The following is a 57,671-nucleotide window of genomic DNA, read 5'->3' on the forward strand; positions in this document are numbered from 1 at the left end:
ACTGGATCAACGCGGGCCAGCAACCCGTGATCCGGCTGGAAATCATCTTCGATGCCGGAGCCTGGTATGAACCGCTCACGGGAGTGTCGTCGCTGGCGATGAAAATGCTGACGGAAGGCACTCACTCGCAAACGTCGGCCCAGATCAGCGAATATTTTGATCGCTACGGCGCTTTCCTGGAGCCGCAAAGTGGTAGCAACCGCGCCAGTCTGGCCGTGTATGGGCTGACCAAGCACCTGCCCGCGCTGCTGCCCAGGATTCAGGAAATGCTGGCGGATTCGGTGATGCCCGACAAGGAACTGAATCACCAGAAAAACATTACGCTGCAAAACCTGCGGGTCAATCTCGAAAAAAACAACTTTGTCGCCGGACGGCTCATCCGGGAGAAGGTGTTCGGGAAAAACCATCCATACGGGCGAAACCAGCAGCCGGAAAGCCTGGAAGCCCTCGACCGGGCCGTTGTGGCCGATTTTTATCAGCAACGCATTCAAAACCGCCCGTTTCGGATTGTGGCTTCCGGACAAGTGACCGAAACCGAAATCATGTTATTGAACCAATACTTTGGTCAGCAAACGGCCGAACCGGCCCTGTCTGTCAACGGTGCACAAAAAACCGTATTGGGCGATCCGACGCCGGTTTTGGTAGAAAAAGAAGGCAGCTTGCAATCGTCCATTCGCCTGGGGCGGCTGCTGTTTACCCGCAGCCATCCGGATTATTTTCCGGTACTGGTGCTGAACGAGGTACTAGGCGGTTATTTCGGTTCGCGGCTGATGAAAAACATCCGGGAGGACAAAGGCTTTACGTACGGGATTTGGTCGAACCTGTCGATGTTTCCAAACGAGGGCTATTGGCTGATCGGCACGGATGTCAAACGCGAAAATACACAGGAAACGCTCGACGAAATCGGGAAGGAAATCCAGCGGCTGCGCGACGAGCCCGTTCCCGCCGACGAACTGGAAACCGTCCGGAATTACATGGCAGGTTCGTACGTCGGCTCCCTCAACACACCGTTTGAACTAGCCGACCGCTACAAAACCGTCCTGTTCGATGGTCTTCCCGCCGATCATCTCAGCACGTATATTGAACGCCTGCGCGCTGTCACGGCGGAGCAGGTGCAGGAAATGGCCCGCCGGTATTTGCCGGACAGTTCGCTGATTGAAGTCGTGGTAGGCGGCAAATAGTCTGAACCTGGATTACACGGATTAAAGGATTAAGAGGATATAAAAAGATTGCGGTAGCCATCTTAGTGAATCTTTCAATCCGTGTAATCCCAGTTCAAGACTACTTCTAATCCGGGTTCAGACAATCTCAAACGCCGACAGCTTCACAAACTTGGCCACGCGCTCGTTGATTTCATCGGTGCTGAGGTTGAACAACCGTTCGGCCCCGAATTTCTCGACGCAGAACGACGCCATCGCCGAACCGTAGATGAGGCCGCGCTTCATGTTGTTGAACGATACATCGCCGGTGCTGGCCAGGTAACCGATAAAACCGCCCGCGAAGGTGTCGCCCGCGCCCGTGGGATCAAACACATCTTCCAGCGGCAGGGCCGGAGCGAAGAAGATGCTGGGACCATGAAACAGCAGCGCGCCGTGTTCGCCTTTTTTGATGATGACGGTTTCGGGTCCCATCGCCTGAATGGCCGCTGCGGCTTTTACCAGCGAATACTGCCCCGATAACTGCCGGGCTTCTTCGTCGTTCACCGTAATCACATCGACCATCGTCAGGACTTCGCGCAGATCGTCCAGGGCAATGTCGATCCAGAGGTTCATGGTATCGAGCATGATCAGCTTCGGGCGGACGGCCATGCGCTCAATCACCTTTTTCTGAATCGCCGGGCTGGTGTTGCCGAGCATTAGAAACTCGCTGTGGCGGTGCGCTTCGGGGATGACGGGGTCAAAGTGTTCCATGACGTTCAATTGCACTTCCACGGTATCGCGTGTGTTCATGTCGTTATGGTATTTGCCCGACCAAAAAAACGTTTTTTCGCCGTTCCGGATTTCCAGACCCTGGGTGTCGACACCGTGCTCGTGGAAGATATCGATCATCGACTGTGGAAAGTCGTCGCCAACAACTGCCACCAGATTATTCGGTTTTGTGAAGTACGAAGCCGATAAGGTAATGTATGTAGCGGAACCGCCAATAATCTTATCCGTCTTGCCAAACGGGGTTTCCAGGGCGTCGAAGGCGACGGAACCAACGGTTAATAAACTCATGCTAATGGAAGAAAAGCAGTGTAAATGAACAGATTAAACGGAATGCGTAAACTAAAGGCCCAAAAATCCGTAAAAAATGTAGATATATCAAATTAGCGGGTGCCGCTTGAATGCGCGGGTGCGGTCGAACAGGTACCGATACGTGATGTGCTGTTTATGCGCCACCCCGCCCAGCATCTTGGCAAACCGGATCATTTTGGGGTTAAAATCGCCGACCCAGTTCAATTCCAGTTCCTCATATTGATACCCCGGTCGCCAGGCTACCCGCGTAAACGCCAGGGCAATCGCCGATTCAACGCCCCGGCCCTGGTATTCGGGAATGATGCCGAAGATGACACCAAACGCTTTCTTGTTGGTCTTCATCAGTTTATGATACAGGAACTTCAGTTTCCCGATGACGTCCAGCTTCCCGTTGACGTATTTGAAAATCTGGTTCAATTCGGGCAACATGATGAAGAAGGCAATCGGCTCCTCTTTGTGGTACCCAAACCACATCAGTTCTTCATCCAGAATCGGTTTCATGCGGAGCATCAGGGCACTGGCCTGGGCCGGCGACATTTCGCCGACGCTCAGGTGCCGGGCCCAGGCTTTGTTGTAGATGTAGCGGAAGTCTTCCGTGTACTTTTCGTGTTCCGCTTTGGTGATGTGCCGAAAATCATACGTTGGGTCATTCAGCGTCCGGATAGACCGCTCGAAAACCGACGGGTGCAGAAGCTGGCGAACCTTGTCTTCCCGCATCGGTAGGAGGAACGTTAACTGCCGGAAATAGTCCTGAAAACCGTAATTTTCGAAAAAGGGCACATAATAGGGCTGGGTGTAAGGCATGCCATAGGTTGGCTCTTTGTCGAAACCGTCGACCAGCAGGCCCCACCAGCGGTCACGTTCGCCGAAGTTAATCGGTCCGTCCATGGCTTCCATGCCTTTGCTTTGCAGCCACGCTTTGGCCGCATCGAAGAGCCGGAATGCCGTCGGCTGATCGTCGATGCACTCGAAAAAGCCCAGACCGCCCGTGGGCTGGTCGTTGTTGCGGTTGGCGGTCTGGTGGTTGACAAAAGCCGCAATCCGGCCAATGGGTTGTTTCTGGTCATCCAGCAGGAGCCAGCGGATACACTCGCCGTGTTGGAAAAACTTGTTTTTGGCGGGGTTGAAAACATCTTCGATATCGGTATCGAGCGGACGAATCCAGTACGGATTGCCGCGGTACAATCGAACCGGCAACTGTAAAAAGGCTTTTTGATAAGCGGGATTCTGCCCGACTTCAACCAACTGCATGCGTTTGACGATAGCTATAATGAACGGTTTTGCCCCACCAAACCGGCTCGGCAACCGGCGCGAAGATAGGAAAACTAGCGCACTTGCCGCTGATCATACTATGCTGACTTCCCGCGAACATTGTGTAGATTTGCAACTGCAACTACCGCGTTGACGGATCGATTGATTGAAGGATGACTACACCGACACAACCGCTTAAGTTATACAATACGCTTACTCGCCGGAAAGACCTGTTTGTCCCTATCGCTTCCCCTTATGTCGGGCTTTACGTCTGCGGCCCCACGGTCTATAATTACGTTCACCTGGGAAACATCCGTACGTTTCTGACGTTCGATACGCTGTTCCGGTACTTAACCCACATTGGCTACAAGGTACGTTATGTGCGGAATATCACGGATGTGGGCCACCTGGTGGGCGATGGCGACGATGGCGAAGATAAAATCGGGCGGATTGCCAAGCTCGAGAAAATCGAGCCGATGGAAGTGGTGCAGCGGTATACCAACGATTTCCATTCCGTGACGGAAATGTTCAATATTCTGTCGCCGAGCATCGAACCCACGGCGACGGGCCACATGGTCGAGCAGATTGAGGCCGTCCGGCTGCTGATCGACAAGGGGCTGGCCTACGAATCGAATGGGTCGGTGTATTTCGATATTTTGAAATACAACCAGGAAGGCGGTCATTACGGCAAGTTGTCGGGACGTGTGCTGGACGATTTGCTGAATGAAACCCGCGACCTGGACGGGCAGTCGGAAAAGCGGAATCCGCTGGATTTTGCGCTCTGGAAAAAAGCCGCCCCCGAGCACCTCATGCGCTGGCCCTCGCCCTGGAGCAACGGTTTTCCGGGCTGGCATCTGGAGTGTACCTGCATGAGTACCAAATACCTCGGCAAGCAGTTCGACATTCACGGCGGAGGGATGGACTTGAAATTTCCGCACCACGAATGCGAAGTCGCTCAGGGAAAAAGCATTTACGGCGAAGAACCGGCGCGGTATTGGATGCACTCGAACATGCTGACGGTTAATGGGCAGAAGATGTCGAAATCGCTCGGGAACTCGTTTCTGCCGTCCGAACTCGTAACCGGTTCGCACTACCTGCTCGAACAGCCGTACAGCCCGATGACGGTGCGGTTTTTCATGCTGCAATCGCACTACCGCAGTACGCTTGACTTTTCGAACGAAGCGCTCAAAGCCGCTCAGAAAGGCTACAAACGACTCGCCAACGGGCTGCGGATTGCCAAAACTCTGGCGTATTCGGCCGATGATGCGGTTTTTGCCGACGAGAAAAAACAGCAGGAAATCCGGAAAGCCATCGACGATTTTTATGCCGCCCTGAACGACGATTTGAACACGGCGGTCGGCATTGCGCAGTTGTTTACGTTGCTGAAATACGTGAACATGCTCTATCTGAATCAGCTTCAGCCAGCAGCTCTGGGCGAGGAAATCTTCCAGGCATTAAAAACGTCGTTTATCGAGTTCATGGAAAATGTGTTGGGACTTCGGGAGGAAAAAAACGAAGGCAACGCGGTGCTGGCTGGCATGCTACACCTCTACCGGGAATACAAAGAGCAGAAACAATACGATAAGGTCGATCAGGTCCGTTCCTATTTTAAGGCGCAGGGGCTGGTGATCAAGGATATGAAGCACCGGATCGACTGGGCTTACGAAGAGTAGTTTAATCGTACCGAGAAAACATGCGCCTGAACCGCAAATTCATTCTTTTTTGGCTGGCGGCCGTCGTGACGGTCAGCGCCTGCAAAAGCAAAAAACAGGATCAGCAGGAGGATAAGGCTACCGAAGTAAAAACCGTAACGGCTCCGGCTTTCAGCGGAGACTCGGCCTACGCCTATGTTGCGAAACAAGTTGCGTTCGGACCCCGGGTGCCGAATACCGATGCTCACCGGCGGTGTGGCGACTATTTGATTGCCACGCTCAAATCGTTAGGATGTGAAGTAACGGTGCAGGAATTTACGGCGACAACCTACGACAACCTCAAGCTGAACGCCCGGAACATCATCGGTAGCATCAATCCGCAGGCTTCCAAACGCATCCTGCTGGCGTCACACTGGGATTCGCGCCCGTTTGCCGATCAGGATAGCACCGCAATGGCCAAAACCAAACCCGTGATGGGGGCCAACGACGGAGCCAGTGGCGTCGGTGTCTTGCTCGAAATGGCACGGACCATTCAGCAAGCCGGTGTAAAACCGGATGTGGGTATCGACTTTATTTTCTTCGACGCCGAGGACTGGGGCAATTCGGAGGTAGCCCGCGACGAGTATGGCGGTTTTTGCCTGGGATCGCAACATTGGGCGGCCAATAAGCATAAACCGGGTTACACGGCCTATTACGGCGTGCTGCTGGACATGGTAGGAGCGAAAGGGGCGACCTTTCTGAAAGAAGGCAACTCGATGCAATATGCACCGACCATCGTGAACAAAGTCTGGGAAACCGCCAGCCAATTGGGGTACAACCAGTATTTTGTCGATACCGGGCAGTCAGGCCCGGCTATTACCGACGACCACCTGCCCGTCAACCGCGTAGCTAAAATCCCGATGATCGACATTATTCACCTCAATGTTTCGTCGGGCAGTTTCTTCGAAGACTGGCACACCACCGGCGACAGGCTGGACAACATCGACCCGAATACGCTCAAAGCCGTCGGCCAGGTGTTGCTGCAAACCTTGTATAATGAAGAATGAACAAGTAATCGCTAACCGGGCACATCGTTATTTATTCTTTTCATTATTCATTATTCATTATTCATTATTCATTCAAAGCTGCTCGGCACCGCCGGATCGACTGGGATCGCTCGATCTGGTGAAATGGCGGGAAGACCGGGGTGGCTGCCGGGGCGTCCGGGCTTCACTAGTAGAGGATTTTAAGACCATCCGCCAGGAGTTGAAAGGAAAGTCGGCGAATGAAGCGGGGATGATCTTAGGTCGGCCCGATAGTGAGCAACTCGCCGACCGAAATCAGAAATACTACATTTATTTCCTCGAAAACGGCCCGCACTGCCAGGACCCTAAAGCAAAAACCGGTAGCCGGTCGGTCGCCTTACGAATCAGCGCCATTGGGCTGGTAACGGAGATTACGTTTCAGCGTGGACGACCCTAACGTACCCACGACCGGGCCGCGCAGGCTTGAGTCCGTGTGAGTTAGTGTTGTCATCTAGATTGGACAAACTCAAAAACACGGACTAAAGTCCGTGGGTACTAAATATAAAACCTCTTCCGCTCGATAATCTCTTCCACCACCTCCGGCACCAGATACCGGATCGAGCGGTTTTTCTTGATGGACTCCCGGATAAACGTCGCGGAAATATCCAGCAACGGAGCTTCAATGAATTTTACATTCGGGTGATGTTCCAACGGGCTGGGCGCGCTGTTGGGCCGTGGATACACGTAAAGACCGTAGAACTCCAGAATTTTTTCGTGGTTCTTCCAGTTAGGAAACTGCGCCAGATTATCCCCGCCGATGATAAGTTTGAACTGATGCTGCGGGTATTTTTCCTGAAGCCGGGCGAGCGTATCGATGGTATAACTGGGGCGCGGCATCGAAAACTCGATGTCGGTGGCTTTCAGCCGGGCATTATCGGCAATGGCCCGCTCCACCAGGTCGATGCGGTCGAACTCGTGCAGCAGGCTTTTGTTTTTTTTGAAGGGATTTTGGGGCGATACCACAAACCAGACCTGCTCCAGATCGGTCGTCGTTGCCATCGTGTTGGCAATGATCAGGTGGCCGATGTGCACCGGGTTGAACGACCCAAAAAACAAGCCGATTTTCATAGGCAGGAATACAAACCAATCGGTTAGTATTATACGACCGTAGCTTTCGCCGGAATGATGTCGTGTTGCAGGAAGTCGTTGACGAGCTTCTGTGCTTTTTCCAGGGCTTCATCCAGGTCGTCGTTGACCAGAATCACATCGAATTCGTCCTGAAAGCTCATTTCGAAGTGGACCTTAAACAACCGTTTCGACAAACTGTCTTCGGTTTCGGTGCCCCGGGCCAGCAGGCGTTGCCGCAGGGTTTCCTCATCGGGCACCTTCACAAAAATCGCCAGGGCTTTATCGCCGTAGTATTTTTTCAGTTTCAGACCGCCCTGCACATCTACATCGAACAAAACGTGTTTTCCGCTGTCCCAAACGCGCTGGATCTCGGATTTCAGCGTTCCATAGAACGCGCCGACATACACTTCTTCCCACTCGACGAATTCGTCGTTATCGATTTTTTCCTTAAATTCTTCGGGAGTCAGAAAGTAGTAGTCTTTTCCGTTTTGTTCAGAGCGGCCCCGACGGTCGCGGGTACAGGCGGAGATTGAAAAACCAAGGTTCGAATGAGCGGCTAACAAGTGCCTGACAATGGTGGTTTTACCTGAACCGGAGGGGGCCGAAAAAATAATCAGTTTGCCTTCCAAAACCGCTTATTTAGTTATTTCTGCCTGAATAGCGGCTGCTATTTTTTCAGGGCAGCATTTCTTCTCAACTTTACCCTGCAAAGCTTCCTTGATACATTTTTCAAGGTGATACATATCGATGCAGGGTTTGCAGATGTCGATATGCTGCTTAAAATGCTCCTTTTCCTCTTCGGTAGCTCCTCCGTCCAGAATAGCCTGAATACGCTTCAGGCAATCGGCCTGGTGTTCGCAGGTTTCTTTCATGGGAGCGGTCGTCGCCTGCCTACCCTCCATACCAACCGAAGTTGATGAATGCAATGTGCCTGACATTGGAAAAATTTAATTTATTCCAGAAAAAATTATACCCTGATCGATTGCTTGCCCTGATAACCAAGTATCTATTCTAAAAAGTTTCAATTACTCCTCATTTTTATTGTAACCCATCGAAGCTGCGTATTCTTTCAGCTTATCTTTCAAAAGATTCCGGGCTCGGTGCAACCGTGAGCGGACCGTTCCGATCGGAATATCCAGAATTTTAGCCATTTCCTCGTACGTGAATCCTTCGATGTCACAGAGGATAATGACCGTCCGGAAATCAACCGGCAACGAGTTCAACGCCGAAGCCACTTCGTCGCCGATCATGTCCTGCACCGTTTCGAACCGCAGGTCCGTCGTGTGCTCGGTTTCGGCCGCTTCGTCAGAATTGTAGGTTGTTTCTACATCCTGATAATCGACTTTCGCCGGTTCTTTACTTTTTTTCCGATAATCGTTGATGAAGCTGTTCTTCAGAATGCGGAACAACCACGCTTTAGCGTTAGTTCCCTGCTCAAACGAGGAGATGAAGCGAAATGCTTTTAGATAGGTATCCTGCACCAGATCGTTCGCGTCATCTTCGTCCATCGTCAGGCGGAAGGCAAAGTTGTACATCGAGTCGATGTGGGGCATGAACTCTCGGTTGAAGACCTGGTACTTCTGTTCGTCGGTATACCCTTGGAGTTGCGTATCTGACATAATTTCGGGCATCGTCGTCATAAAATTACGAATGAAATTGAAATGGCATCCTTTTTTTTCCTGGAATCAATACGTACGGATGCAGAACGAGTAGGGATCTTTCATAAAGTCAGTAGTTTAGGAAGGTGTAAAGACTATTTTACGGATAATAAAAATTTCAACGTCAATGTTTTAACATTCCTGCAAAAATCAATCCTAATCACCCCGGGCCTTCAGAATTGCAAGGAACAGGACAATTTGGCAGGATACAAGCCGGGGGTGATGGATGGTTGGTAAAAGGGGATGGATGGAAGGAAATAAAGAGTGAGCTGCCAGGACCGAACCTCAAAAAAGTACCGAGAAAATCTCAGGCTTTTTGTTTGATCAGCGGAAGCGTGACCCAGAATTTTCCGCCGGTTTCCCGAATGCTCGGAACGGGCTGGTTCAGCATCCGGTATTTGCTTAAAATATTGTTGATGCCAACGCCGTTGGACAACACCCGGCTGCGCTTGCGTTGCAGGTTGTTGACCACCTGAACGTGGCCATCTTCGGTGGTCGTAATTTCGATGGTCAGCGGCTGATCGGGCAGCACCATATTGTGCTTGACGGCATTTTCAACCAGCAGTTGGAGGGTGAGCGGAGGCAACTGATCGTTTTCGTACTGCTCGTCTACCCGCAGCCGCAGTTCGAGCCCTTCGCCGTGGCGGGTTTTCAGCAGATGGAAATACGAGCGGATAAAATCGAGTTCGGTTGTCAAGGCAATCAGATCCTGTTCGTTGGAACGAAGCAGATAGCGATAGACACTGCTCAGCTCTTCCAAAAACCGGCTGGCCTGCGCCGGATTTTCTTCAATGAGTGCCCCCAGTGAATTCAGGCTGTTAAACAAAAAATGCGGGTTGACCTGCTGTTTGAGGGCTTCCAACTGGCTTTGCAGATTCGCAATTTTGAGCTGCTCTTTTTCTTTTTCCGACTGACGCAGCAGAAACGAAATCCGGAAGGCTTCGTAAACGCCCAGGATGGCCAGTGTAATCGAAAAGGCACTCGAGAGGATGCTGTCGGCGGAGCGGGTTGGAAACGACGGGCGACCAGTAAGCAACAGCGAAGATCCTATGTTCACAATGACAATGAGTACCGTTGTCACCAGAAAGCCAGCAGGCAGCGTCCACAGGATTCGCCGGAGGGTTTGGGAACGTTGCGGATACCGCTTCAGAAAAAATCCGATTAACAGCCGGTTGCTTTCCCAGATCAGGATGACGAAGAAAACCGCTATTCCAATTTTAAGGTATCTTTCCTGCGTGATCGGGGGACGCAAATAACCACTGGAACTGATGCTCAGCACCGCCAGCAGACTAATACCGATAAGACGGATCCAACGATTCGTGAGGTGCTGCACCAGGAAGTTTCATTTTAAACCAGGCGATTAAAACTAAGAAAATAAAGGAAGACAAGAAAATGGCACAACAGAACTGCGTTCGGCCGTGGATGTTATAACTGGTTTTCTACGAATGATTAGTCTTTTATTTCAATATACAAAGTCTCAAATGAGATTTGAATAATGATTATTGTCAGGTTTTTTCGAACAACCAATGTCTGGTAATGACAAATGTTACTTTTTATAGACTTTCGGTAACATTGGCATTACAATTGTGTAAAAAACACACATATACGTAGAACAGAGAAAATATGAACAGCCCGGTTCCCTGAACCGGGTTTGTTTTTAGTTACGTGGCCTTACAAAAAATCAGGAAAACAAATCTTGGGCTCCTGCATCTCCGGTATTATTCTTATATTCGTTCTAAGAAAATACCAACATGCTTCAATTTAATGTCTATTACCCCAATCTCGATTATATAGTGTATTCGGAACTTGAATCGGGCTATATTTTTAACCCTGTGGCCGCGCTCCTTTTGACAGGACGGCGAAAAGACGTGACGTTTCTGTATTTTTACAATTAAAACAACGCCCGGCGGAATACCCGCCGGGCGTGTCTGTTTTCTTAACCGTAATGAAGTTGTCTACGAAAACCTTTAAACGCGCTCAAAGGTAACTATTTTACGGATATTGTGATACAAGTATGTGGTATTTATATAAATATATTTTATTTGTATTATAGCGGATCATGATCAATGAACAGTATTGATGACCGGCGTATCTGGCTGCTTTGGCTGCGGTTCAACAATTGCAGGGGTAATGTTTGGCCGTGTAAAGGAGATAAGAGCTCCGGTCAGTACCAGACCGGCCATGGTTAAGTAAGCATAGTGCATGCCGCGTAGTTGCGCAGTAGCTGATTCGGGCGATACCCCCACTAACAGCGCATAGCGATTCCGGCTGCTGTACCAGACGGCAGCCGCCAGGGCAATCCCAACGACAAAACCCAGGTTCCGCATAAAGGCAATCATGCTGCTGGCGGTGCCGCGCTGCTCTACCGGGGCTGCATTCAGGGCCGTGCTGCTGTTGGGCGATTGGAACAACCCAAATCCCATGCTGATCAGTGCGCTTCGCCAGACCACATCCTGCCAATCCCAACCGGTGTCTAGAAAGGAGAACGCAAAATATCCACAGGCCGTAATTAGTAAACCAACCGACGACAACCAGCGGGTCGGAATGCGGCTGGAGAGATAACCGCCCAGCGGAGCCACCAGGCTGAGCGTCAGCGGCCCGGCTAGGAGTACCAACCCGGCCCTTTCAGGGCTGAGCGCCAGCAATTGTTGCAGAAAGAATGGAATCACAAACAGATTTCCACCCGAAGCCACAAAACCGCAAAAAGCCGCCAAGATGGCCGCTGTGTACGGCCGAACCCGGAACAGACTCAATTGCAACATGGGCTCGCGGACGCGGCTTTCCCAAAGCAAAAACAACAGTAATAGCACCGCGCCGGTGACTAGTAAGCTGACTACGAGCGGATCATTCCAGCCATACTGCGGTTCAGGCCCAAAATCTAGGCCGGTGAGTAAGGTCGTGACGCCAACCAGAAATAAACCCGCTCCAACCAAGTCAAACCGCTGGCCGGGCGTTTTGGGACTGTCGGGCAAAATGGTCCAGGCTCGCCAGATGGCAAGCAGGCCAATCGGGACATTCACGAAGAAAATACTTGACCAGCCGAACTTGCCCAGCAGAAAACCGCCTATCACCGGCCCGGCGCTGGAACCGGCGGCTACGATCGAGCCCATAAGCCCCATCGCCTGCCCGCGTTCGTGGGGCGCAAACGTATCGCCGATAATGGCCGGACCGACAGCATAGATCATCGAAGCGCCTAACCCCTGAACGACCCGAAAACCGACCAGCGACCACAAATCCCAGGCTAGCCCGCAAAGCAGTGAACCCAGCACAAAAACGCCAAAACCGGTGATATAAAGCTGCCGCCGACCGACCCAGTCGGAGAGTTTTCCCATGATGAGCAGGGTGCTCGTGGTGGTTAGCAAGTAACACAGCACGATCCACTCGACACTGTCGCCCGCGCCCAGTTCGCGCCGGATGGTGGGCAGCGCAATGTTCACGATGCTGCTGTCGAGCGTCGACATGAAGGTACCGAACATAAGCGTGCCCAGAATGATCCATTTCCGGGAAGAAGTTGATGAAGAGGTTGAAGCAGATGAAGACACAGGCCGCACAGTTAATCTGGCAGAATAACCGGGGAAGACAAAGGGTTGTTCAACACCGGTTAGCAACCGAACGACCGGTCGGGCATTGGTTATCGGTAAGTTTGCCTGCATCGGATGTTGCCTGTCAGATGTTCGCCGGTACAGCCAGGCCAGTTTTGATAAATTTAACCAGACGCGCTGATGGTGGTATTAAATTGATTTACAATGAGTAAAAACATGATTATTGTCAGGATTTAGCTTGTGCTGAGTCATAGGTTTGGCGGTAGATTGTCACTCATTTTGCGTATATGCTACACGTTATATAGCTTCCCTTCGATGGTGGAAGGATCGATTGACGGTGTATCCCGCGTAAGAGAAATTGCTACTACTCACGATCAGTCAGATGCCAGCACAAATTCTAGTTATCGAAGATGAAGTACAAATCCGGGAGAATGTGGCCGAATGGCTGCGTCTGAACGGGTTTGAGGTTGAAACCGCAGCCGACGGTATGAAAGGGGTCACTCGGGCCGTACAGGTTCCGCCTGACCTGATTTTGTGCGACATCATGATGCCGGGAATGAACGGCCATCAGGTGCTCGAAACCATTCGGGGCAATCAGGCACTGGCTGCTATTCCATTCCTCTTCCTGACGGGCAAAACCGACCCGGTTGATCAGCGGTATGGCATGACACTGGGTGCCGACGATTACCTGACCAAACCGTTTACGAGCGAAAATCTGCTGCTGGCGATCGAGAGCCGATTGCAACGCGAAGCCCTGCGCAAAGCCAGCCTGCGGGCGCAGTTGACCGAGCAACACCTGAAAGTCATCCAGTCGACCGGGCATGAGTACAACACGCCCCTTAACGGCATTCTGGGATTTGCTAATCTGCTGGCCGATCATTATGACGAGTTCGACCGGGCCGATAAGGTGTCGATGCTGGACATGATCCGGGTTTGCGGATTGCGCCTGAAACGCTCGCTCGACAACGTCCGGCTGATGGACACCTTGCAGGTAATGACGCCTTCGCACGAAGCGTACCCGGCTTTTACAACAGGAAAAACCCACATCGACGCTGACTTCATGGAACAGCTTGTCCGAACCGTCGAACGGCGGCAAGATGAACAGATTCGCCGAAGTATTGACGTCCAACCGGCTCAACTCGGCATTGGCGAGGAAAATTTTCAGACGATTGTGGATGAATTGCTCGACAATGCCGCCAAGTTTTCGAATCCCGCCAGCCTGATCGCCGTAACCGGTTTGACGCTGGGATCAATGTACCGGCTTTCCATTTCGAATGAAGGACGGTTTTTCAAACCCGAAGACATCAGCCAGATGGCTCCGTACCGGCAATTTGGCCGGAAGCAGTATGAACAACAAGGTTTTGGGCTGGGGCTGAGTATTGTACAAAAACTCGTTGAACTGAACAAGGGCACGCTGACCATCGAAAGTCAGGACAACCGTTGGACGACGGTATCGGTTCAGTTGCCGATTGTGCCGGTCAATGTCTGAAAACCGGCTGTGGCCCTCCAGTTGCGTTAAACAACCGGTATCCAGACATCGATTTGCCCGGGTCTGGCCGGGTTGATAAGCAGCAGCGTCGAATGATCCCGAACCTGAAAAAGCCCTTCCCGAACCGACTCCTGAATAACGGAATACGTCAACACGCTGCCCGCCGGTAGCGTACCTTCAAAACAAGCGGTCAGGTAGTTGCCACTCTCCAACCGACATTGCAAAAATCCCGTTTGTTTCAGCAAGGTACTTTGCGCGGCCGTTTGAGCCAGAAAACCGGCCCGAATCAGTGTATTGACCGGGCGGGTCGCACAGCCGATGGCCGATGTGCTGAAGACCAGCGGCAAACCCAACAGCCCCTGAAGCTCGAACAACCGACGCAGCCGCTGGGCAAACGGCTCGGTTCCTTCGGCAGGAAGAGCGCCCAGATACTGAAAAAAATACGTCATTTCCGGAAAGAACCGAATCCCATACTGATCATCGAGCATCCGCTGTTTCCAGCTTTGGCGGTACGTGGTCAGGAGTGGACCCTGATCGTGGTGAATGAAACTATCCGGCACCACCAGCTCGCTTTGCGCCCGGATTTTGGAAGGCGATTGATTGAAATACTGCGAAAAAGCCCGGCTAAACGAATGCTTGGAGCCAAAGCCGGTCAGGTCGCCGATATCACCCACCGTATACCCGGAGTGCTTCAGGTAGCCAAAAGCGTGTTCCAGGCGCATCCGTTTGATGAGTTGCCCCAGGTTTTCGCCCGCCGTTTCTCCGAACAGATGGTGCAGGTAAAAGTAGGATACGCCCACTTCATCGCTGATATCCCGAATCGTAAAGGGCTCCTCCAGATGCGTTTCGACGTAATGGAGCACCTGATAAGCCAGATTGCGATGGGCGGAAGGACGGAATAACATAATAGCAAAATTTGACAACCCGAAACCGGACCATTCCCGCGAATTTTGCCCGGCAGTTAAAACCGGCTATGAAGTTACATCTTCGTCCAAATCCCTGATGGCTAATTACATCTGCGGCAGAATAAGCTGACAGACAGTGGGTTTTCTCGGGCCGGTCAACCTCGAAGTGTTTATTTAATGTGCTATTACCTTGAAAAATGTTTGTTTACTTCTTCTGATTCCCTTATGGTTCGGGGCCGGTCAGCCGGTCGGGGCACAACCCCAACCCGGCCTGAGCGGCTACGTGCGGGATGCAGCCAACGGCGAAGGCTTGATCGGTGCTTCGGTGCAGGTCAAAAACCGGTCGCTGGGCGTGGTGACCAACGCATACGGTTTTTTTTCGCTGGCGTCACCCGCCCGGACGGACACGCTTCTGATTCAGTACGTCGGTTTTCGGCCGCAGGAAATCCCCGTGACGTCGGTGACGGACCACGAGCCGCTGCAAATCCGGTTGCAGGCCGACAGCCGTCAACTGGCCGAGGTGAGTGTCAAAGCGGGTCAGGCTTCCCAAAGCGTTCATAACCTGGAAATGGGGACAACGTCGTTGTCGATGGTCAGCCTGAAAGCCATGCCCACGCTGCTGGGCGAGGTCGATGTGGTGCGGAGCATCCAGTTGTTGCCCGGCGTTACGTCCGTCGGCGAAGGTGCTACCGGTTTCAACGTCCGGGGTGGGGGCGTCGATCAGAACCTGATTTTGCTTGACGAAGCGCCGGTTTATAACTCCTCCCACCTGATGGGCTTCTTTTCGGTTTTCAATCCCGATGCCGTCAAGGATGTTAAGCTCGTGAAGGGCGGTATTCCGGCGCAGTATGGCGGGCGGCTTTCGTCCGTGCTGGATGTGCGCATGAAAGAAGGCAATACCGAGCGGTTTGAAGCCTCCGGGGGCATTGGCACCGTGGCCAGCCGGTTGACGCTGGAAGGCCCGCTCGGGAAGCGAGAAGACGAAGGTGCCCGGGGTTCTTTTCTGGTGGCGGGCCGCCGTTCGTATTCCGACCTGATTCTGGGGCTTTCGGGCGACGAGCAGCTTCAGAAAAACAGCGTTTACTTTTACGACCTGAGCGCTAAACTCAATTACCGTCTGAGTAGCAAAGACCGGATTTATGGCTCGCTGTACGCCAGCAACGATGTGTTCCGGGTCGATTTTGAAGGGAAAAAAATAGACATGGCCTGGAAAAACCAGACGGGAACGCTTCGCTGGAACCACCTCTTTTCCAACCGGCTTTTTGCCAACTTCACGGGCGTTTACAGTGCCTACTCCTATCAGTTGGGCATTCCGCAGGAAGCGCAGGGCGATATTTCGCTGGATTTGCCGCAGGGGATTCGGGGAGCCGCCTGGACGTCGGGCATCAAAACCTATACCCTGAAAGCCGATTTCACGCTGTACGCCAATCCGCGCAATACTCTGACGTTTGGCGGGAATTTCCTGCGCTACCGGTTCGACCCCGGGGCGGTTTCGCCCACCAACCCGTCGTCGCCGGTGGAGGGGGTGGCGCTTCCGGCCAAACACAGCCGCGAATACGCCCTGTACCTCGATAACGAACAAACGATCGGTACCCGCTGGGGGCTGCAATACGGCATCCGGCTGTCGGCCTTCGATTACCTGGGCCCGCAGCAGGTTCATGAATACGTCGATACGGACGAAGGGCCGAAAATCCCAGTCGATACGCGGCAGTTTGGCAAAGGCGACGTCATCCGATCGTACTACAACCCGGAGCCGCGTCTGTCGGTTCGGTATACGATCAACCCCGAAAGCTCCGTCAAACTGAGCTACAACCGGATGGCGCAGTACATCCACCTGATTTCGAACACCACGGCCGCTTCGCCCCTCGACAACTGGACACCTTCGACGAACAACATCAAACCCGAACTCGCCGACCAGGTGGCAACCGGGTATTTTCGAACGCTCCAAAACCGGTGGGAACTGTCGGCCGAGGTCTATTACAAAAAATGGCAGAACGCCATCGATTACCGAAACGGCGCCGAAACCCGGCTGAACCCTGATCTGGAAGCCGACTTGTTGTATGGGAAAGGTCGTTCGTACGGGCTCGAAGGCTACCTCCGGAAGCAGCAGGGCCGACTGACGGGCTGGCTGAGCTACACCCTGTCGCGCAGTGAACAACAAATCAGCGGCATCAGCAACAACCAGTGGTACGCGGCCCGGTTCGACCGGCGGCACGTGGGCTCGCTCGTCGGTACCTACGCCCTGACCGACCGCTGGAACCTGTCGGCCAATTTTACGTACAGCACCGGCGTACCGACCACCGCGCCCAATGCCCGGTATGAAGTCGATGGTGGCACGATTGTGGTCCCGATTAATACCGGCAACGTTCGGAACAATTTCCGCTTACCGGCCTACCACCGGCTGGATCTCTCGGCCTCCTGGCGCAGTCGGCCCCGTTCCGACCGTCGGTGGCGCAGCGAATGGGTGTTTGCGGTGTACAACGTGTATGCCCGCCGGAACCCCTTTTCCATCTATTTCGAGCAAAGCGACGGCCGGAATACCCGGCAGACCAATGCCGTTCGGCTGGCGGTGTTGGGAACACTTTTGCCTTCGGTTACCTATAATTTCCGCTTCTGACATGAAAGTTATCCGCCAATCGCTCGGTTTTGTTAGTCTGCTTCTGATCGGGTTGACCGGTTGCGAAGACGTTATCTCGTTGCAGGTGCCCGACAGCGACCCTCAATTGGTGGTCGATGGCTGGATCACCGATCAGCCGGGGCCGTATACCGTCCGCCTTTCCACCACGGCGCCTTATTTTGCCAACCAGCCGACGCCCCGGGTGGCGGGTGCCGCCGTCGTGCTGGCCGACGACCAGGGTCACCGCGACACGCTCACCGAAACCCAGCCCGGTTTGTACCAGACCCGAACGCTGCGGGGGCGCGTGGGGGGCGTGTATACCCTGACGGTCCGAGCCAACGGGGAAACCTTCACCGCCCAGACCCGGATTCACCGGGTGCCGGAAATCGATTCCATCGGGACGGTTTACCGGGACGAAACCGACGACCGCGATGCCGGTTTTTTCCTGACCTATTATGGCCGCGAACCGGCAGGCCAGACCGACAATTACCGCATCAAGGTCTTTCGCAACGATACGCTGCTGAATAATCCGGAACTGGACCTGTTTTTCTTCAACGACGAATTTCTGGACGGAAAGTACCTCGACGGACTGGAGCTGAGCGCCGGACCGTTTCAGAAAGGCGACCGCGCCCGGGTGGAAATTCATTCGCTGACGACGGAAAACTACCGGTTTTTGACCGAGCTGCAACGGCAGATGCGCAATGACGGCTTGTTTGCCACCCCAACCGCCAACGTCTCGACCAATATCGTCAACACACGGGCAGACGGAAAACCGGCGACGGGCTGGTTTGGCGGCTCGGCGGTGCAGAGCAAAACGATTCCGATTCGGTAGCGTTTGTCAGTACGGAAAGGTCAGCGTCACGGTGGTGCCTTGGTTTAGTTCGCTGGTCAGCGACACCTGGCCGCGCATCAATTCGACGTACCGCCCGACAATGTGCAGCCCCAGACCGGTGCCCGAAACGTCGGTGACGTTCTGCGCCCGGAAAAACCGCTCGAACAGGTGCGTCTGGTCTTCCTTCGAAATCCCGACGCCCTGATCGGCCACGGTAATTGTAAGTTGTCGGTCAGTGCAAGTGGCCCGCACGGTGACGACGGACCCCGATCCCGAATATTTGACGGCATTGGAAAGCAGGTTAACCATGATTTTCCGCAACAGCGATGGGTCGAGCCAGATCGAATCGTAGCACGACAGATCGGTCCGGATAGTCTGCTCGGGTTTGAGCAGGTTCTGCATATCGGCCACTGTGTCGTCGATTAAGGCCGTGATGTTGACTTCCGCGGGCCGGGCTTCGACCTTTCCTTCTTCCAGTTTATCGACCGACAGAAACTCTTCAAGTATGTCGTTGAGGTGGTTGACCGACGCCCGGATGCGGTCGAGGTGTTTCTGGCGCTGCGCCTGGTGGTCGGTTTGGGTATACCGTTCGATGAGCGCGACGGAGGTCATAACGACCGTCAACGGGGTGCGAAACTCGTGTGACGCCATTGAAACGAACCGGGATTTGAACTCGCTCAGTTCGCGCTCGGCGGCCAGTGCTTTGGCCAGTTCATCTTTCGATTTTTCCAACTGCTCCAGCGTGGTGAGCAGCGCATGCGTACGGTCGGCCACTTTCTGTTCCAGATCGGTATTGAGCCGGTTGATGTGCTCGCTGTGGGCCCGTAATTGCCGTTCCGTCTCTTTTTTAAGCGTAATATCGATGATGTAGGCAACGGCGTACAGTTCGTTTTCGAGCCGGAAATAACTCAGACTGATTTCAACCGGAAAAACCGAGCCGTCTTTGCGTTGGGCGTGCAGATCGCGATTATGACCCATGGCCCGCACCTGCGGATCGGTATTGAACGATTGCCGGAGCCGTTCATGATACCGGCTGATGTCACGGGGAACAAGTTGCTCGATGGTCAGCATTTCGAGTTCGCCGGGCGTGTAACCAAAGAGAACTTCTGCCAATTGATTGGCCGAGATGATTTTTCCTCGTTCATCGCAGACAATGATGCCGATGGTGGCGTTGGAAAAAACGCTCTGGTAACGCTGGACGCTATGCTCCAGTTCGCGCTCGGCCGTGTGCAGTCGCTCCTGATCCGTCAGCCGGACTAAGGCGTACGGGTGATCATGCGAGACGAAGGTCGTAGTCGTCACCTGCCCCCAGAAGGTCTGGCCGTTCTGCCGCTCGATCTGGATAAGTTCTTCATCATGGCCATCGAGCAGAATATGGCTTACCCACTTCTTGTAATACTCGCTGTCCGATGGCTGGTCCCGCAGCGACCGTGACCGGGCCGGATCAGCCAGGAAAGCCTGCTCGGACGGGAAGCCCAGCATGCGGATTCCGGCCTCATTTACCCGAATGTACCGGCCTTCAACGAGATCATAAATGCCAATAAAGTCATCCTGCTTCTCGAAGAGAATGTCAAGCAGTTTGTCGGAAAGCAAGCTGGTTACCATACGGGCAGAGATAAGGCCTGACAGCCATCGGTTGAGTAGAACTCTCTATACTGTAAACAACATAACCTTTCGGAGCTTAAATATCAATCATGTATATTAAAGTTAATCCCGGAAATTGTCGGACAATTTATTATGTGGGTACTGGTACCTGGCGCAAGAGGGCGGTTTACCGGGTCAGGGTGGTAATACGAGACGGGAAATCGCTTTCTGATTCTTTCCGAAAGGGCAACTGGGTACTGTTTCCGCCGTTGATCCTTTGATGACTATCTCGCTTATACGTTCAGAAAGAAGGAAGGCCGGTGTCTGCTTATACAACTTAGCAAACACTTTACTGCTTTGGAGATAAGTGCGGAATTACTCATCAAATAATGGGCGTGGTACGGCAGGCATATGAATACCCAGAGCCTGAGTACACAAAATGTCAGACAACCTTTGCAGGCCCCATTCCTCACTCCGTCGGTGTCCGACCGCAATAACGGCCATTCCGGTTTCGGCAACGGCTTTCCGGGCCGATTTCCGGTATTGTCCTGTGATATAAAGGCTTACTTTCCGTTCGGCAGCTTCCCGAATCAGGGCGTCATTCATAGCCCCCACAACCGCGATCCGACCGGGCAGCGGTTGCGTTCCCAACACGGCTTCATCATACCCGCCAAACTGTTCGGCGCTGCGTTGGCACCAGCCGCCAAAATCGAGCGCAGGTCCCGTGCCCACCATCCCGATGGGGCGATTTGGCAAACCGGGGGACTGTTTGTAGCCAAGCGGTTCGGGCCGAACGGCATCTGTCCACGGCAAACCCAGCGCATCCGCCAGCGGCTGGTTGTAGCCAAGGGTTAGTTGCTCATCAAAGGGCAGGTGGTGGAACAAAACTGTGACATCTTCGGGCAATACCGCCGGGTCGAGCTGCCAGGGGCGGTGCATCCAGAGCGTCCGGATGCGGTTTTCAGTCAGCCAGTCCGGCAGTCCGGGCCAGGGATCGAGCGCGACCCCCAGCGGTTCCACCGGTTGTTCGAGGAAATCCGGATTCGGTAAAATGTAAATACCGCCCCGCTCCTCCGGGGCATAATCGGCGGTTTTGAAATACACCGCCAGGAAATCGAGTAAAGCCGTCAAACGCATTCGAAACCGGTTTCTTGCCTCAACGGCTTGTGGCAACCGAAGGTTTAGGGTTTTGAAAGATGCAAGGGCGTAACTTTCAACTCGCTGACAGTTAGACCTTTTGCGGACTTGATAAACAGCCGATTCATGGGTTGGTCGGGGAAAAAGATGTCCGTCATGACCGTCAGGCCACCGTCGGCGAACAGTTCTACCGAGGCCACGTCGGCCAGCAAGGTTAGCGATAGGGCGGCATCCGGCGTCAGGCGGGGCGCGGTGTGGCGTTTCCCGAAACCTTTTTCAAAGTCGGTTTTACCCGAACGGCTGCGGTCGATGTAATACTGGTTGGCGGTTTTATCGTAGCCGACCTCCAATTCCTGGCCCTTTTCATTCGCCAGTACAATGGCAAAATCCGTCGAATTTGAAGCCGTCAGGTCCAGGCGAAATAAGCCGTTCAGATTGCCGGTTTTCGCAGTCAATTCCTGGGAGCCCTTTACCGTCAGGTTCCTGAGCAAAACCGGTTTTCCGTTCAGCGCATCCAGTTCTTTCACGGGCGTTGAGATCAGCAAAAACGAGCCGTTTATTTCCTTCAGGCCCAGCGTGCGGGCGACGGTCATGGCGCTGCGCCAGGGCGAGGTCGGCACCTGGTTGGCATACTGCCAGTTGCTCATCCAGCCGATCAGGATCGTCCGGTTGCCGGTATTGGCGAAGGTGACTCCGGCATAATTGTCGGTGCCATAATCCATCCATTTAATGTCGGTCGAATACGGTTTGAAGATTTTGCCGTCAAAATCGCCCACAAAATACTGCGTCGCCGAACCGCCGTTGGGGCCGCCGGGGTTGATACTCACCAACAAGACCCACACCTGTTTGCCGTTATGCTGAAATAGGAGCAAATCCGGACATTCCCAGACCCCGCCGTGGGCCCCGAAATCCTGACCCAGCGCGCTTTCCCGCGTCCAGCTTTTGAGGTCCGGCGAGGAGTAAAAGGTAATGTGGTCTTTGGTGGCCAGCGTCATGATCCACTTTTTCTGCGGTTCATACCAGCGCACTTTCGGATCGCGGAAGTCGGTAATGCCGGGGTTGGGTAAAACCGGGTTGCCTGCGTATTTCGTCCAGGTTTTGCCGTCGTCGAGGCTGTAGGCCAGGCTCTGGTACTGAAACCGGTCCGATTTTTTCTTTTCCAGTTCCGCATCGTGGTGCGTGAAAATGGCCACGAGCGGCACTTTTCCGTCTTTCCCAAAACCGCTGGTGTTGTTGACATCCACGACGGCGCTGCCCGAAAAAATATAGCCGAGGTTGTCGGGATAGAGCGCAATAGGCTGTTCCTGCCACCGAACAAGGTCCTGGCTGGTAGCGTGGCCCCAGTGCATCGGTCCCCAGACCATGCCGTCGGGGTAATATTGAAAAAAGAGATGGTAGGTGCCGTTGTGATACACCAGCCCGTTCGGGTCGTTCATCCAATGGGCTTTGGGCGAGAAATGGTACTGAGGGCGGTGCGGTTCCGAACCCGGGAGCGGCTGTGTCATCTGAGCAAACGAATAATTTCCCAAAAGAACCAAAAAGACAAGACGAATAAGCGGGTTCTTCATGCGATGAAAATAGTTTATAATTTACGGTTTATGGTTTACAGTTTAGAGTTTACTGTTTTGTTAATGATCTAATTATCAGTTGATTGAATGTAAGTCATACCTATAAACCATAAAACTCAAACCGACCCACGCGTTACTGCACCGCCGACCTTAGAATCTGCCGGTGGATGGTTTCGGCCGAAAAAAACGGCGTCGCGCCCCGCTGCGTAGCAACATACGCGCCCGTGGCACAGGCAAATTCGAGCGTTTTCTGAGCCGATTCGCCCGCCAGCGTTTTGTACAGAAAAGCCGCCAGAAAAGCGTCGCCACTGCCGATGGTGTCTTCCACTTCGACGGAAAAACCGGTCTGCTGGACAAAACCGCCCGCATCGAGCAGCGCAGCTCCCTGTTCGCCCAGCGTGACGCAGAGCGTTTCGAGCTGATACCGGTTGCGGAGTTGCTCCATCCCCTGACGCAGATCGGGGTCGTTGCCGTACCAGCCCGAGAGTTCAGCCAGTTCGTGTTCGTTCAGTTTAACGATGTTGGCGCGGTGCAGCAGTTCTTCCACGGTTTCGCGGGAGTAATGCGGAGCCCGCAGATTCACGTCGAAGATCTTCCGGTTCGCTACCTCCAGCAACGCCAGCAGCGTTTCGTGCGTTTGCGGACTGCGGGCGGCCAGGCTTCCGTACACGAACAGGTCGCTTTGCCGAACGGTGTCGAGCAGGTTGGTTTCCAGTGAAATATGGTCCCAGGCTACGGGCTGCACAAGCTGGTAGGTGACCTCGTTGGCGTCGGATACGTTGGCCTGCGCCACCCCGGTTTGGTGTGACAGGTCGATCTGGACCAAGTCGGTTGGCAGTCCTTTCTGCGCCAGAAAATCCAGCAGTTCCCGGCCCAGTTCGTCGCTACCGACCCGGCTGATCAACTGGGCATTCAGGCCGAAATTGCGCAGGTCGGCGGCTACGTTCATCGGTGCTCCACCGGGTTGTTTGCTGGTGGGCAGAACGTCCCAGAGAATTTCTCCGAAACAGGTAATAACCGGTGGTTTGGGATTCATGGAATAGAGGGGTTAGTGTGCTACGAAGTATGTTCTATTTTCTCAAGCCGGGTTCCTTTGGTTTCGGACATCAGCCACGGCCCGAATCCGAATTGCAATATCATCATCCGCGTGACAAACAACAAGGTATACTTCGCCGGATGTAGCCAAATCGTTTCGTCTCTCAAAAATACCTCGCCAAAAAAGCCACGTCCAATAGTATTTTTTTCGAGTAGCGTACTTCTGTAAGGTAATGGGATAGCCACAGGCTGTCGGACAGCTTTTTGTTTACAATTTATTGTTTATAGTTGACGGTAATTATCATATTGTCAGAATGTTAGCTCTTAAAACTGTAAACCGTAAACTATAAACTGATTTACACAAAGTCTTTACTTACGAATTTGTTTTTCATGGAAAACACAAGACGCGATTTTATCAAAAAAGCTGCCCTGGGTACGGCCGGACTGACGTTGGGCGGACTGGCTCCGGGCTTTTCGGCCAAAAGTTACGCCAAAATCATCGGTGCTAACGAACGGTTGCACGTGGCCATTGCCGGATTGGGTCGGCGGCTGGGAGCCTATTACGAACCGATTGCGAAGAAAGACAGCAACGTCGAGCTGGTGTATTTGTGCGATGTCATGCAGAAACAGCGCGAATCCGCTCTTCAGAAATTTTCGAAACATATCGACTACAAACCGAAGCTGGAAAACGACATCCGGAAAGTCATTGCCGACAAGGATGTGGATGTGCTGATCAACGCGACACCGGACCACTGGCACGCTCCGGGCACCTGGCTGGCTGTGCAGGCCGGAAAACACGTGTACGTTGAAAAACCGTGTAGCCACAATCCCCGCGAAGGCGAAATCCTGATGGAAATTCAGCGCAAATACGGTAAGGTGATTCAGATGGGCAACCAGCAGCGGTCGGCTCCGGAATCGATCGACGTGATCAGCCAGATCCACAACGGAGCCATCGGAACCCCGTACAAAGCCGTGGCTTTTTACACGGCAAACCGGGGCGCAGTGCCCGTTCCGAAAGATGCGCCCGTGCCCGACGGGCTGGACTGGGAATTGTTTCAGGGACCAGCACCCCGCAAACCGTACCGGCACGATACCTGGGATTACAACTGGCACTGGTACGGCTGGGACTACGGCACGGCCGAAAGCGGCAACAACGCGACGCACGAACTGGACGTGGCCCGCTGGGCCCTTCAGGTCGAATATCCGGAGTTTGTGACGGTCGAAGCGGCCAAGCGGCATTTCCCGGAAGACGGCTGGGTCATGTACGACACGATGGATGCGACGTTCCGGTTTCCGGGCAATAAAATCATCAAGTGGGACGGCAAAAGCCGGAGCGGCCACAAAACCTACGGCAGCGACCGGGGCACGATCATCTACGGCACCAACGGCAGCGTGTACGTCGACCGCGACGGCTACCAGCTTTTCAACCGCGACGGCAAGCTTCTGAAGGACAGCAAAGCCAAAGGCGCCGAAGCCGGAACCGCATTGGGCGGTGGGGGCGACATGAGCACGCGCCACGTCGTCAACTTCTTCAACGCCATTCGGGGGACGGAAAAACAGAATTCGACCATCGACGACGGCGCGAAGAGTACGCTGCTCTGTCACCTGGCCAACATTTCGTTCCGGACCAACAAGGCGCTGGACATCGACACGAAAAACGGCCACATCCGCGATCGTGAAGCCATGAAACTCTGGAGCCGCGAATACGCCAAAGGCTGGGAACCGCCGGTTTAATCGAATTACGGTTTTTGTCACTTTACGGTTTTTGTCACTCGGAGGGTCAAATTAGCTGAAAACTGGCTGGTTTGACCCTCCGTTCTGTTTAGCAATCGGCTGCGAAAGCTCTTGGCAAAGCCGCCATTAACGGCCTTTCTCCCGAACGCCCGCTTACCCCTGGCCGACGGCATTGGTCGCTGAGTATTTCCGGCCTGCCGGGTCTGCTGTTGATCAAAACCGGGTAAAAGTTAATTTAATGGTTATATTCGGGAAGCAATCGACTTCTTATAAAGAGCCATTCGTATTACCCAAACAACCGTTTCATGAAAACCAACCGCAGAGCTTTCCTGCAACAGACTTCCGGCGCGCTGGGCCTTGCTGGCCTGCTGAGTCTGGCCGAAACTGAAGCCCTTGCCGACTCCCTGAACTCCCTTTCTGCCAAAGCCGGAAAACCGTATGTAGTTTTTGTGACCGGCGACCATGAATACAGCGGGGAGCAAACCCTGCCCCTGATTGCGGCTGAACTGGAAAAGAATTACGGCCTGCGAACCAAGGTGCTCAAGGCGTCACCGGATCAGAATGCTGAAAAGAATATCCCCGGCCTGGAAGCGCTTCGGGAAGCCGATCTGGCGGTGTTTTTTCTGCGCTGGCGTCAGTTGCCGCCCGACCAGTTGCAATACATCGACGAATACCTCAAGTCGGGAAAACCGGTCATGGGCTTCCGGACGTCCACCCATGCGTTTAACTTCCCGAAAGGTGATGCTTCCGAAGCCTGGAATGCCTTCGGTGAGCGGGCATTTGGCTCTCCTCCGGGCTGGGGAAAAGCCGGGCACACCCACTACGGCCACGAAAGTACGACCGATGTTACGGTGATCCCGGAAGCAGCCAAGAATCCCATTCTGACGGGCATAGCCCCGGCGTTTCATGCGTCTTCGTGGCTCTACCGGGTCCGTCCGGATTATCCGCCAAAGGATGCCACGCTGCTGCTGATGGGCAAATCGGTCAATCCGGACAAACCGGCGATTGAGAATCCGGTTGCCTGGACCTGGACCAATAAAGCCAATGCGAAGGTATTCTTTACGACCCTGGGACACCCCGAAGATTTTCGGGACGAAAGCCTTCAACGCCTGACGATCAACGCGATCCACTGGCTGCTGGGCAAGCCGGTTCCGAAAAATCGGGGCGCCGACCGATGGAAAGGGAAAATCGACATTAACGTGCCTTACCGCGGCATCGTCAAAACGTAGAAACCGGACCGGATCGCCGGAAGCAGGTGGTTTTTAGTTCACAGTTTTTAGTTTATAGTTGATAGTAATACGCTGATTGTCAGTTGGTTTTCCGAAAACTATAAACCATAAATTATAAACTCATTTAAACTGAGTAGTTACACAGCATACGTTATCAATACCCAAAATGTCTAAACCCCGGAAAAACAGTCTCATTGGATTGCTGGTCGTGTTTGGTCTGGCCACCCTGATTGCTTTCAGCGCCTTCCAGTCCGGTCCGCCGACGCTGACCCTCCAAAAAGGGTCGCGCATCATGTTGATCGGCGGAAATCTGGGATCGCGGATGATGCATTACGACAACTTTGAAACGGAGTTGTACGTCCGCTATCCGGAGCATTCGCTGTACATCCGCAACATGTGCGATGGTGGTGACACGCCTGGTTTTCGGCCCCACGCCAGCCGCAACGACCCCTGGGCCTTTCCGGGAGCCGAAAAATTTCAAACCGAATACGCCAACCCATCCCAGAGCGAAGGCCATTTTGAATCGCCCGACCAATGGCTGACCCGCCTGAAAACCGACATCATCGTGGCGTTTTTCGGCTATAGCGAATCGTTTCAGGGCAAAGAAGGGCTGGAGAACTACAAAGCCGAACTGGATGCGTTCGTCAAATGGACGCTGAGCCAGAAGTACAACGGCACGTCGGCCCCGCAACTCGCCCTGGTATCGCCCATTGCGTTCGAGGATTTGTCGGCCAAATTCGACCTGCCGAACGGCAAGAAAGAGAACGAAAACCTGGCGCTGTATACCAAAGCCATGAAGGAGGTGGCCGACCGCAATAAAGTGCTGTTTGTCGATGCCTTCACGCCTTCGCAGCAGTGGTACGCCAGCACGCAGGAAGACCTGACCATCGATGGGTCGCAACTGAACGAGGAAGGCTACAAAAAACTGGGGCTGCTGCTGGTCGATCAGCTTTTCGGGAAAGCTGCCCCCAAGGCGCAGGCCAATCGAAAGTTGGTGCACGATGCCGTCATGGAGAAAAACTGGATGTGGCACAACGACTTCAAGATTCCGAACGGCGTTCACGTTTACGGGCGTCGCTACAACCCGTTTGGCCCCGACAACTACCCGGCCGAAATCGAAAAAATCCGGCAGATGACCGCCATCCGGGATACGGCCGTCTGGCTGGCCGCTTCGAAGGGGCAAAAAATGGACATCGAAACCGCCGACAAGCGAACCCGCCCGCTGCCGTCGGTCAAAACCAACTTCAACCCGGAGAAAAACGGAAGCCTGACCTACCTCTACGGCCAGGATGCGCTGAGCAAGCTGAAAGTGCCGCAGGGGTACAAAATCGAGTTGTTTGCCTCGGAGCAGGAATTTCCGGATCTGGCTAAACCCATGCAAATGTCTTTCGACAACAAGGGGCGGCTGTGGGTGGCCTGTATGCCGAGCTATCCGCACTACAAACCGGGCGATCCGAAACCGAACGACAAAATCATCATTCTGGAAGATACCAACGGCGACAACAAGGCCGACAAACAGACGGTTTTTGCCGACGGCCTGCACCTGCCGCTCGGTTTTGAAATTGCCAAAGAGGGCGTGTACGTATCGCAGGGACCCAACCTGAAACTCTTTACCGACACCAACGGTGACGACAAAGCCGACAAGGTGGAAATCCTGCTGAGCGGTTTTGACGACCATGATACCCACCACAATAGCAGCGCCTTCACAGCCGATCCGTCGGGGGCGATTTACACCGGGGAAGGGGTGTTTTTGCACACCAGCGTCGAAACCTCGTACGGAACGGTTCGGGCCACCAACGGCGGTTTTTACCGCTACGCCCCCCAGCTCAGAAAGCTGGAGCGCACGGCCCAGTTGTCGATCCCGAACCCTTGGGGAATTGCCTTTGATGAGTGGGGGCAACCTTTCTTTGCCGAAACCTCCAGTCCCGATGTACGCTGGATGCTGCCGGGTTCGGTGCTGCCGCGCTACGGCCAGGCCACGCACAAATCGGTGCAGTTGATCGAAGAAGCTCACCGCGTCCGGCCCACCTCCGGGCTGGAATTTGTGTCGAGCCGCCACTTCCCCGACGAGTTGCAGGGCGATCTGCTGATCAACAACACCATCGGTTTTCTCGGTACGAAAGAGCACACGATGGTGGACGAGGGAACGGGTTACAAAAGCCGCCACCGGCAGGACCTGGTGGTCAGCGACGATCGGAACTTCCGCCCGGTCGATATGGAATTTGCCCCGGATGGTTCGCTGTATGTCATCGACTGGCACAACATCCTGATCGGGCACATGCAGCACAACGCCCGCGATCCGCTGCGCGACCACTCGCACGGCCGAGTGTACCGGATTACGTACCCATCGCGGCCGTTGGTCAAACCGGCGAAAATCGACGGGGCCAGCATTGACGAACTGCTCGACAACCTGAAACTACCCGAATACCGCACCCGCTACCGCACCCGGCGCGAACTGCGGGGTCGGGGCGCAAACGTGGTGCTGCCCAAGCTGAACACCTGGGTGGCGAAGCTGGACAAAAATGATCCGCGCTACGAACACCACCTGCTGGAAGCGCTGTGGGTGAGCTGGGGACTGGACAAAGTAGATCAAAAACTGCTGCGGCAGCTTTTGAAGGCGAAGGACTACCACGCCCGGGCGGCTGCCGTGCAGGTGGTGCGCTACACCGGCCACCAGGTGCCTGACCAGGCCGATCTGCTCCTACAGGCCGCCCGCGACGACAACAGCCGGGTTCGGCTGATGGCGATTGTGGCCGCTTCCTGGATCGGCAAAGAAAAAGGCCTGCCGATTCTGGCCGAAGCCGCCAAAAAACCGCTCGACGACTGGATGGTACACGCCCACGAAACCGCCGTGGCGCATCTGAAAGGCGAGAATGTGAAGAAAGAAAAAGAAATGGTTGTTCAGTCGGGTTTGAAAGGAACCGAACTGGTGCTGTTCAATCAGGGTCGGCAGATTTACAACAAGGAAGGCTACTGCGTAACCTGTCACCAGGCGGATGGTAAAGGGTTAACGGCTTCCGGTTTTCCGCCCCTAAGCGGCACGAACTGGGTATCGGGCAACGAGGATCGGTTGATTAAAATCGTCCTGAACGGCATCATGGGCCCCATTGAAGTAGCCGGAAAGAACTACCCCGGCCAAGTGCCGATGACGCCGTTTGGCGGCTTGTTGAAAGACGATGAAGTTGCCGCCGTGCTGACCTACGTACGAAATTCGTTCGGAAACAAGGCACCCGCCATTTCGCCCGAGCAAGTCCGGAAAGTCCGTGCGGCCACGAGTAGCAAGAAGGATTTCTACTCACCGAACCAGTTGCTGAAAGAGCACCCGATGGAGAAATAAATGAAACCCTGACAGCGCCGGGCCGTCGATACGGTCAAAGACCCTGTCAGGGTTTGTTACATCAGAATATTGTTAACCGCCTGCATCCGCTTCGGCAGGTCGGTTTCGCCGAGCATATCGCGCAGATCAATCTCAATGTTGCGGCAAATGGCCGTCATCGGCACGTCGTTGATGCTGTTTTCAAACGGGTTTTCGCTCGTATCGCCCACAATCTCCATCGTATTGAAAATCCAGGCAATGACGGTATAAAACGGCACCGTCAGCCAGACGTGCCAGTTGCTGAACCTGGCCATTTCGGTCAATAATCCGTAGGGCAGTACAAAAATGAAGACCCAGGTGAAGACGTAGCTGAAAAAGGCATACTGGCGCGGAAAAGGGAAGGATTTGATGCGTTCGCAAGCCCCCTGCTGGTTGTAAAACTCGACCAGCATCCGCTCCAGATCGACATGGTGGAAGTCGGTGAGGTGGCCGTTGGCGTGCAGTTCCCGCAACTGGGCCGACTGCTGCCGGAGCAAAATGGTCGCCGGGTTGGGGTGCTGGATAAGTCGCTCGATCTCATTCAGGGGCAAAAACCGGCTTAGTTCCTTGTCCAGACTGCACTGCCGGAAGGCCTCGATGCGCTCGATGACCTCGTGGGCCGGGTCGTGATGGAGTTGCCAGACCGGTTTTTGGCGAAGCTGCACCCGGATGGCCGTGATATAAGCCAAATGCCGATAGATCAGCTCTTTCCGGGCCTGGTTTACCTCCTCGCCGGAACCGGTGACATAATCCAGCGCCATAACGGCCCACGACCGGCTGGCGTTCGTGATGCTTCCCCAGATACGCCGGGCTTCCCAGAGCCGGTCGTAGGAGGAGTTGTTTTTAAAACCGACATAAAACGCAACGGCCGTACCAATCGTTGCAACCGGGACGAAGGGAATGGACAGAAACGTCCAGCCCATCACATCATACAGGCTGCAAATCAGGATGGAGTAACACAGGAAAAGAAGAATGGCCCGCCAGGTAAACGGGAAAAGAATGGTGAGCGGAACGCGCTTGGTGGTAAACATGATGAGGGCGATAGATTGGATAGAGTCTCCAAGATACGGGCTGATTCGAACTTTTGCTATCGCCAAACCGCGAATTCTGGCTATCTTCGGCTTTCCCAGGCTTTCTACTGAAATCGTTTTTCATGCTCGACCAAATCATCGACGCCCGTTCGGCTTCCCTCGGCAACGGGTTTCACGTTCGGCGCATTCTGCCCTACCGGCTGCGACGGATGCTCGGCCCGTTCATTTTCATGGACCACGGCGGTCCCGTCACGTTTACGCCTGAACAGGTTTCCGACATGGATGTGCTGCCGCACCCGCACATCGGTTTGTCGACGGTCAGCTACCTGTTCGACGGTCAGGTAACCCACCGCGACAGCCTGGGTGTGCAGCAGGTCATCCGGCCGGGCGAGGTCAATTGGATGACAGCCGGGCGCGGCATTGCCCATTCCGAGCGGTTTGAAGACCCCAACACGCTCGTCGGCGGCTCGCTGGAGATGATTCAGACCTGGGTGGCCCTGCCCGAAACCGCCGAGGAAAGCGCCCCGACTTTCGAGAATTACCAGCCGCACGAATTGCCGGTTTTTACCGACAAAGGCATCTGGTTACGGCTCATTGCCGGGAATGCGTTTGGGCTGCAAAACAACGTCAAAACGCACTCGCCCTTATTTTACGTCCACCTGATCCTGCAAGCCGGAACGCGTTTCGGCCTGCCGCTGGGTTACCCCGAGCGGGGTGCGTATGTTGCCAAAGGCAGCGTGGAAGTCAACGGGCAGACGTACGGCGTCGGTCAGTTGCTGGTGTTCACGCCCGGCATCGACCCCGTAATTGTGGCCCGCGAAACCAGCACGCTGATGCTGCTCGGCGGGGAGCCGCTGGGCGAACGGTTTATCTGGTGGAACTTCGTCTCGTCGCGGCCCGAACGCATCGAACAGGCCAAAGCCGACTGGAAAGCGGGCCGAATCGAACTGCCGCCCAACGACAATCAGGAGTTTGTGCCCCTGCCCGAAGACCGCTCCCGCCCGGCCGGATCGAGCCCACCACCACAGGCGTTTTCGTAACCACGACGGTAATTCTTACCAAAACGCCCCGACGCAGGAGTTGAAGCCTGGCCGGGGCGTTTTTAATTAACTCCGGCGATGTTCGCAAGAGCCGGTTTTACCCCAGATACTTTTTCAGTTCGGCAGCCGCCTGCACAAACAGCGAGCGAACCTGCGGCAAGTGGGCCAGGCCGTTCAGCAGGCCAAAATCGTGAATCATGCCGTTGTACCGAACTGTTGTGACGGGCACTCCGGCTTCATCGAGCTTCCGGCCGTAGGCTTCGCCTTCATCCCGCAGCACGTCCGCTTCGGCCACCTGAATCAGCGCTGGCGGCAAACCTTTCAATTGCTCAACGGTCGCTTGTAGGGGCGATGCGTAGATTTGCTTCCGCTCCGCCGGGTCGGTCGTATACTGGTCGTACAGCCACTTCATCAAGGGGGTGGTCAGGAAGCGGTTTTCGCCATACTGTTGGTAGGATTCGGTTTCGAAGTTGGCGTCGACAATCGGCCAGAACAGGATTTGCAGCTTAATGTCCGGACCGCCTTTTTCCTTCGCCAGCAGGGTCGTGACGGCCGTCATGTTGCCCCCGACGCTGTTGCCCACCACAGCCAGGCGGCTGCCATCGACGTTGATTTCGGCACCGTTTTCGGCCACCCATTTCGTAGCGGCATAAATCTCGTGGATCGCCTGCGGGTAGCGGGCTTCCGGGCTGGGCGTGTAGTTTACAAAAACCGCACAATACCCCGATAGTACCACCAGGTCGCGCACCAGCCGCTGGTGCGTCGGGAAATCGCCCAGCACCCAGCCTCCGCCGTGGATGAAGATGAAAACCGGGAGCGTTTCGGTCACCCCGGCCGGGCGGACAATATGTAGCTTCACGGTGTAGCCCTCGCTGGTGATGGTTTTCTCCGACACATCGATGCCCGAAAGATCGACCTCATAAGAGGCCTGAAGCCCGACCAGACCCAGCCGGGCTTCGGCGGGGGGCAGGGTTTCGAGGGGCGGGCCACCGGCTGAATTCAGCGCGGCCAGGAATGTTTTTACACCCGGAGAAAGCGCCGGATCTTCGGTGACGGCCAGGGGCGTCAGTTCGAAAACAGATGAGTTTGTCATACGTATGGTGTTTTTAATCAGAATGGGTAAATGCCGTACGACACTTCTGAAGACGATTTGTATGCCAAGCCTGAACGTCGGCAATAGTTTCTAGAAAAGGTCGAAAATGTCCTGCAAAAGCCGTTTTTTAATACCGACAGCCTATAAATCCTCTTGTAATGGCTCCGGATATTCTGGAGTTACGCCAATACTTCTCCAAAACCTTTGGGCTTCAAAGCCACTTGTTGGGTTGATTCCAATCACTAGTCGCTACTGGCCCGAAAGGGTGTCAAGCAACTGGGCGGTATCCCAGAAAAAGGTCTTTAGGGTAATTATTTTGCCTTCCGAGATCTGCCATTGCTCGACAAACGGCAGGGTAAACACGGTTTCAGACGCGGACGAGACGGCTTCCATCTCACCCGTAACGAGGATTAGCTCAATCTTATCAGAACCGTTTTCAGGCGTAAAGTACCGTTCCGGACGGATGTGCAGGGCCTCCCAGGTCCAGTTGCGCTTCGAAAACATTAAAATGTACCCCTCCCGACCGTGGTAGATACCACCAAACGGCAGGGAGTCGGGTACTTCGACCCGGATGTTTTCATCCAGTACCGGAAGCACTTTACTCAGATTACCTTGGATGATGTCGGCATAAATTTGTTGAACAAGTTGCGTTGAAGGACTCATGGTGTCTGCGTGTAACGGTTTGGCCTTTCCTCTGACAAGACCAGTGCCAGCCCGGCGCTGAAAACCGGCCGGTCAGCCGCCGGGAGTTCTCCAATCGGGGTTAACGGATTTGGAATTCTCCAAAAAATCTGGAGATGTTCAGCAATTTTGTAGTTTATCAACCTGGTCCGGGTAAGCTGAGTAACAACCCTTTATGAATGATTTGCCCATTCATTCACCCGAGATTATCGAGTTTTAATACCGCTTTGTGTTGATTGTCAGGATTTTATAAATTACATTCGTTGGAAAAACGTCGGATCACACAGCGACCGCGTTTTTGCTATGTCATTCTTAGTCGCGTCGTAGCAAACCGACGGCCAACGGTTTAATTCTTGCGGACTCCTAAGCAGTCGTTCTGGCAATCGCTTGCCTACAACCTCTTTTCAGACCATGCAGAAATCCCTCCACCCCGTGCTCCCTTCCACCGCCGATTGCCAGATTCTGATTGTGGAGGACGAATTCGTAATTGCCAACGACCTGAGCCTGATTTTAAGCCTGGCCGGTTATTCGATCCTGGGAGTGGCCGATTCCGTGGCCGAAGCCCGGGATTTGATGGCGCAGCACCGGCCGGACATGGTCTTGCTGGATATTTACCTGAAGGGAAAAGAAACCGGGATTGACCTGGCAAAAGAACTTGAAGAGGCAACCATTCCGTTTATTTTCATTTCAGCCAACGACAACCGCAGTATCCTGGAACAGGTAAAAGCCACCCAACCCTGCGGTTACCTGGTCAAGCCGTTTCGGGAAAAAGATGTGCTGACGGCGCTGGAAATCGGCCGGTATCGGCATGCGCACAGTGCCGAACTGAAACTTCGCGAAGAAAAAGCGCTGCAAATTGCCCTGACCGATGTGCTCTCGGAAAAAGACAGTTGGGAAAACAAGCTGCTTCGGGCCGCCATGTTCCTCCAGCCCCACATTCCTTTCGACTACCTGACCATCCGGCACCGGAAGGCGGCTTCTGATCGCACTTACAGTTATTACCGGGTCGGTTTCGAGGAGTACCAACTCATTGATCAGACGGAATTCGGACAACTGACCAAAACCGCCCCCGAGCAACTCGCGCAGTTACAGGCCGGGATAACGTTTGTCAAGTCTGATCGATACAACCACGACGCGTTTGATCAACTGGCCCGCCAGCATCCGTTTGTTCAACTGCTGGCCGGTGCGTTCCGGTTACAGTCGGCGCTGGTGATGCCGCTGACCATCCGGCCGTCGGAGTCGTTTACCATCTCGTTTTTCAGCCGCCAGCCTGACCAGTATTTGGGCCGTCATCTGGCCTTACTCGAACGACTCGAACAGCCCATGCTGCTGACGCTCGGCCGCATTCTGGCGTTCGAGGAAGTGGCCCGGCTAAGCGAGCAACTCCGGCGCGAAAACTCGTACCTCCAAGAAGAAGTCAAGACCATCGCGAATTTTGAGGAAATCATCGGCACCAGCCAGCACCTGCTGCGGGTGTTCAATCAGGTGTCGCAGGTGGCTCCGACCGATACGACGGTTTTGATTCTGGGCGAAAGCGGCACCGGCAAGGAGTTGTTCGCCCGGGCGATTCACAACCTGTCGGCGCGTAAGGACAAAATTCTGGTCAAGATCAACTGCGCGGCCCTGCCTGCCACCCTGATCGAATCCGAGCTGTTTGGGCACGAGAAAGGGGCTTTCACAGGTGCCCTGGACCGGCGTATCGGCAAGTTCGAACTGGCGAAAGGCGGCACTATTTTTCTGGATGAAATTGGGGAGATGCCGCTCGAACTCCAGGCCAAACTGCTGCGGGTGTTGCAGGAAAAGGAAATAGAGCGCGTCGGGGGCAACACGCCCATCAAAACCGATGTCCGCGTCATTGCCGCCACCAACCGCCAGTTGGAAAAGGAAGTTGCCGACGGCCGTTTCCGCATGGATTTATACTTCCGGCTTTCGACCTTCCCGATTCACCTGCCGCCCCTGCGCGACCGAAAGAGCGATATTCCGCTGCTGGCGACGTTTTTTGCCCAGAAATCGGCCCGGAAACTCGGCAAACCGTTCAACGGCATCAACGACCGGGTTTTGGGCGAACTGCTCCATTACGGCTGGCCGGGCAACATCCGCGAGCTGGAAAACGTCATCGAACAGGCCGTCATTCTCAACAACGGCCACAGTCCGCTCGAACTGGGCCGACCGCTGGTAAATACCTTGTTTTCGGGAAATCCGGCACCGGTTGCTCCGGAAGAGACCGGCACCGGACGCGGAACGGTTTTGCCACCCAAAGATTTGCTGGATGTGAAACAGATTCAGCAGGAAACCGAGCGGGAGTATATTCTCCGGGTTTTGAAGCAAACCAACGGCCGCGTCCGGGGCAGTGGAGGGGCTGCGGAATTACTCAACCTGAAACCGACGACCCTTGAATACCGGATGGAAAAACTGGGCATCCGGAAAACGCTGACCGTTCAGAATCCAAACCCGGTTTCCCACTAAGGTATGCGACTCAATCGGATCGGTTTTTTGCTTTTGGCCCTGACGTACAGCACCTTTGGACAGGCCCAGCCCATGGCCGGAAAAACCGTCGCCGACCTGGAGCGACTGGTGAAGCAGTACCGGTATCACAAACCGGATTCGGCCACGTACTTTGCCCAAAAAGGCATCGAGCTAGCCCGTCGGCAAAACGACAGCACCGGCGTGGCCCGGATGCTGGTGCAACTCGGGATGATCGACGACAACCAGGGGCAATACGAACAGTCGGAAACGAAATACCGACGGGCGCTCGGAATTTTTCAGAAAGCCCGCTTGAAAAAAGAAACCGCCACCGTCACGATTCGGATCGGCGTGGTGGAACTCCGGAACGGAAATTACGACAAAGCCATTCAGTATTTTCTGCAAGCGCTGAAAACGTCGGAAGAACAGCAGGATTTGTTTGGGCAAATGGAAGCTCATTACAGCATCTCCTGGGCGCATCTCGACCAGAAGAACTACGAACAGGCGCTCCGGTATCTGAAGTTGGCCGAGCAGTTTAACGAGCGGCTTCCGTTTTCCAATATTTCGCTCAATATCTACAACCATTTTGGGGTCATCTACCGGCAGTTGGGCGACTTTAAAACCGCCCGGTCTTTCCTGGAAAAAGGCATTCGGCTGAGCGACAACCAACTGGAATACCAGGGGCTGAATATCACGCTGATCAACAACCTGGCCTCGGTGTACGCCAAGGAAGGCCGCAAAGACAAAGCCATTGCGCTTCAGGAAGAAGCCCTGGCGCGGTCGAGAGCCATCAACAACTACCTGCGGGAATTGCAAACGTTATCGGGTCTGGCCAGAACCTACGGCAACGACAACCTGCCCAAAGCCATTGAGTACGCCAATCAGGCGGTTTCGCTGGCCCGGACCAAAGGCGCACACCGGCAGGAAATGCGGTACCTGAAAGACCTGACCGAGCTTTACAAAGCGCAGGGCGACTACCGGCAAGCCCTGGTGACGAAAGAACGCGAACACGCCCTGGCCGATAGCTTTTTTTACAAAGCCACGACCGAGCGCATCGACGCCCTCAAAGCCGAGTATGAACTGGGCAAATCCAACGCCCGCATCCGGGAGCTGAGTTTTATCAACAAAAAGAACGAACTGGAACTGGAACGCTCAAGCCTGATCCGGAACGTAACCCTGGCGGGGATTACGCTGCTGCTCATTATTCTGGGACTGCTGTACAACCAGTACCGGATCAATCAGCGCAACAACCGGGAGATTGCCCGGAGCAACCAGTCGCTGCAACGGCTGGTGGACGAGAAAGAATGGCTGCTGAAAGAGATTCACCACCGGGTTAAAAACAACCTCCAGGTGATCACGAGCCTGCTGAACTCGCAATCCATTTATCTGAAAGACAAAACCGCCCTTTCGGCCATCCGGGAAAGCCAGAACCGGGTGCACGCCATGGCGCTGCTGCACCAGAACCTGTACCAGTCCGACCGCTTATCGAGCATTCCGATGGACCGTTACATTGCGGATATTGTGGATTACCTGATGGAATCCTTCGAACCTCCCGGCCCGCTCAAAAAGCAACTGGCGATCACGGCGGCCGAACTGGACGTGATTCTGGCGGTTCCGTTGGGGCTGATCATCAACGAGGCCGTAACGAACTCGCTCAAATATGCTTTTTCGCCCCATCAGGAAGGAGTCATTGCGATAAGCCTGCACAAAAACGACGACCAGACATACCGGCTCACCATCCGTGACAACGGCGTTGGCCTGCCGGTCGACTTTGATCCCCGTCAGAGCCGAACCCTGGGGCTGACCCTGATTCGGGGATTAAGCAAACAGATCGGCGGGAACTTACAGATTACCAGCCCGGACGGCGTGCAGCTTGAGCTGACGTTTCCGGAAAGCACACCCGTTTAGAGCGTTCCGGCGGCTTCCAGAATCACGGAAGCCACTGCTTCGGGATCGGCCAGCATGGCCACGTGACTGGTCGGGATTTCCAGCGTTTTGGCGTTCAGTTTTTGGGCAAGCGTTCGCTCCAGGTCCGGGTTGATCATGCGGTCGTTGGCGGCTACGATAAACCACGACGGTTTCTGTTTCCAGGCGGCTTTCGTGATTTTTTCCGTTAAGGCCGTAAACGCCTGCGGGCCCTGCGTCGCCAGGATTAACTTCTGTTCGGCCTCGGGCAAATCCTGGGCAAAATCCTCAAAAATGCCGGTGGGCGACATGCTGACAAACCCGTAGGCATCCGGGCGAATCTGGTCGTTACCTGGCGTGGCCGGAGCGGTTTGCACGGTGTCCAGAAACGACTGGCCTTCCTCGGGTGCCACGGCGGCCACGTACACCAGCCCGGCTACCTGATCGTGGTTTCCGGCTTCCGTGATCACGACGCCACCCCAGGAATGCCCCACCAGCAAAACCGGTCCATCCTGCAACTCAATGGCTCGTTTGGTGGCGGCCACGTCGTCGCCCAGCGAGGTCAGCGGGTTTTGCACCGCCCGAACGTGCAGCCCCTTTGCTTCCAGCAGCGGAATTACTTTGCCCCAGCTTGAGCCATCGGCCCAGGTGCCGTGCACCAGTACGACGTTTTTGATGCCGGTTTTAATAGCCTGATCGACTGTTGTTTCGCGTGTTTGATTCGTCATAATTGCGTTATAATGAGGTGACTTAAGTAATCAGAAAGCTGTGTACGATTGGCTGTTGCGCTGGCATAATCGCCGGCGAAAAAGGTGCCTCCAACTAGGTTTTGTCCTTTTTCACATCCTAACCATAAAGTGGCTGGAACGCCAATAAAACCGGCTTCTCTTTGCACATCAGTAGCATGATAACAAGACCATTAACCTGCCTTTCCTAAACCGAACCGATTGGTCGATAAGTCAGTTGAATCATAGCTCTTGGGATGAAAACGCAGTGGTTTTTATGGCCAGTTTGCATTCATGCCGAATCCTGACGATTTATGTGCCAGAAAACTCCTCAGGTCGTAATTATTGTGAAAAGGCTTTTTAAGGGTGATTTAGTCCAAAAGTTGCTCTGAGCGGGTCAGCTTTTGGCGGAAAGGCTCCGGAATTTTCGGAGTTATTTTTCTATTCCTCCAAAACTTTTGTAGCGGATTTTAGCGGCAAGGTGCATGAGTTTTGTCCAATTTTTGGGCTTCAAATAGGACGATGTTTGGAAAATATAACTTTTGCAAGTTATTTTTGGATGAAGTAAACTCGACTAATGAATGATTTTAAGTCCTTTTTTGTTATTAAGCGGTAGAAAAGTCAAATTTTTATGTAGATTTGTCGTTCAGGACCATCTGTCACCCACCGAAAATTCCAATTCTTAAGTCTCTGCGCACCCGTTTTTCGGGTGGTTTTGGTAGTTAATTTATACTCAATGTCAATCGCACCGCCGAAGCGGTAGATTTCTTGAATGAATGTATTATTGATCATCGCAACGACGTTACTGGCGTATTTGCTAGGGTCCATTCCGACGGCTGTCTGGTATGGAGAAGGTTTTTTTGGGTTAGATATTCGGAAGTTTGGTAGCGGCAATGCCGGCGCTACCAACACGTTTCGCGTACTGGGTAAACGGGCAGGTACAGTCGTGATGCTGATCGACGTACTGAAAGGCTATACGGCCACGATTTTAGCGTCCCTGCTGTGGTATTTCGACGTCATCGGTACGCACGAAATCCTGACGTTCAAGCTGGTGTTTGGCCTGGTGGCCGTCATTGGGCACTGTTTCCCGGTTTTTGCCGACTTTAAGGGCGGGAAAGGCGTGGCGTCGTTGCTCGGGATGGTGCTGGCGATTCACCCCGAAGTGGCCGCTGTTTGCATCGGGATTTTCCTGGTCGTGGTCATTGCCTCCCAGTACGTTTCACTGGGTTCGATGATGGCTGCCCTGGCGTTTCCGGTGCTGTTGCTGTTGCGGGCGTTCGGGCAGAAAGAACATCCGTTGCTGATTGTGTTCGGCGTCGTGGTTTTCCTGTTTGTGGTCCTAACGCACCAGAAAAATATCACCCGGTTGTTGAACGGGGAGGAAAACCGGACACGCCTGATCAAGTTCCGGAAGAAAGACGACGAGGAATAAGTTTCAAAGCATACCGATTGCAGGACGCCCCGAAGTGATTAACTTCGGGGCGTTATTGTTTCCGGATACGCCGTCGACCCGACGAAAACCGTCATACCCATGTTGTCAACGTACCTTACTGAACATAAAGACCGCTTCCTGAACGAATTGTTCGACTTGCTGCGGATTCCGTCCGTCAGCGCCGATTCCAACTTCAAACCGGACATGCGCCGGGCCGCCGAGTTCGTCCGCGATAAACTCACGGCCGCCGGTCTCGACAAAGCCGCCCTGCATGAAACCGCCGGTCATCCGGTGGTCTATGCCGAGAAAATCCTCGACGAATCCTTGCCGACGGTGCTGGTCTACGGCCATTACGACGTGCAGCCCGCCGATCCGTATGAGCTCTGGAACACCCCGCCGTTTGAACCCACGATTCGCAACGAGCGGATTTACGCCCGGGGTGCCTGCGACGACAAGGGTCAGTTTTACATGCACGTCAAGGCACTGGAAGCCATGCTGGCGACCGACAACCTGCCCTGCAACGTGAAGGTGATGATCGAAGGCGAAGAAGAAATCGGCTCCGACCACCTGGGCACGTTTGTGGCCGAAAACCGGGAGATGTTGAAAGCCGACGTGATTCTGATTTCGGATACGAGCATCATTGCCAACGATGTTCCCTCCATTGAAACCGGGTTGCGGGGCTTGTCGTACGTCGAAGTGCAGGTGGTCGGCCCGAACCGCGACCTGCATTCGGGCGTCTACGGTGGGGCGGTGCATAATCCGGTCAATGTCTTGTGTCAGCTCATCGCGTCGCTGCACGACGAAAAAGGCCGCATCACCATTCCCGGTTTTTACGATAAAGTCCAGGAGTTAAGCGCCGATGAGCGGGCCGCCCTGGCCGAAGCGCCGTTCGACGAGGAAGAATACAAGCGCGACCTGAACCTGAAGGCGGTTTTTGGCGAAGAAGGCTATTCGTCACCCGAACGGGCTTCGATCCGGCCGACACTCGATGTGAACGGAATCTGGGGCGGTTACACGGGCGAAGGCGCCAAAACCGTATTGCCCAGCAAGGCCCAGGCTAAAATCAGCATGCGGCTGGTGCCGAACCAGGACCCCGACGAGATTACGGAACTGTTTACAAAGCACTTTACGGCCATCGCCCCCCCGACCGTCACCGTGACCGTGACGCCCCACCACGGCGGGCAACCGTACGTGACGCCCACCGACTCCGTGGAGTTTGAAGCCGCCCGGCGCGCCTTCCGCGAAGCCTGGGGCAAAGACGCCATCCCGACCCGGGGCGGGGGCAGCATCCCGATTGTAGCGCTTTTTGAGAAAGAGTTGGGCGTCAAATCCATCCTGATGGGCTTCGGGCTGGACATCGACGCGCTGCATTCGCCGAACGAGAGCTACGGTTTGTTCAATTTCTACAAAGGCATCGAAACCATTCCGTATTTCTATAAACACTACGCCGAACTGAAAAAAGCGGCCGTTGAAGCCTGAATCTGACGTTCCTTTCTTTGACCCTTCCTCCGGCGCCAAACCGGAGGTTTTTCGTTTACGATGCGGTATCTTTTCCTTTTTATTCTGATCTTCACCGGTTTATCCACCGCTCGGGCGCAGCAGGACATGCCCGACACGGTGGTGATCCGGCATTCGACCACTCTGCAGGCCACGTACCCGCGCCGGGAGTTTCTGCCCAAAGGCCATTTGTTCATGCCTATTTTGCTCGACCCCATCGAAGCGCAAACCGGTGTCAGCGTGCTCCCGGCTTACTGGATGGACGGCAGGAAATACGACGGCACCATCGTTCCGTTTTCGTTTGGGCTGCGAAAACCGATTTTCCGCTGGTACAAATCTGCCGAACGCAGCTCTGAACTCTCGTTCGATGTGGCCTCGTTTACGCAGTTTGAGGTCTACCACGACGCTCAACTGAATAAACAGAAACGCCAGTTGATGAACACGGATTACCGGCTGAGTTTCCTGTACAACATCAGAGTCCGGCACCATAGCTGGCGGATTCGGCTCTACCACCTGTCGTCCCACCTCGGCGACGATTATTTGTTTCGCAACCAGATCAATTATTACCTGCCCAACCCGGTCAATTACGAAGTGGTCGATGTGACGTATAACCACGAAAAAAACGGTCTGCGGAAGTACGTTGGCGTCGGCATTGGGCTGCGAAAACCGGAAGAACGCAAGCGACTGAGCGCGCAGGCCGGTTTTTTTTACCGCAAACCCTCGCCCGCGTTTGCCCGGCTGGCCGGCGGCATCGACCTAAAGCTCTGGCAGCAAACCGACTTCCGGCCCGGCGTCAAAGCCGGGATCGGGCTGGAACTGGGCCGCACCGCCAACAACCTGACGTTCCTGCTCGAAACCTACACCGGTTTCCGGCCCTATAGTGTCTACGAAAGCCAGAAAACCCGCTGGATTGGCATCGGCGTCTACTTTAATCCGATTTAGGTTTACGGTTTTTCGGTATTCGGTTTACAGTTTTTGGTTTCGGTTTACGGTTCAGTATTCGTTATTCAATGTTCGATATTCGTTATTTAACTTGCCTACTGTTAAACCTCACGTGAGTTCTCTTAGCGCAGACCACCGAAAACCGTATACCGAAAACTGTAAACCGTAACATGATCTCCGTCTACCAACTGACCAAACGCTATCCGAATCAGACCGCCGTCGATGCGGTGTCGTTTGCGGTGGAAGAAGGGGAAACACTGGTGTTGCTGGGAACGAGTGGGTCGGGCAAAACCACGACGCTGAAGATGATCAACCGCCTGATCGAACCCACGGCCGGAACAGTGACAATCAACGGCGTCGATACCCAGACGCAGAATCCCGCCGAACTGTGCCGCCACATGGGGTATGTGGTGCAGGAAACCGGCCTGTTTCCGCATTATACCGTGGGCGAAAACATCGCGACCGTGACCCGGCTGCTGCGGTGGGACAAAAACCGCATCCGCAGCCGGACGCTCGACCTGCTGGCGATGCTGCGGTTGCCCGAAACATACCTGAACGCCTACCCCGACCAGCTCAGCGGGGGCCAGCGGCAACGCGTCGGGCTGGCCCGGGCCCTGGCGGCCGAACCGCCTATTCTGCTGATGGATGAACCTCTTGGGGCGCTGGATCCCATCACCCGCGCCGAAATCCGGCACGAATTCCGGAATCTGGACGAACTCCGGCGAAAAACCGTCGTGCTGGTGACGCACGATATTCGCGAAGCCCTCGAACTCGGTGACCGCATCGGCGTGATGGACGGCGGCCGAATTCAACAGATTGGAACCCCGAAAGAACTGGTACTCAAACCGGCCAACGCGTTTGTCCGGCGGTTTTTCGACGATCAGTTGCTGAGTTTTCAGTTACAGGTGCTGACGCTGGCCGACCTGCTCCCCTATTTGATGCCCGAACCGCCCGAACCAAACGCCGTTGCTTTACAGCCCGAAACCAGCCTGTCTGACGCATTGACAAAGGTGGCAAAAACCGGGTTCGGGGTGGTTCAGGAACCGGGTCGGTCGTTCGGGCTACGGGCCGCAACGATCTGGGCGGCTTTTCACCAACTCATTCAGTTGTCGTAACCATGCCGGAATTTTTCAACTTCGTGGCTGAGCAGGGCGACAAGCTCATCGAACAAACCCTGACGCACATCGGGCTGACGTTTCTGTCGCTTTGTCTGGCGCTGCTGATCGGTCTTCCTGCCGGGATTCTGATTACGTACCGCCCGAAAGTGGCTTCGGTGGTGTTGGCGGTGGTGGGTGTTTTACAGACCGTGCCGAGTATTGCGCTGCTCGGTTTTCTGATTCCGCTGCTCGGTATTGGGGTCGGCCCGGCGCTGGTGGCCCTGTTTCTGTACGCCTTGCTGCCGATTGTCCGGAATACCTACGTGGGCATTCGGGAAGTGAGTCCGATGCTGAAAGAAACCGCCCGGGGCATGGGCATGACCACCTGGCAAGTGCTCACCCGGCTGGAGCTGCCGCTGGCGCTGCCGGTTATTTTTGCCGGCATCCGGACGGCGACGGTCATCAACGTGGGCGTGGCGACGCTGGCGGCTTACGTCGCGGCTGGCGGGTTGGGCGAGTTCATTTTCGGCGGAATCGCGCTGAATAACCCGAACATGGTGCTGGCCGGGGCCGTCCCGGCGGCTTTGCTCGCCATTTTGTTTGATTTTCTGTTGGCCCGCTTGCAACAGTTGCGTGGTTTGCGGTTGCGCCGGGTGGCGCTGATTTTTCTGGTGATGGCTCCGGCCTTGTCGGCTTTTTACTGGCTACCGGGTGGCAACGCGGGCGGGCTGGTGGCCGGTTTTGCCCACGAATTTTACGGCCGGGCCGACGGCTATCCGGGCCTGATTCGCACCTACGGCTTGCATCTGACACCCCGGCTCATCGACCAGAATCTGATGTACGAAGCCATTTACCGGGGGCAAGTCGATTTGATCAGCGGTTATTCGACCGACGGGCGCATCAGGGCTTTTGACTTGCGGGTGTTGGACGATGATCGAAACGCTTTTCCGCCCTACGAAGCCGCGCTGGTGGTGCGCCCGGCGGTGTTGGCGCAACATCCGGAACTGGACCAAACGCTTCGGCTGCTAGAAAACCGGCTGTCGGATGCCCGGATGACCGACCTGAATTACCGGGCGGACTACCGACACGAGTCCCCGGAAACGGTCGCCCGGCGGTTTTTGAGTGAACAAAACTTATTGCTTCCGACCGCTCCGCGACAACGGCAGGGACAACTCGTAATTGGCACCAAGATTTTTACGGAACAATACATCCTAGCCGAAATCCTGCGGCAATTGATCGAAAACCGCACGTCGTTGCGGGTCATTACCAAAACCGGTCTGGGTGGTACCCAAATCTGCTTCAACGCCCTGAATGCCGGGGATATCGACCTGTATCCGGAGTATACCGGCACCGGGTTGCTCGTCATTCTACAACCGCCCGCTCGGCTGGCCGACTCACTGAAAGCCGACCGGAAAGCGGTTTTTCAGTACGTCAGCCGGGAGTTTGAGCAACGCTACGGCCTGCGCTGGCTGGCTCCGCTGGGCTTCAACAACACCTACGCGCTGATGATGCGCCGGTCGCAGGCCGACCTGCTTCAAATTCAGTCGATTTCGGACCTGACGCGGTTTTTGGGAAAAAGTAAAAACCGGTAATTAACGTCGGGCTGGAGCCACCCGGTTGTCAACGGGCCAAAGTGGAGCAATTGTGGGCTGTTGCCTTTGCCGGGCTTGCCATAGATCGTATTGTTGCTGAAGATCAAGCCATTGTTCCGGGGTCGACGTCGGAAATGCCTGTGCCAGGATAAGCGCCATTTGCGGACTAATTCCTGCCCGACCGTTTACAATCTGCGAGAGTGTCTTCCGACTGACGCCCAGAGACTGAGCGGCTTGCGTAACCGTCAGCCCTGCGCCATCCAAATACAAATCTTTTAAGATAACACCCGGATGAGAGGGATTATGCATAATGCTCATTTTCAGGCTAATTAAATTTTTAGCAGTCGGTTGTAAAACCGTTACTATGATCAGTGATAATCCTCATAATTCACATCATGAGCCTCTCCTTTTTTCTTGTCAAAACGGAAAGTGATCCGATAATTTCCCGTCACCCTAACGGCAAATTCGCTTTTTCGGTTGCCTTTTAACGGATGAAAATCAGAACCGGGAAAATTTACTCCGCTAGGGTCTCTCGCTACGTTCAACAGCGAAAGAATGTTTTTGATTCTTGGAATCTGTTTCGACGGTAGCCCGGATTCAATACCTTCTTCGAAAAGCTGTTTCAGCCCTTTGTGTTTAAATGATTTGATCATAAATCTTTGATTTAACCGGTTTAATGTGCCGTTACCGCGATGTGATCAAAGATTGTATTACCTGTTACGTAACAGGTGTCAAATATAGTCAATGAAATATGATAAGCAAATCTTTCAATTCTTTTTACGATTGCCCCGGACATATCCGTCTTTAAAACCTTTCAAAATCACTCGTTCACCGAATCCGGTACGATTTTAGCCACTGTTTCAGCACGGCCGAGTCCTGGAAAGCCGCGAGATCGCTTTTCAGGCTTTTGATGGTGCGCTTCAATTCCTGCGTATCGAGTTTCAGGCTGTATTCCAACTGAACCGGCGACGAAACGAAGAAAACCGATTTGCCACTCAAAGCCGCCATTTGCGATTGCAGGGTGTACAACTGGCTCTGCAATTCCTGCGTCTGCTGCTTCAGGATTTTGTTGTAATACGTCAACTGTTCTTCGGCCAGCGTTTCGAGGTGGTCCTGGTCGATGCGGTTGAACTCCAGTTGGAGCCGCAGCAGCGCGAGCAGATCGCTTTTTTCGTAGGCTTCCGTAATTCGCTGCATCACTTCGGTTTTGCGCTGCTTTTCGGCTTCGTCCGGTTCGCGGTCGGGGTGGAAGGTTTTCACCAGGTCCATGTACACCGTCCGCACGGCTTTGGTGATGTTGCGCTCCTCGGTCTGCTTTTTGGCTTCCCGTTCGAGTTGCTTTTTGGTTTTGGGACGTTGGGCCCGGCGCTCGTCGGCGGCACGTTGCTGGGCTTCAAAGGCGGTTTGCTGCTCTTCCATTTTTTGCCGAACGTGCTCCTGAAACTTCTCCGGCGACCCTACATCGGCATCCTCATCGAACTCGATGCCAAACATGGCGCCGTAGAGTTCCTTCATGGCTTCGGCGGTCTGCTGGTCCGATTCGGCGTTCGTGGCATCGAATCCCTGCGCGTCGTACTTGTCGTAAAGCGGTTTCAGGTCCTCGCGCCCGTAGTCCGAAATGAGTTCAAACGCCAGGTTCAGAATCAGGTCGGCCAGTTTCTTGCGTTCGTTGGCCTTGAAATCTCCGGATTCATAAGCACGGTCGAACAACTGCACCAGGCTGACCCGTTGCTGGTGGTACTCGGTTTGCAGAGGCACCAGCACCGTTTGAATCTGCTGCTGGACGCGGGTGATGGTGGCTCGGTAGTCGGTCAACTCTTTTTCCAGCGATTCAATTTTCCGGGTCAGGCGGTTGAATTCCTTCTGCGGTTTGGAAAGGGTGGCCTTGTCGGCGGCATTCTCGATTCGAATTACCTGTTGGGAGGAAGGCATCGGTCAAAAGCACGTGGTAAGTCGCAAAAATACGGTTTCTCTGGATGATGCTGCACGCTCTGGGCATAAAATGCCATTGTCGGACCGGATCCAAGGTTGTGCCGAAAAGCGATCCGGGCAGATCCTTTAACAAATTCAATCTGCCTAGCTGTAAATAGCAATCGCCCAGATCACTTGAAAATAAAATATTAAAAATCAATCAGTTGTGTCTACTCGGTAAGGCGTCGCCATTTTTTAATGCTAAAAAAACAGGAGAAAAATTTGGCACCTTGGAACGGACATTCTTTCTTTGTGCAAATCTACTAAATCACTAGATTTTAAATACTAATAACCTATCTAACAACAGGAGTAATGGAACTAAGCCGTTTTACTGTTTTTTGTATGGACTTTCAAGCGCACGCTTTAGCCTTCCCGTTTTTTGGAGTCCCAACAGGATTATGCTGTTGTCGATCAGGGTCATAAGCCGTGGCCGACGCCCCTAATCCGTCTTCTGGTGTGGTCGGCAGATCCTATTCAGCAGAACTCTTCCTGTTTTTCTGCACGGTTAAACCCGCACTCATCGCGGCCTGCGTGAGTAACAAAGGCCAAAATCAACCAGGCAACCAACGTTTACGTACCAACTCCTGATTCGGCGGCAACCGAAGTAAGGCGTAAGTCAACCTCTCATCAACAAAAAAACCGGGTACGGCGGCAACCGTCCCGGCAGGTTACGTTACGAAAGCTCTGACAAGCTCATTTTTCACATAACCACTGCAAAATAATGCAAAATCTTTTACTATTGCTGAAGCCCGCTCATTTACCGCCGGGTACATCCGGACTTCCTGCCGTTCCATCTATCACAACAAAAACCGGCTACTCAATCCCTTCTACCGCCAAAACCGGCCTGCTGCATACGGGCCGTTGTTGGGCTCAATCGCTTTAACTTTTAGTCGGCCATTGGCGGCAACCAATGGGCCGGTCTCAATCAATCAGGCTCTGACAAGCTCTTTTTTTACCTAATCACCAGTACTTTCATGCACTATCGGTTACTCCTCCGGGGAATACTATTGTTGGGCGGTCTGCTTTCGGTTACTAGTATCCAGGCACAAACGCCCAAACCCGCCACCATCAACGCCACCGTATCCGGGGTGGTACGCGACGCCCGAAACCGCGACCCGTTGGTGGGGGCAACCGTTGTCATCAAGGGAACCACCAACGGGGCCTTTACCGACGCACAGGGCCGTTTTCTGCTCAGAACCGGTCAGCAGTTGCCTTTCACACTCGTCATCAGCTTTATCGGCTACCGTACCGTCGAAATTATCGCTACCGAATCCACCGTTGACGTATCTCTTCAGGAAGGTGGGAGCACCCTCGACGAAGTAGTGGTCGTTGGGTACGGAACCCAGAAGCGAAGCGACCTGACGGGTTCGATCGCCAGCGTACCGACCGAAATCAAGCGGCAACCGGTGGCTTCGGCCGAGCGGCTGTTGCAGGGGTCGGTAGCCGGGGCCATCGTGACGCAAACCTCAGGGCAACCGGGTGGCGGGGTGAGTGTGCAGATTCGGGGCAACAATTCCATCACGGCGGGGAGCGACCCGCTCTATGTCATCGACGGTTTTCCGATCAACAACGACTATTCGCTCAACGATGCCGGGGTGACCAGCGGGGCCAAGATCAACCCGCTGTCGACCTTGAATACGGCTGACATCGAGAGCATTGACGTGTTAAAAGATGCGTCGGCAACGGCGATCTACGGCTCGCGGGGTGCCAACGGCGTCATCATCATCACCACCAAACGGGGGAGCAAAGAACGGTCGACGATCAACTACGAATCTTTTTATGGCGTACAACAAGTGATTCGGACCATTCCGGTGCTGAATGCGCGCGAGTGGTGGGAACTGCGGAAAGATGCCGCCCGTAATTCCGGCCGGACTCCAACCCTGCCCAGCGTGACCGGCTACACGCTCGACACCGTAGGCCAGGGCACCGACTGGCAGGCGGCTGCGTTCCGAAAGGCGCCCATGCAGAGCCACAGTCTGTCGCTGCAAGCCGGGTCGGAACGGACCCGCGTGGGTATTTCGACCAACTACTTCAGCCAGGATGGGATTCTGCACGGGACCGATTTCAAGCGCTACACGGCCGGGCTGAATATTGACCATGAGCACGGAAACCGGTTGCGGCTTTCGGCCAGTATAACCGCCAGCCGCATCACGTCCAATGTGGCTCCGGCGGGCCTGGTCAGCAACCTGCTGCTGGCTCCGCCCTCGTTGCCTATTTATCTAAACGATGGCTCTTTTCTGGTCAACAGCCCGTTCGAGACCTCGCTGCAAAATCCGATCAACTCGCTTTACAACCAGACCAACGACACCAAAACCAACCGGGTGCTGGGCAATCTGTCGGCCGATTACCAACTCTTGGACGGCCTGCGGCTGAAGGTGCTGGTGGGAGCCGACCTGGTCGATAACCGCCAAAACCGCTACCTGCCGAGCACGACCGGCGAAGGGCTGCAATTGCAGGGGCTGGCTACCGTGGGCTCGACCACCACGACCAACTGGCTGAACGAAAACACACTGACCTACGACCGGGTGTTTGGCAAACACAAACTCAACGCCGTCACCGGATTCACGGCCCAGCAGTCGGAAACCAAAACCGCCGTGGCCGAAGCCGCCGGTTTTGCGACCGATGCCTTTACCTACAACAACCTCGGCACGGGCATCACGAACCGGAATCCGCGTTCCCAAGCCGAAACGTGGGCACTGGCCTCGGTGCTGGGGCGGATCAACTATGTCTACGACAGCCGGTACCTGCTCACGCTGACGCTGCGGGCCGATGGCTCGTCGCGCTTCGGCGATGGCAACAAATGGGGGTATTTTCCGTCGGCGGCCCTGGGCTGGAACGTCGCCAACGAGCCGTTTTTCAGCAGCGTGCGGAGCATCACCAACCTGAAAGCCCGGTTGAGTGCGGGGCTGACGGGCAACCAGAGCATTCCGACCTACCAGTCGCTCTCGCAACTCGGTTATTTTCGGTACAACTTTTCGGGCAACACCGTGTCTGGCTTTGCCCCGACGACGGTTCCTAATCCGAATCTGAGTTGGGAACGGACGTTTCAGGTCGATTTCGGGCTTGATTTTGGCCTGCTCAACAACCGGGTTCAGGTCGTAACGGACTATTACTACAAAAAAACCACCGATCTGCTGCTAACCCGAACCGTGCCGGGTACGTCGGGCCTGGCCGATGCCTCAGCGGGGCAGTTGGCGTCTATTTATCAGAACATTGGCTCCGTCTCGAACCAGGGGGTTGAGCTGTCGGTCAACAGCCGCAACCTGACCGGGGTGTTGCGATGGAATACGATTGCTATTTTTTCGGCCAACCGCAACAAGATTCTGAGCCTCGGCGACGGGGTGACGCAAATCATTCCGAGCATATCGGCTCCGTCGATTGCGCGGGTGGGCTACCCGGTCGGGTCGTTCATCGTCTACCAGACGGATGGTCTCATTCAGCAGGGCGATAAAGCCCTGACGCCCCAGGCCAACCGAAACCCCGGTGGACAGAAATACAAAGATATCGACGGCGACGGGCAGATTACGCAAGCTGGCGACCGCGTCGTAATCGCCAATCAACCCGGTTTGAATCTGGGCCTGACCAACACGCTCGATTACCGGGGCTTCGACCTGACGGTTTTTTTCCAGGGCACATTCGGGGGAAAAATCTACAACGCCAACCGGGCCAACCTCGAACTGGGCTCGGGCTACGTCAACGGTTCGCGGGACCTGCTGAACCGCTGGACGCCCACCAACACCAATACCGACGTGAAGGCGGCCTACCAGGACCCGGCCATTACGCAGGCCGACCGCTTCATTGAAGACGGTTCGTACGTGCGGCTCAAAAACATCTCCCTGGGTTATACGCTGCCCCGGCAATGGCTGCAAAAAGCCGGTATCAAAACTCTGCGGGTGTATGTTTCGGCCCAGAATGCCTACACCTGGACGCGCTACACCGGTTTTGATCCGGAGGTAAGTCTCAATGGCCAGTCGCTCATCAATCGGGGGGTCGACTCCGGCGTGTATCCCAACAACAGTTCGTACCAGGCAGGCGTGTCGCTGTCGCTGTAGCCTCTTCCCACCCCCAGCTCCTCCTGCGGGGCGGGGCAAATTCCAAAACACATGAAACGTATCTTCTCTATTCTATTTCCCCTGTTGGCGTTGAGCCTGGCATCCTGCCGGGAGTTTCTGGCCGAAAACCCTGAATCGCTTCTTTCGGAAGAGCAGTTTTATCGAACGCAGACCGACGCGGTCAATGCCGTCAATGCGGTGTACTGGTTGCTAAACGCCCCCGGCCAAACGCCCTACAATACTTTGTTCAATACGGGGATGAATTTCGCCGGTGACGATGAAGATCCCGGCCCCGGGGCATTCAATGCCGACGTCCGTTCGCTGGCGGTGCTGGGCCATTCGTCGGGAAACCTGCGGGTGTATGAAATCTGGCAGATGCACTACGCGGCCATCAAACGGGCCAATGTGGCGCTGGAGAAAATTCCGGCGATCGACTTTGATGCCCAGCTAAAAGCGCGGCTGCTGGGGGAGGCCAAGTTTCTGCGGGCGCTGTATTATTTCAACCTGGTTCGGCTCTACGGCGATGTTCCGCTGATTCTTGAGTACCAGAAATTTGTGTCGGCTTCCGACTACGCCGTGGCCCGTACGCCTTCCGTTCAGGTATACGCCCAGATTGAAAAAGACCTGACCGAAGCGGCCGGCGTACTGCCGGTTTCGTACAGTTCACCGGATGTAGGGCGGGCTACCCAGGGAGCCGCCAAAGCCCTGCTGGCCAAAGTCTACCTGACCAAAGCGTCGTTGCCGCTCAACCTGGTATCGCACTACGCCGATGCGGTCCGGACGGCCGAAGAAGCCCTTTCGCCCGCCGATGGCGGCACGGGGCGGTATGGGTATAATCTGTTTACGAACTACGCCGATGTATTCCTGCCCGCTACCAAGAATGGCGTGGAGCATATCTTTTCGGCGCAGTTTCGGTCCAATTCGCTCAGTCAGGGCAACGGGCAGAACTCGCGCTCCATCCTGAACGGCATTCCGGGTTTGGTGGGCAGCTATGCCGATATGGTACGGTTTTACACGGTCGGCAACGACCGGTATTTCAGCGTCTACAAGCTCTATAAAAACAACGACCGCCGGAAGCGGGTGACGTTCGTAACGAGTTTTGTCAGCCCCACCAATGGTCGCCGGTATGCGCTGCCGATTGCCAATGCGGCTGTTCCGAACGACTCTACCCCGTTTTTCAACAAAGCTTGGGACCCCGGCGCAACGGGAACAACGAGCGAATCGGCGGCTAACGTTTCGATTCTGCGGTACGCCGAACTGCTGTTGATTCATGCCGAGGCCGAAAACGAAGCCAACGGCCCCACCGTCAAAGCCTACCGGTCGCTGAACCGGGTTCGGAACCGGGCGGGTTTGCCCAACCTGACCCCCAACCTGAGCCAGGCGCAGTTCCGTGATTCGCTTTACCTCGACCGGCGGCTCGAACTCGTCTTCGAATACCAGCGCTGGTTTGATTTGATCCGTCAGAAAGACGCAGCCGGCAACAGCACGTTTGTCCAAAACCTGCACCGGGTGGGGAAGACAAATGCCACCGAAAAGCACCGGCTGTATCCCATTCCGCAATCTGAACTTGACAACAATCCGCTCCTGGTTCAGAATCCCGGCTGGTAGTCTGAATCTGCCTCTTTACAAAAAACAGAAAAAAGCCAAGACTATGTTATTCAGACGCTTACTTTCCCTTGCGGGCCTGCTGGCACTCGGGTTGCCTCTGCTGGCGCAACCGACGGCTAAAACCGCCAAACCGAACATTATTCTGATCATGGTCGATGACCTGGGCTTCTCGGACTTCGGGGCCTACGGTTCGGAAATCAACACGCCCAACATCGACCGGCTGGCTAAGCAGGGGCTGCGGCTGAGGGAGTTCTATAACAACTCCATCTGTGCGCCCACCCGGGCCTCACTCATCACCGGGCAATATCCCCACAAGGCGGGCGTGGGTTACTTCAACGTCAACCTGGGCTTGCCCACCTACCAGGGCTGGCTAAACCGCGAGTCGCTCACGTTTGGCGAAGTGCTGAAGGAAGCCGGTTACAATACGTACATTTCCGGCAAATGGCACGTCGGCAACGACAGCCTCTACTGGCCGCTGCAACGGGGTTTCAAGCATTTCTTCGGGTTTATCGGGGGAGCCAGCAACTACTACGACATCAGCCCGTATCCCGAGAAGGTGCCGCCCGTTGAACTGGTGCGCGACAATCAGCGGGTCAACCTGGAACCGGGCAAATACCTCACCGACGAGATTGCCAATCATGGGATACAATACATAAACGAGTCGGTGGGCAGCGGGAAAACCGTCCGACCCTTTTTTCTGTACCTGGCGTTCAATGCCCCGCACTGGCCCCTGCAGGCACCCGCCGAGGACATTGCCAAATACAAAGGCAAATACAGCATCGGTTGGGACTCCTTACGGGCGCAACGCTTAAAACGACAAATTGAGCTGGGGATTGCCGACCCCAAACAGGCCATTGCCAAACGCGACCCGGAGGTGGTGCCCTGGGAAAGCCTGACCTACGATGAAAAAGAACTCTGGCAGCGCAAAATGGAGGTCTATGCCGCGATGGTCGACCGTGTTGACCAGAATGTCGGGCGGCTGCTGGCCGAACTGAAACGGTTGAAGCAGGACCGGAATACCTATATTTTTCTGATTTCGGACAACGGCGCTCAGGGTGGACTGAACAGCGCCGGTCGACGGAAGCCGCAACGCAACTCGGGGCCGATCGGTTCGGCGGGTTCGTATGATTATCAGGAGCAAAACTGGGCTTACGTGTCGAACACGCCCTTCCGCAACTACAAAGCCACTTCGCACGAAGGCGGCATCAGTTCGCCGTTTATTGCCTGGCACCCGGCCACCATCAAGGCCGGAACGATTGCGCGGGGGACGGCGCATTTGATCGACCTGGCGCCCACCTTTTATGACCTGGCCGGGGCGGCTTACCCGGCGACCTACCAGGGCGTAAAAACGAATCCGTTGGTGGGGGAGAGCCTGAAAACGCTGCTCACCCAGCCGTCCGATTGGTCGCGGCAACAACCGATTTTCTGGGAACGGGCGGGCAACCGCGCGGTGCGGAAAGGAAAATGGAAACTTGTTTCGCTGTACCCCGACAAAACGTGGCAACTCTACGACCTGGAAACCGACCGGGGTGAAACCACGGATGTTGCCGCTCAACAGCCCGACGTAGTGAAAGACCTGAACGCCGAATATGAAGCCTGGGCTAAACGGACCGGCGTGGAAAACTACGACAAAATCCGCCCGGCTAATCAGGGCTTCCCCGGTGGCAATTCCACGCCCAAGGCAAACCAATCTCCAAACCGGCCGACCTCCGAAGCCCGCCCGGCTCGGGTAGGGGGAGGCCGCAATTAACCAACTGACTCCTGTTATGAAACAAACACTGAACATACGGATTGTTTACCTGCTGGTGGCGCTCGTCCTGCCAGCCAGCGCGGTATTGGCTCAAACAAAACCTGCCACACCGCCCAACATCATCCTGATCATGGTGGATGATATGGGCTACTCGGATCTCGGTGCCTATGGTTCCGAGATCAACACGCCCAACATCGACCGGCTGGCCTACGAAGGCCTGCGGCTGCGGGAGTTTTACAACAACTCCATCTGCGCGCCGACGCGGGCCTCGCTGTTGACGGGCCAGTATCCGCACAAAGCGGGAGTCGGCTATTTCGATGTCAATCTTGGCTCACCGCCGTACCAGGGTTTTCTGAATAGAGAGTCGCCCACCCTGGGGGAAGTCTTGCGGAAGGGCGGATACAGGACGTTGCTCTCGGGCAAGTGGCACGTGGGGAACGACAGCCTGAGCTGGCCCCGGCAGCGCGGCTTCGACCGGTTTTTTGGAGTCATTGGGGGTGGAGCCAACTACTTCAATACCGACCCGATGCCGCTGGGCGGACGGGCCTATCCCGTCGTGATCCTCGAAGATAACAAGCGCTACAAACCGGCTACAAACGACTATTATTTTACGGACGAGATTACGAACCACGCCGTGCAGTTCCTGGACGAGCAACGGAGCAGTCAGACCACGGGCAATACCCGGCCTTTTTTCCTCTACCTGGCTTACACGGCCCCGCATTGGCCGCTCCAGGCCCGGCCCGAAGACATCGCCAAATACAAGGGAAAATACAACCAGGGCTGGGATGTGCTGCGGGCCCAGCGGCTGGCGCAACAGGTAAAACTCGGCCTGATTACGCAACAACAGGCCGACGCAGCCGCCGTGCGCGATGCCGAAATTCCCGACTGGAACAACCTGACCTACGAGCAGAAAGACCTCTGGCAACGTAAAATGGAGGTATTTGCCGCCATGCTTACCCGGGCTGATGAGGGCGTCGGTCAGGTGCTGGACAAACTAAAGGCCATCGGGCAGGATCAGAATACGCTGGTGGTGTTTATCTCCGACAACGGTGCCCCCGCCGAAGATGTAGCCCACCGGGGGCCACGGGCTGCCAATAACAAAGGACCGGTCGGAACGGCAGGATCGTTCGAGTCGCAGGGTAAAAACTGGTCGTATGTATCGAATACGCCTTTCCGGTCGTTCAAGGGGTTTGCCTACGAAGGCGGTATCAGTTCGCCGTTTATTGCCTGGTATCCGTCCAAAATAAAAGCCGGACGCATTGCCAAAGGTACGGCTCACCTCATCGACCTCGCGCCCACGTTTTACGAACTGGCCGGGGTGTCTTATCCCGCTACCCTCAACGGCACCACCCCCCACGCCCTGCCGGGCAGGAGCCTGACGAGTCTCCTGTTCGGCGGTGAACAAGTGCAACGCGACGAGCCGATTTTCTGGGAACGGGCGGGCAACCGGGCCGTCCGACGGGGCAAGTGGAAGCTCGTCTCGATCTACCCTTCTTACCAGTGGGAACTCTACGACCTGGAAGCCGACCGGGGCGAAACGCAGAACGTGGCCAGCCGGAATCCCCTGGTGGTTGATCAACTCTCGCGCCTTTATTTCGAATGGGCGGCCCGCAACGGCGTGGTCGATTACGACACCATAAAACCGGCCACGCCTTTATTGCCCCAACGCACCGGCGCGCGGGCTTCGGTGAATGAATAACCCGCTAAATCAGTGAATCACCTTCTAAACAAGATCGTACCATGAAACGCCTGTATTTCACCCTGGCCCTCTGGCTGAGCGCGGCCCTCCTGACGCTGGCTCAGGATAAGCCCGGATTGACACCCGCTGCCGAGTTTGCCAGCCTGCTCAAAAACGAACCTGATCCGCAGCTCATCGATGCCCGCAGCCCCGAGGAGTTTGCTCTGAACCACATCGACGGAGCCATCAACCTGAATCTGCAGAACCCCAATTACGAGGCCGAGGTTAAAAAGCTGGATGTGAGCCGACCGGTTTTTGTTTATTCGATCCAGAATGGGCGAAGTTCGGCCCTGGCCAAAGACTTGCGGAGCCGGGGTTTCAGCCGCGTTTATGATCTGGAGAAAGGCATCGGTAGCTGGGTAGGCGGTGGTTATCCGCTGTATACATCGGCCAAGGCGGATCGCTCGCTGGCCGATTACCAGCAAGTGCTGGCGACGAACAAGCTGGTGCTGGTAGACATTGGTTCACGGTATTGCGGAGCCTGCAAGCGAGTAAAACCCATCCTGGAGGAGTTGCGGAAAGAACACGGTAACGCCCTGACCATTGTGGAACTGGAACTGGAAGAAAGCCCCGCCCTAATCGCTTCGCTAAAGACGGTGACGGCTTTTCCGTACCTGATTTTGTATAAGGAAGGCCAAATTGTCTGGAAACGCAGCGGCATTGCCGACCTGAAACCGCAACTCGACGGCGAACTGACCAAGGCGAAATAGGCCAGCTTATTGAAAATCCGCTCGTCGTAAACATTTCCGCGCTGGTGTCCTGGTTTCCGCCAGCAGCACATCAGCGCGGAACACCACTGCCCGGTCTATCGAAGCAGTTATAAAGCGAAAAACGCTCGCATCGCGCCCCACCGGCACTTGAACCGCACGTAGGTTCGGGCCAGCAACGCGATTTTCTTCGCATTCGGCACCCGAATCCGCTCCTCCTGAATCCGCGAAGCCGGAACCTGCTTGATCTTTTCAAACAAGGTCAGATAATAGGTGTATGCCAGGTGAACCCCCATCCGCGCCCCGCGTGGCAACCGAATGATGCCTTCATACGCTTCGTCAAAATCCCGCTGAATATCCTCTTCAATTAACCGTTTGGCTTCTTTGGTA

The 57,671-nt window shown here is 54.8% G+C and carries 44 protein-coding genes (2 of these 44 running past the window's edge); 23 read left to right on the forward strand and 21 right to left on the reverse strand.

Annotated elements, in window-relative coordinates; translation table 11 throughout:
• Positions 1-1,181 carry the 3' portion of a M16 family metallopeptidase gene (locus ACO2Q8_RS10460; protein WP_423344748.1) on the forward strand. 103 nt of this gene lie to the left of the window's left edge, so 1,181 of the gene's 1,284 nt are visible here — the last part of the coding sequence; its start codon lies beyond the left edge, outside the window; its stop codon occupies positions 1,179-1,181.
• Positions 1,182-1,298: 117 nt separating this feature from the next.
• Here ACO2Q8_RS10460 and ACO2Q8_RS10465 read toward each other — a convergent pair whose 3' ends face one another.
• Both ACO2Q8_RS10465 and ACO2Q8_RS10470 read right to left on the reverse strand, forming a co-directional pair.
• On the reverse strand, positions 1,299-2,216 hold the full coding sequence (locus ACO2Q8_RS10465) for a PfkB family carbohydrate kinase (RefSeq protein ID WP_423344749.1): 918 nt from the start codon (positions 2,214-2,216) through the stop codon (positions 1,299-1,301).
• 87 nt (positions 2,217-2,303) lie between these two features.
• Positions 2,304-3,488 (reverse strand): hypothetical protein, encoded by a 1,185-nt coding sequence (locus ACO2Q8_RS10470; RefSeq protein WP_423344750.1) that lies wholly within the window; start codon positions 3,486-3,488, stop codon positions 2,304-2,306.
• A 173-nt stretch (positions 3,489-3,661) separates the two neighbouring features.
• Between ACO2Q8_RS10470 and cysS the strand changes: the two genes are divergently transcribed.
• Genes cysS through ACO2Q8_RS10485 form a run of 3 tightly spaced genes read left to right on the forward strand, consistent with a single transcriptional unit; the run spans position 3,662 to position 6,601 of the window.
• Positions 3,662-5,161 (forward strand): cysteine--tRNA ligase, encoded by a 1,500-nt coding sequence (gene cysS, locus ACO2Q8_RS10475; protein ID WP_423344751.1) that lies wholly within the window; start codon positions 3,662-3,664, stop codon positions 5,159-5,161.
• Positions 5,162-5,181: 20 nt separating this feature from the next.
• Positions 5,182-6,186 carry a M28 family peptidase gene (locus ACO2Q8_RS10480; RefSeq protein WP_423344752.1) on the forward strand — a complete coding sequence of 335 codons (1,005 nt, stop codon included), beginning with the start codon at positions 5,182-5,184 and terminating at the stop codon, positions 6,184-6,186.
• Positions 6,176-6,601, forward strand: a complete 426-nt coding sequence (locus tag ACO2Q8_RS10485) for a hypothetical protein (RefSeq protein ID WP_423344753.1) — start codon at positions 6,176-6,178, stop codon at positions 6,599-6,601. Before ACO2Q8_RS10480 ends, ACO2Q8_RS10485 begins: the two co-directional genes overlap by 11 nt.
• 98 nt (positions 6,602-6,699) lie before the next feature.
• On the opposite strand, the gene nadD is transcribed toward ACO2Q8_RS10485, so the two are convergent.
• From nadD to ACO2Q8_RS10515, 6 genes are all read right to left on the reverse strand, one after another.
• Entirely contained in the window at positions 6,700-7,272 is a 573-nt protein-coding gene (gene nadD, locus ACO2Q8_RS10490; protein ID WP_423344754.1) for a nicotinate (nicotinamide) nucleotide adenylyltransferase, read from the reverse strand.
• A gap of 29 nt (positions 7,273-7,301) precedes the next feature.
• Positions 7,302-7,901 (reverse strand): guanylate kinase, encoded by a 600-nt coding sequence (gmk, locus tag ACO2Q8_RS10495; RefSeq protein WP_423344755.1) that lies wholly within the window; start codon positions 7,899-7,901, stop codon positions 7,302-7,304.
• Between the two features lie 6 nt (positions 7,902-7,907).
• Positions 7,908-8,144 carry a zf-HC2 domain-containing protein gene (locus ACO2Q8_RS10500; RefSeq protein WP_423344756.1) on the reverse strand — a complete coding sequence of 79 codons (237 nt, stop codon included), beginning with the start codon at positions 8,142-8,144 and terminating at the stop codon, positions 7,908-7,910.
• 153 nt (positions 8,145-8,297) lie between these two features.
• The gene (locus ACO2Q8_RS10505) at positions 8,298-8,912 is read right to left on the reverse strand and encodes a sigma-70 family RNA polymerase sigma factor (protein ID WP_423344757.1); all 615 of its coding nucleotides are present in this window, start codon (positions 8,910-8,912) and stop codon (positions 8,298-8,300) included.
• A gap of 325 nt (positions 8,913-9,237) precedes the next feature.
• Positions 9,238-10,263, reverse strand: coding sequence for a sensor histidine kinase (locus tag ACO2Q8_RS10510; protein WP_423344758.1), 1,026 nt, complete (start codon positions 10,261-10,263; stop codon positions 9,238-9,240).
• 730 nt (positions 10,264-10,993) lie between these two features.
• On the reverse strand, positions 10,994-12,472 hold the full coding sequence (locus tag ACO2Q8_RS10515) for an MFS transporter (RefSeq protein ID WP_423344759.1): 1,479 nt from the start codon (positions 12,470-12,472) through the stop codon (positions 10,994-10,996).
• Positions 12,473-12,854: 382 nt separating this feature from the next.
• Here ACO2Q8_RS10515 and ACO2Q8_RS10520 point away from each other — a divergent pair, with 382 nt between their 5' ends.
• A complete protein-coding gene (locus tag ACO2Q8_RS10520) occupies positions 12,855-13,961 on the forward strand; it encodes a hybrid sensor histidine kinase/response regulator (RefSeq protein WP_423344760.1) in 1,107 nt (368 codons plus the stop codon).
• A gap of 26 nt (positions 13,962-13,987) precedes the next feature.
• On the opposite strand, the gene ACO2Q8_RS10525 is transcribed toward ACO2Q8_RS10520, so the two are convergent.
• Positions 13,988-14,866: a helix-turn-helix transcriptional regulator gene (locus tag ACO2Q8_RS10525; RefSeq protein WP_423344761.1), complete on the reverse strand. Its 879-nt coding sequence runs from the start codon at positions 14,864-14,866 to the stop codon at positions 13,988-13,990.
• 190 nt (positions 14,867-15,056) lie between these two features.
• Between ACO2Q8_RS10525 and ACO2Q8_RS10530 the strand changes: the two genes are divergently transcribed.
• Positions 15,057-17,483 carry a TonB-dependent receptor gene (locus ACO2Q8_RS10530; RefSeq protein WP_423344762.1) on the forward strand — a complete coding sequence of 809 codons (2,427 nt, stop codon included), beginning with the start codon at positions 15,057-15,059 and terminating at the stop codon, positions 17,481-17,483.
• 1 nt (position 17,484) lies between these two features.
• Complete coding sequence (locus tag ACO2Q8_RS10535) at positions 17,485-18,315, forward strand: DUF4249 domain-containing protein (protein ID WP_423344763.1); 831 nt, start codon at positions 17,485-17,487, stop codon at positions 18,313-18,315.
• Between the two features lie 6 nt (positions 18,316-18,321).
• On the opposite strand, the gene ACO2Q8_RS10540 is transcribed toward ACO2Q8_RS10535, so the two are convergent.
• The 4 genes from ACO2Q8_RS10540 to ACO2Q8_RS10555 all read right to left on the reverse strand — a co-directional run bounded on the left by ACO2Q8_RS10540 (position 18,322) and on the right by ACO2Q8_RS10555 (position 23,640).
• Complete coding sequence (locus ACO2Q8_RS10540) at positions 18,322-19,920, reverse strand: PAS domain-containing sensor histidine kinase (RefSeq protein ID WP_423344764.1); 1,599 nt, start codon at positions 19,918-19,920, stop codon at positions 18,322-18,324.
• A 354-nt stretch (positions 19,921-20,274) separates the two neighbouring features.
• On the reverse strand, positions 20,275-21,036 hold the full coding sequence (locus tag ACO2Q8_RS10545) for a Nif3-like dinuclear metal center hexameric protein (RefSeq protein WP_423344765.1): 762 nt from the start codon (positions 21,034-21,036) through the stop codon (positions 20,275-20,277).
• 44 nt (positions 21,037-21,080) lie between these two features.
• A complete protein-coding gene (locus ACO2Q8_RS10550; protein WP_423344766.1) occupies positions 21,081-22,604 on the reverse strand; it encodes a glycoside hydrolase family 32 protein in 1,524 nt (507 codons plus the stop codon).
• 133 nt (positions 22,605-22,737) lie between these two features.
• Positions 22,738-23,640 (reverse strand): carbohydrate kinase family protein, encoded by a 903-nt coding sequence (locus ACO2Q8_RS10555; protein ID WP_423344767.1) that lies wholly within the window; start codon positions 23,638-23,640, stop codon positions 22,738-22,740.
• Between the two features lie 389 nt (positions 23,641-24,029).
• Between ACO2Q8_RS10555 and ACO2Q8_RS10560 the strand changes: the two genes are divergently transcribed.
• The 3 genes from ACO2Q8_RS10560 (at position 24,030) to ACO2Q8_RS10570 (ending at position 29,939) form a co-directional block, all read left to right on the forward strand.
• Complete coding sequence (locus tag ACO2Q8_RS10560) at positions 24,030-25,373, forward strand: Gfo/Idh/MocA family oxidoreductase (RefSeq protein ID WP_423344768.1); 1,344 nt, start codon at positions 24,030-24,032, stop codon at positions 25,371-25,373.
• 305 nt (positions 25,374-25,678) lie between these two features.
• The gene (locus tag ACO2Q8_RS10565) at positions 25,679-26,602 is read left to right on the forward strand and encodes a ThuA domain-containing protein (protein ID WP_423344769.1); all 924 of its coding nucleotides are present in this window, start codon (positions 25,679-25,681) and stop codon (positions 26,600-26,602) included.
• A 166-nt stretch (positions 26,603-26,768) separates the two neighbouring features.
• Positions 26,769-29,939 carry a PVC-type heme-binding CxxCH protein gene (locus ACO2Q8_RS10570; protein ID WP_423344770.1) on the forward strand — a complete coding sequence of 1,057 codons (3,171 nt, stop codon included), beginning with the start codon at positions 26,769-26,771 and terminating at the stop codon, positions 29,937-29,939.
• A gap of 56 nt (positions 29,940-29,995) precedes the next feature.
• Here the strand turns inward: ACO2Q8_RS10570 and ACO2Q8_RS10575 are convergent, their stop codons facing one another.
• A complete protein-coding gene (locus ACO2Q8_RS10575) occupies positions 29,996-30,988 on the reverse strand; it encodes a bestrophin family protein (protein WP_423344771.1) in 993 nt (330 codons plus the stop codon).
• A 122-nt stretch (positions 30,989-31,110) separates the two neighbouring features.
• Between ACO2Q8_RS10575 and ACO2Q8_RS10580 the strand changes: the two genes are divergently transcribed.
• Positions 31,111-32,028, forward strand: a complete 918-nt coding sequence (locus ACO2Q8_RS10580; protein ID WP_423344772.1) for a pirin family protein — start codon at positions 31,111-31,113, stop codon at positions 32,026-32,028.
• A 97-nt stretch (positions 32,029-32,125) separates the two neighbouring features.
• On the opposite strand, the gene ACO2Q8_RS10585 is transcribed toward ACO2Q8_RS10580, so the two are convergent.
• Both ACO2Q8_RS10585 and ACO2Q8_RS10590 read right to left on the reverse strand, forming a co-directional pair.
• On the reverse strand, positions 32,126-33,121 hold the full coding sequence (locus ACO2Q8_RS10585; protein WP_423344773.1) for an alpha/beta hydrolase: 996 nt from the start codon (positions 33,119-33,121) through the stop codon (positions 32,126-32,128).
• A gap of 249 nt (positions 33,122-33,370) precedes the next feature.
• A complete protein-coding gene (locus tag ACO2Q8_RS10590; RefSeq protein ID WP_423344774.1) occupies positions 33,371-33,784 on the reverse strand; it encodes a nuclear transport factor 2 family protein in 414 nt (137 codons plus the stop codon).
• A gap of 429 nt (positions 33,785-34,213) precedes the next feature.
• On the opposite strand from ACO2Q8_RS10590, the gene ACO2Q8_RS10595 reads away from it, so the two are divergent.
• On the forward strand, positions 34,214-36,268 hold the full coding sequence (locus tag ACO2Q8_RS10595) for a sigma 54-interacting transcriptional regulator (RefSeq protein WP_423344775.1): 2,055 nt from the start codon (positions 34,214-34,216) through the stop codon (positions 36,266-36,268).
• Positions 36,269-36,271: 3 nt separating this feature from the next.
• Entirely contained in the window at positions 36,272-38,173 is a 1,902-nt protein-coding gene (locus tag ACO2Q8_RS10600; RefSeq protein WP_423344776.1) for a tetratricopeptide repeat protein, read from the forward strand.
• Here ACO2Q8_RS10600 and ACO2Q8_RS10605 read toward each other — a convergent pair.
• A complete protein-coding gene (locus ACO2Q8_RS10605; RefSeq protein ID WP_423344777.1) occupies positions 38,170-38,898 on the reverse strand; it encodes an alpha/beta fold hydrolase in 729 nt (242 codons plus the stop codon). The genes ACO2Q8_RS10600 and ACO2Q8_RS10605 overlap by 4 nt on opposite strands.
• A 769-nt stretch (positions 38,899-39,667) precedes the next feature.
• Here ACO2Q8_RS10605 and plsY point away from each other — a divergent pair.
• From plsY to ACO2Q8_RS10630, 5 genes are all read left to right on the forward strand, one after another.
• A complete protein-coding gene (gene plsY / locus ACO2Q8_RS10610) occupies positions 39,668-40,327 on the forward strand; it encodes a glycerol-3-phosphate 1-O-acyltransferase PlsY (RefSeq protein ID WP_423344778.1) in 660 nt (219 codons plus the stop codon).
• Positions 40,328-40,426: 99 nt separating this feature from the next.
• Complete coding sequence (locus ACO2Q8_RS10615) at positions 40,427-41,806, forward strand: dipeptidase (RefSeq protein WP_423344779.1); 1,380 nt, start codon at positions 40,427-40,429, stop codon at positions 41,804-41,806.
• 60 nt (positions 41,807-41,866) lie between these two features.
• Positions 41,867-42,766, forward strand: coding sequence for a DUF1207 domain-containing protein (locus ACO2Q8_RS10620; RefSeq protein WP_423344780.1), 900 nt, complete (start codon positions 41,867-41,869; stop codon positions 42,764-42,766).
• 170 nt (positions 42,767-42,936) lie between these two features.
• Positions 42,937-43,881: an ABC transporter ATP-binding protein gene (locus ACO2Q8_RS10625; RefSeq protein WP_423344781.1), complete on the forward strand. Its 945-nt coding sequence runs from the start codon at positions 42,937-42,939 to the stop codon at positions 43,879-43,881.
• Between the two features lie 2 nt (positions 43,882-43,883).
• Positions 43,884-45,455 (forward strand): ABC transporter permease/substrate-binding protein, encoded by a 1,572-nt coding sequence (locus ACO2Q8_RS10630; protein WP_423344782.1) that lies wholly within the window; start codon positions 43,884-43,886, stop codon positions 45,453-45,455.
• Here the strand turns inward: ACO2Q8_RS10630 and ACO2Q8_RS10635 are convergent, their stop codons facing one another.
• The 3 genes from ACO2Q8_RS10635 to ACO2Q8_RS10645 all read right to left on the reverse strand — a co-directional run bounded on the left by ACO2Q8_RS10635 (position 45,456) and on the right by ACO2Q8_RS10645 (position 47,387).
• A complete protein-coding gene (locus tag ACO2Q8_RS10635) occupies positions 45,456-45,773 on the reverse strand; it encodes a HigA family addiction module antitoxin (protein ID WP_423344783.1) in 318 nt (105 codons plus the stop codon).
• Between the two features lie 50 nt (positions 45,774-45,823).
• Positions 45,824-46,108, reverse strand: a complete 285-nt coding sequence (locus ACO2Q8_RS10640) for a type II toxin-antitoxin system RelE/ParE family toxin (RefSeq protein ID WP_423344784.1) — start codon at positions 46,106-46,108, stop codon at positions 45,824-45,826.
• 175 nt (positions 46,109-46,283) lie between these two features.
• Positions 46,284-47,387: a hypothetical protein gene (locus ACO2Q8_RS10645; protein ID WP_423344785.1), complete on the reverse strand. Its 1,104-nt coding sequence runs from the start codon at positions 47,385-47,387 to the stop codon at positions 46,284-46,286.
• Positions 47,388-48,400: 1,013 nt separating this feature from the next.
• Between ACO2Q8_RS10645 and ACO2Q8_RS10650 the strand changes: the two genes are divergently transcribed.
• From ACO2Q8_RS10650 to ACO2Q8_RS10670, 5 genes are read left to right on the forward strand one after another with little or no spacing between them, the layout of a single operon-like run.
• Positions 48,401-51,478 (forward strand): SusC/RagA family TonB-linked outer membrane protein, encoded by a 3,078-nt coding sequence (locus tag ACO2Q8_RS10650; protein WP_423344786.1) that lies wholly within the window; start codon positions 48,401-48,403, stop codon positions 51,476-51,478.
• A gap of 51 nt (positions 51,479-51,529) precedes the next feature.
• Positions 51,530-53,086: a RagB/SusD family nutrient uptake outer membrane protein gene (locus ACO2Q8_RS10655; protein ID WP_423344787.1), complete on the forward strand. Its 1,557-nt coding sequence runs from the start codon at positions 51,530-51,532 to the stop codon at positions 53,084-53,086.
• A gap of 43 nt (positions 53,087-53,129) precedes the next feature.
• Positions 53,130-54,836, forward strand: coding sequence for an arylsulfatase (locus tag ACO2Q8_RS10660; protein WP_423344788.1), 1,707 nt, complete (start codon positions 53,130-53,132; stop codon positions 54,834-54,836).
• A 16-nt stretch (positions 54,837-54,852) separates the two neighbouring features.
• Complete coding sequence (locus ACO2Q8_RS10665) at positions 54,853-56,535, forward strand: arylsulfatase (RefSeq protein WP_423344789.1); 1,683 nt, start codon at positions 54,853-54,855, stop codon at positions 56,533-56,535.
• Positions 56,536-56,576: 41 nt separating this feature from the next.
• Positions 56,577-57,284 carry a rhodanese-like domain-containing protein gene (locus ACO2Q8_RS10670; RefSeq protein WP_423344790.1) on the forward strand — a complete coding sequence of 236 codons (708 nt, stop codon included), beginning with the start codon at positions 56,577-56,579 and terminating at the stop codon, positions 57,282-57,284.
• 107 nt (positions 57,285-57,391) lie between these two features.
• On the opposite strand, the gene ACO2Q8_RS10675 is transcribed toward ACO2Q8_RS10670, so the two are convergent.
• Positions 57,392-57,671, reverse strand: partial view of a phytoene/squalene synthase family protein gene (locus ACO2Q8_RS10675; RefSeq protein ID WP_423344791.1) — the end only. The gene runs 581 nt beyond the window's last position; the window shows 280 of its 861 coding nt (coding positions 582-861); its start codon lies beyond the right edge, outside the window; it ends in the stop codon at positions 57,392-57,394.

This window comes from Larkinella sp. VNQ87, from assembly GCF_049445795.1.
Taxonomy (GTDB): domain Bacteria; phylum Bacteroidota; class Bacteroidia; order Cytophagales; family Spirosomataceae; genus Larkinella.

Bases quoted from the DNA above. Each gene is read 5' to 3' on its own strand.
- ACO2Q8_RS10465 (WP_423344749.1), bottom strand. From the start codon at position 2,216: ATGAGTTTATTAACCGTTGGTTCCGTCGCCTTCGACGCCCTGGAAACC.
- ACO2Q8_RS10470 (WP_423344750.1), bottom strand. From the start codon at position 3,488: ATGCAGTTGGTTGAAGTCGGGCAGAATCCCGCTTATCAAAAAGCCTTT.
- cysS (WP_423344751.1), top strand. From the start codon at position 3,662: ATGACTACACCGACACAACCGCTTAAGTTATACAATACGCTTACTCGC.
- ACO2Q8_RS10480 (WP_423344752.1), top strand. From the start codon at position 5,182: ATGCGCCTGAACCGCAAATTCATTCTTTTTTGGCTGGCGGCCGTCGTG.
- ACO2Q8_RS10485 (WP_423344753.1), top strand. From the start codon at position 6,176: ATGAAGAATGAACAAGTAATCGCTAACCGGGCACATCGTTATTTATTC.
- nadD (WP_423344754.1), bottom strand. From the start codon at position 7,272: ATGAAAATCGGCTTGTTTTTTGGGTCGTTCAACCCGGTGCACATCGGC.
- ACO2Q8_RS10500 (WP_423344756.1), bottom strand. From the start codon at position 8,144: ATGAAAGAAACCTGCGAACACCAGGCCGATTGCCTGAAGCGTATTCAG.
- ACO2Q8_RS10505 (WP_423344757.1), bottom strand. From the start codon at position 8,912: ATGACGACGATGCCCGAAATTATGTCAGATACGCAACTCCAAGGGTAT.
- ACO2Q8_RS10520 (WP_423344760.1), top strand. From the start codon at position 12,855: ATGCCAGCACAAATTCTAGTTATCGAAGATGAAGTACAAATCCGGGAG.
- ACO2Q8_RS10525 (WP_423344761.1), bottom strand. From the start codon at position 14,866: ATGTTATTCCGTCCTTCCGCCCATCGCAATCTGGCTTATCAGGTGCTC.
- ACO2Q8_RS10535 (WP_423344763.1), top strand. From the start codon at position 17,485: ATGAAAGTTATCCGCCAATCGCTCGGTTTTGTTAGTCTGCTTCTGATC.
- ACO2Q8_RS10540 (WP_423344764.1), bottom strand. From the start codon at position 19,920: ATGGTAACCAGCTTGCTTTCCGACAAACTGCTTGACATTCTCTTCGAG.
- ACO2Q8_RS10545 (WP_423344765.1), bottom strand. From the start codon at position 21,036: ATGCGTTTGACGGCTTTACTCGATTTCCTGGCGGTGTATTTCAAAACC.
- ACO2Q8_RS10550 (WP_423344766.1), bottom strand. From the start codon at position 22,604: ATGAAGAACCCGCTTATTCGTCTTGTCTTTTTGGTTCTTTTGGGAAAT.
- ACO2Q8_RS10555 (WP_423344767.1), bottom strand. From the start codon at position 23,640: ATGAATCCCAAACCACCGGTTATTACCTGTTTCGGAGAAATTCTCTGG.
- ACO2Q8_RS10560 (WP_423344768.1), top strand. From the start codon at position 24,030: ATGGAAAACACAAGACGCGATTTTATCAAAAAAGCTGCCCTGGGTACG.
- ACO2Q8_RS10565 (WP_423344769.1), top strand. From the start codon at position 25,679: ATGAAAACCAACCGCAGAGCTTTCCTGCAACAGACTTCCGGCGCGCTG.
- ACO2Q8_RS10570 (WP_423344770.1), top strand. From the start codon at position 26,769: ATGTCTAAACCCCGGAAAAACAGTCTCATTGGATTGCTGGTCGTGTTT.
- ACO2Q8_RS10575 (WP_423344771.1), bottom strand. From the start codon at position 30,988: ATGTTTACCACCAAGCGCGTTCCGCTCACCATTCTTTTCCCGTTTACC.
- ACO2Q8_RS10580 (WP_423344772.1), top strand. From the start codon at position 31,111: ATGCTCGACCAAATCATCGACGCCCGTTCGGCTTCCCTCGGCAACGGG.
- ACO2Q8_RS10585 (WP_423344773.1), bottom strand. From the start codon at position 33,121: ATGACAAACTCATCTGTTTTCGAACTGACGCCCCTGGCCGTCACCGAA.
- ACO2Q8_RS10590 (WP_423344774.1), bottom strand. From the start codon at position 33,784: ATGAGTCCTTCAACGCAACTTGTTCAACAAATTTATGCCGACATCATC.
- ACO2Q8_RS10595 (WP_423344775.1), top strand. From the start codon at position 34,214: ATGCAGAAATCCCTCCACCCCGTGCTCCCTTCCACCGCCGATTGCCAG.
- ACO2Q8_RS10600 (WP_423344776.1), top strand. From the start codon at position 36,272: ATGCGACTCAATCGGATCGGTTTTTTGCTTTTGGCCCTGACGTACAGC.
- ACO2Q8_RS10605 (WP_423344777.1), bottom strand. From the start codon at position 38,898: ATGACGAATCAAACACGCGAAACAACAGTCGATCAGGCTATTAAAACC.
- plsY (WP_423344778.1), top strand. From the start codon at position 39,668: ATGAATGTATTATTGATCATCGCAACGACGTTACTGGCGTATTTGCTA.
- ACO2Q8_RS10615 (WP_423344779.1), top strand. From the start codon at position 40,427: ATGTTGTCAACGTACCTTACTGAACATAAAGACCGCTTCCTGAACGAA.
- ACO2Q8_RS10620 (WP_423344780.1), top strand. From the start codon at position 41,867: ATGCGGTATCTTTTCCTTTTTATTCTGATCTTCACCGGTTTATCCACC.
- ACO2Q8_RS10625 (WP_423344781.1), top strand. From the start codon at position 42,937: ATGATCTCCGTCTACCAACTGACCAAACGCTATCCGAATCAGACCGCC.
- ACO2Q8_RS10630 (WP_423344782.1), top strand. From the start codon at position 43,884: ATGCCGGAATTTTTCAACTTCGTGGCTGAGCAGGGCGACAAGCTCATC.
- ACO2Q8_RS10635 (WP_423344783.1), bottom strand. From the start codon at position 45,773: ATGAGCATTATGCATAATCCCTCTCATCCGGGTGTTATCTTAAAAGAT.
- ACO2Q8_RS10640 (WP_423344784.1), bottom strand. From the start codon at position 46,108: ATGATCAAATCATTTAAACACAAAGGGCTGAAACAGCTTTTCGAAGAA.
- ACO2Q8_RS10645 (WP_423344785.1), bottom strand. From the start codon at position 47,387: ATGCCTTCCTCCCAACAGGTAATTCGAATCGAGAATGCCGCCGACAAG.
- ACO2Q8_RS10650 (WP_423344786.1), top strand. From the start codon at position 48,401: ATGCACTATCGGTTACTCCTCCGGGGAATACTATTGTTGGGCGGTCTG.
- ACO2Q8_RS10655 (WP_423344787.1), top strand. From the start codon at position 51,530: ATGAAACGTATCTTCTCTATTCTATTTCCCCTGTTGGCGTTGAGCCTG.
- ACO2Q8_RS10660 (WP_423344788.1), top strand. From the start codon at position 53,130: ATGTTATTCAGACGCTTACTTTCCCTTGCGGGCCTGCTGGCACTCGGG.
- ACO2Q8_RS10665 (WP_423344789.1), top strand. From the start codon at position 54,853: ATGAAACAAACACTGAACATACGGATTGTTTACCTGCTGGTGGCGCTC.
- ACO2Q8_RS10670 (WP_423344790.1), top strand. From the start codon at position 56,577: ATGAAACGCCTGTATTTCACCCTGGCCCTCTGGCTGAGCGCGGCCCTC.